The sequence below is a fragment of the Mesobacillus maritimus genome, assembly GCF_023715205.1.
GTDB lineage: Bacteria > Bacillota > Bacilli > Bacillales > Cytobacillaceae > Mesobacillus_B > Mesobacillus_B maritimus_C.
Genome location: NZ_JAMBNR010000017.1, coordinates 57,672 through 112,551 on the forward strand (window position 1 = coordinate 57,672; position 54,880 = coordinate 112,551).

The 54,880-nt window shown below is 39.1% G+C and carries 45 protein-coding genes and 1 riboswitch (1 of these 46 running past the window's edge); of the genes, 33 read left to right on the forward strand and 12 right to left on the reverse strand.

Translation table 11 applies throughout. From position 1 onward, the window contains the following. Positions 1 to 346 carry the 3' portion of a winged helix-turn-helix transcriptional regulator gene (locus M3182_RS20950; protein WP_251559871.1) on the forward strand. The gene continues 35 nt to the left of window position 1, outside the view, so only the last 346 of its 381 coding nucleotides appear in the window; the start codon falls outside the window, past its left edge; its stop codon occupies positions 344 to 346. 437 nt (positions 347 to 783) lie between these two features. Here the strand turns inward: M3182_RS20950 and M3182_RS20955 are convergent, their stop codons facing one another. Together M3182_RS20955 and M3182_RS20960 are read right to left on the reverse strand one after the other, a co-directional pair. After that, positions 784 to 1,227 carry a GNAT family N-acetyltransferase gene (locus tag M3182_RS20955; protein ID WP_251428303.1) on the reverse strand — a complete coding sequence of 148 codons (444 nt, stop codon included), beginning with the start codon at positions 1,225 to 1,227 and terminating at the stop codon, positions 784 to 786. Positions 1,228 to 1,445: 218 nt separating this feature from the next. After that, positions 1,446 to 2,858 carry a peptide MFS transporter gene (locus M3182_RS20960; RefSeq protein WP_251428300.1) on the reverse strand — a complete coding sequence of 471 codons (1,413 nt, stop codon included), beginning with the start codon at positions 2,856 to 2,858 and terminating at the stop codon, positions 1,446 to 1,448. Between the two features lie 563 nt (positions 2,859 to 3,421). Here M3182_RS20960 and M3182_RS20965 point away from each other — a divergent pair. The 4 genes from M3182_RS20965 to M3182_RS20980 all read left to right on the forward strand — a co-directional run bounded on the left by M3182_RS20965 (position 3,422) and on the right by M3182_RS20980 (position 6,527). After that, complete coding sequence (locus M3182_RS20965; protein WP_251559873.1) at positions 3,422 to 4,057, forward strand: YczE/YyaS/YitT family protein; 636 nt, start codon at positions 3,422 to 3,424, stop codon at positions 4,055 to 4,057. 211 nt (positions 4,058 to 4,268) lie between these two features. Further along, on the forward strand, positions 4,269 to 5,018 hold the full coding sequence (locus M3182_RS20970) for a methionine ABC transporter ATP-binding protein (RefSeq protein ID WP_251559875.1): 750 nt from the start codon (positions 4,269 to 4,271) through the stop codon (positions 5,016 to 5,018). Further along, positions 5,011 to 5,673: a methionine ABC transporter permease gene (locus M3182_RS20975; RefSeq protein ID WP_251428291.1), complete on the forward strand. Its 663-nt coding sequence runs from the start codon at positions 5,011 to 5,013 to the stop codon at positions 5,671 to 5,673. Before M3182_RS20970 ends, M3182_RS20975 begins: the two co-directional genes overlap by 8 nt. A gap of 23 nt (positions 5,674 to 5,696) precedes the next feature. Further along, the gene (locus M3182_RS20980; RefSeq protein ID WP_251428288.1) at positions 5,697 to 6,527 is read left to right on the forward strand and encodes a MetQ/NlpA family ABC transporter substrate-binding protein; all 831 of its coding nucleotides are present in this window, start codon (positions 5,697 to 5,699) and stop codon (positions 6,525 to 6,527) included. A 142-nt stretch (positions 6,528 to 6,669) separates the two neighbouring features. Here the strand turns inward: M3182_RS20980 and M3182_RS20985 are convergent, their stop codons facing one another. Continuing rightward, entirely contained in the window at positions 6,670 to 7,860 is a 1,191-nt protein-coding gene (locus M3182_RS20985) for a coenzyme F420-0:L-glutamate ligase (RefSeq protein WP_251559877.1), read from the reverse strand. 133 nt (positions 7,861 to 7,993) lie between these two features. Between M3182_RS20985 and M3182_RS20990 the strand changes: the two genes are divergently transcribed. Beyond that, the gene (locus tag M3182_RS20990; protein WP_251428281.1) at positions 7,994 to 8,872 is read left to right on the forward strand and encodes a LysR family transcriptional regulator; all 879 of its coding nucleotides are present in this window, start codon (positions 7,994 to 7,996) and stop codon (positions 8,870 to 8,872) included. An 88-nt stretch (positions 8,873 to 8,960) separates the two neighbouring features. Here M3182_RS20990 and M3182_RS20995 read toward each other — a convergent pair whose 3' ends face one another. Beyond that, entirely contained in the window at positions 8,961 to 10,403 is a 1,443-nt protein-coding gene (locus M3182_RS20995) for a L,D-transpeptidase family protein (protein WP_251559879.1), read from the reverse strand. Between the two features lie 326 nt (positions 10,404 to 10,729). Between M3182_RS20995 and M3182_RS21000 the strand changes: the two genes are divergently transcribed. The 5 genes from M3182_RS21000 (at position 10,730) to M3182_RS21020 (ending at position 16,335) form a co-directional block, all read left to right on the forward strand. Further along, entirely contained in the window at positions 10,730 to 11,794 is a 1,065-nt protein-coding gene (locus M3182_RS21000) for a DmpA family aminopeptidase (protein ID WP_251559881.1), read from the forward strand. Between the two features lie 237 nt (positions 11,795 to 12,031). After that, complete coding sequence (locus tag M3182_RS21005) at positions 12,032 to 13,600, forward strand: BCCT family transporter (RefSeq protein WP_251428274.1); 1,569 nt, start codon at positions 12,032 to 12,034, stop codon at positions 13,598 to 13,600. Positions 13,601 to 14,039: 439 nt separating this feature from the next. Beyond that, positions 14,040 to 14,549, forward strand: coding sequence for a diaminobutyrate acetyltransferase (gene ectA / locus M3182_RS21010; RefSeq protein WP_285869069.1), 510 nt, complete (start codon positions 14,040 to 14,042; stop codon positions 14,547 to 14,549). 90 nt (positions 14,550 to 14,639) lie between these two features. Continuing rightward, positions 14,640 to 15,920 (forward strand): diaminobutyrate--2-oxoglutarate transaminase, encoded by a 1,281-nt coding sequence (gene ectB, locus M3182_RS21015; RefSeq protein ID WP_251428206.1) that lies wholly within the window; start codon positions 14,640 to 14,642, stop codon positions 15,918 to 15,920. A 13-nt stretch (positions 15,921 to 15,933) separates the two neighbouring features. Next, positions 15,934 to 16,335 (forward strand): ectoine synthase, encoded by a 402-nt coding sequence (locus M3182_RS21020; RefSeq protein WP_432806592.1) that lies wholly within the window; start codon positions 15,934 to 15,936, stop codon positions 16,333 to 16,335. Between the two features lie 70 nt (positions 16,336 to 16,405). On the opposite strand, the gene M3182_RS21025 is transcribed toward M3182_RS21020, so the two are convergent. Continuing rightward, positions 16,406 to 16,780, reverse strand: coding sequence for a DUF3899 domain-containing protein (locus M3182_RS21025; protein ID WP_251428200.1), 375 nt, complete (start codon positions 16,778 to 16,780; stop codon positions 16,406 to 16,408). 416 nt (positions 16,781 to 17,196) lie between these two features. On the opposite strand from M3182_RS21025, the gene M3182_RS21030 reads away from it, so the two are divergent. The 6 genes from M3182_RS21030 to M3182_RS21055 all read left to right on the forward strand — a co-directional run bounded on the left by M3182_RS21030 (position 17,197) and on the right by M3182_RS21055 (position 24,490). After that, positions 17,197 to 18,876, forward strand: coding sequence for a peptide ABC transporter substrate-binding protein (locus tag M3182_RS21030; RefSeq protein ID WP_251428198.1), 1,680 nt, complete (start codon positions 17,197 to 17,199; stop codon positions 18,874 to 18,876). 166 nt (positions 18,877 to 19,042) lie between these two features. Beyond that, the gene (gene opp3b, locus M3182_RS21035) at positions 19,043 to 19,972 is read left to right on the forward strand and encodes an oligopeptide ABC transporter permease (protein WP_251428195.1); all 930 of its coding nucleotides are present in this window, start codon (positions 19,043 to 19,045) and stop codon (positions 19,970 to 19,972) included. Next, positions 19,972 to 21,126 carry an oligopeptide ABC transporter permease gene (gene opp3C / locus M3182_RS21040; protein ID WP_251428192.1) on the forward strand — a complete coding sequence of 385 codons (1,155 nt, stop codon included), beginning with the start codon at positions 19,972 to 19,974 and terminating at the stop codon, positions 21,124 to 21,126. Before opp3b ends, opp3C begins: the two co-directional genes overlap by 1 nt. A gap of 17 nt (positions 21,127 to 21,143) precedes the next feature. Further along, positions 21,144 to 22,193, forward strand: a complete 1,050-nt coding sequence (locus M3182_RS21045; protein ID WP_251428190.1) for an ABC transporter ATP-binding protein — start codon at positions 21,144 to 21,146, stop codon at positions 22,191 to 22,193. After that, the gene (locus M3182_RS21050) at positions 22,193 to 23,128 is read left to right on the forward strand and encodes an ABC transporter ATP-binding protein (protein ID WP_251428186.1); all 936 of its coding nucleotides are present in this window, start codon (positions 22,193 to 22,195) and stop codon (positions 23,126 to 23,128) included. The genes M3182_RS21045 and M3182_RS21050 overlap by 1 nt, the downstream gene beginning before the upstream one ends. A gap of 189 nt (positions 23,129 to 23,317) precedes the next feature. Next, on the forward strand, positions 23,318 to 24,490 hold the full coding sequence (locus M3182_RS21055; protein ID WP_251559882.1) for a TraB/GumN family protein: 1,173 nt from the start codon (positions 23,318 to 23,320) through the stop codon (positions 24,488 to 24,490). A 774-nt stretch (positions 24,491 to 25,264) separates the two neighbouring features. Here M3182_RS21055 and M3182_RS21060 read toward each other — a convergent pair. Continuing rightward, positions 25,265 to 26,443, reverse strand: coding sequence for an MFS transporter (locus tag M3182_RS21060; protein WP_251559884.1), 1,179 nt, complete (start codon positions 26,441 to 26,443; stop codon positions 25,265 to 25,267). A 280-nt stretch (positions 26,444 to 26,723) separates the two neighbouring features. Beyond that, positions 26,724 to 26,837: riboswitch (SAM riboswitch) on the forward strand. Between the two features lie 102 nt (positions 26,838 to 26,939). Between M3182_RS21060 and M3182_RS21065 the strand changes: the two genes are divergently transcribed. From M3182_RS21065 to M3182_RS21090, 6 genes are all read left to right on the forward strand, one after another. Further along, complete coding sequence (locus M3182_RS21065; RefSeq protein ID WP_251428178.1) at positions 26,940 to 28,265, forward strand: Na+/H+ antiporter NhaC family protein; 1,326 nt, start codon at positions 26,940 to 26,942, stop codon at positions 28,263 to 28,265. Between the two features lie 210 nt (positions 28,266 to 28,475). Further along, on the forward strand, positions 28,476 to 29,708 hold the full coding sequence (locus tag M3182_RS21070; protein ID WP_251559886.1) for an FprA family A-type flavoprotein: 1,233 nt from the start codon (positions 28,476 to 28,478) through the stop codon (positions 29,706 to 29,708). A 17-nt stretch (positions 29,709 to 29,725) separates the two neighbouring features. Then, positions 29,726 to 30,949 carry an NAD(P)/FAD-dependent oxidoreductase gene (locus M3182_RS21075; protein WP_251559888.1) on the forward strand — a complete coding sequence of 408 codons (1,224 nt, stop codon included), beginning with the start codon at positions 29,726 to 29,728 and terminating at the stop codon, positions 30,947 to 30,949. A gap of 23 nt (positions 30,950 to 30,972) precedes the next feature. Further along, positions 30,973 to 31,137, forward strand: a complete 165-nt coding sequence (gene rd, locus M3182_RS21080) for a rubredoxin (protein ID WP_251559890.1) — start codon at positions 30,973 to 30,975, stop codon at positions 31,135 to 31,137. 501 nt (positions 31,138 to 31,638) lie between these two features. Further along, entirely contained in the window at positions 31,639 to 31,806 is a 168-nt protein-coding gene (locus tag M3182_RS21085; RefSeq protein WP_251559891.1) for a hypothetical protein, read from the forward strand. Between the two features lie 130 nt (positions 31,807 to 31,936). After that, positions 31,937 to 32,656: a Crp/Fnr family transcriptional regulator gene (locus M3182_RS21090; RefSeq protein WP_251428163.1), complete on the forward strand. Its 720-nt coding sequence runs from the start codon at positions 31,937 to 31,939 to the stop codon at positions 32,654 to 32,656. Between the two features lie 98 nt (positions 32,657 to 32,754). Here M3182_RS21090 and M3182_RS21095 read toward each other — a convergent pair whose 3' ends face one another. Further along, positions 32,755 to 33,480, reverse strand: coding sequence for a DUF4230 domain-containing protein (locus M3182_RS21095; protein WP_251559893.1), 726 nt, complete (start codon positions 33,478 to 33,480; stop codon positions 32,755 to 32,757). 409 nt (positions 33,481 to 33,889) lie between these two features. Here M3182_RS21095 and M3182_RS21100 point away from each other — a divergent pair, with 409 nt between their 5' ends. The 3 genes from M3182_RS21100 to M3182_RS21110 all read left to right on the forward strand — a co-directional run bounded on the left by M3182_RS21100 (position 33,890) and on the right by M3182_RS21110 (position 37,044). Next, positions 33,890 to 35,077, forward strand: a complete 1,188-nt coding sequence (locus tag M3182_RS21100; protein WP_251428157.1) for a ParM/StbA family protein — start codon at positions 33,890 to 33,892, stop codon at positions 35,075 to 35,077. Positions 35,078 to 35,095: 18 nt separating this feature from the next. Next, positions 35,096 to 35,665 carry a hypothetical protein gene (locus M3182_RS21105; protein ID WP_251428153.1) on the forward strand — a complete coding sequence of 190 codons (570 nt, stop codon included), beginning with the start codon at positions 35,096 to 35,098 and terminating at the stop codon, positions 35,663 to 35,665. 188 nt (positions 35,666 to 35,853) lie between these two features. Beyond that, positions 35,854 to 37,044 (forward strand): class I SAM-dependent rRNA methyltransferase, encoded by a 1,191-nt coding sequence (locus tag M3182_RS21110; RefSeq protein ID WP_251559894.1) that lies wholly within the window; start codon positions 35,854 to 35,856, stop codon positions 37,042 to 37,044. 50 nt (positions 37,045 to 37,094) lie between these two features. Here the strand turns inward: M3182_RS21110 and gdhA are convergent, their stop codons facing one another. Then, a complete protein-coding gene (gene gdhA, locus M3182_RS21115; protein ID WP_251428478.1) occupies positions 37,095 to 38,471 on the reverse strand; it encodes an NADP-specific glutamate dehydrogenase in 1,377 nt (458 codons plus the stop codon). A 234-nt stretch (positions 38,472 to 38,705) separates the two neighbouring features. Then, on the reverse strand, positions 38,706 to 39,713 hold the full coding sequence (locus M3182_RS21120) for a DUF1646 family protein (protein ID WP_285869082.1): 1,008 nt from the start codon (positions 39,711 to 39,713) through the stop codon (positions 38,706 to 38,708). Positions 39,714 to 39,918: 205 nt separating this feature from the next. Here M3182_RS21120 and M3182_RS21125 point away from each other — a divergent pair, with 205 nt between their 5' ends. The 3 genes from M3182_RS21125 to M3182_RS21135 are packed head-to-tail and all read left to right on the forward strand — an operon-like array spanning position 39,919 to position 43,682. Next, positions 39,919 to 40,611, forward strand: coding sequence for a response regulator transcription factor (locus tag M3182_RS21125; RefSeq protein WP_251428144.1), 693 nt, complete (start codon positions 39,919 to 39,921; stop codon positions 40,609 to 40,611). Beyond that, positions 40,589 to 42,811 (forward strand): sensor histidine kinase, encoded by a 2,223-nt coding sequence (locus tag M3182_RS21130; protein WP_251428141.1) that lies wholly within the window; start codon positions 40,589 to 40,591, stop codon positions 42,809 to 42,811. Before M3182_RS21125 ends, M3182_RS21130 begins: the two co-directional genes overlap by 23 nt. 46 nt (positions 42,812 to 42,857) lie before the next feature. Beyond that, positions 42,858 to 43,682, forward strand: a complete 825-nt coding sequence (locus M3182_RS21135) for an undecaprenyl-diphosphate phosphatase (protein ID WP_349775472.1) — start codon at positions 42,858 to 42,860, stop codon at positions 43,680 to 43,682. Between the two features lie 129 nt (positions 43,683 to 43,811). Here the strand turns inward: M3182_RS21135 and pepT are convergent, their stop codons facing one another. Then, complete coding sequence (pepT, locus tag M3182_RS21140) at positions 43,812 to 45,044, reverse strand: peptidase T (RefSeq protein ID WP_251559898.1); 1,233 nt, start codon at positions 45,042 to 45,044, stop codon at positions 43,812 to 43,814. 339 nt (positions 45,045 to 45,383) lie between these two features. Between pepT and M3182_RS21145 the strand changes: the two genes are divergently transcribed. After that, positions 45,384 to 47,507 (forward strand): choice-of-anchor J domain-containing protein, encoded by a 2,124-nt coding sequence (locus tag M3182_RS21145; RefSeq protein WP_251559900.1) that lies wholly within the window; start codon positions 45,384 to 45,386, stop codon positions 47,505 to 47,507. Between the two features lie 111 nt (positions 47,508 to 47,618). Next, the gene (locus M3182_RS21150; RefSeq protein WP_251428128.1) at positions 47,619 to 48,515 is read left to right on the forward strand and encodes an NAD(P)/FAD-dependent oxidoreductase; all 897 of its coding nucleotides are present in this window, start codon (positions 47,619 to 47,621) and stop codon (positions 48,513 to 48,515) included. A 1,125-nt stretch (positions 48,516 to 49,640) separates the two neighbouring features. Here the strand turns inward: M3182_RS21150 and M3182_RS21155 are convergent. After that, positions 49,641 to 51,179: an FAD-dependent oxidoreductase gene (locus M3182_RS21155; RefSeq protein WP_251428125.1), complete on the reverse strand. Its 1,539-nt coding sequence runs from the start codon at positions 51,177 to 51,179 to the stop codon at positions 49,641 to 49,643. Between the two features lie 129 nt (positions 51,180 to 51,308). On the opposite strand from M3182_RS21155, the gene ybaK reads away from it, so the two are divergent. Both ybaK and M3182_RS21165 read left to right on the forward strand, forming a co-directional pair. Next, a complete protein-coding gene (gene ybaK, locus M3182_RS21160) occupies positions 51,309 to 51,785 on the forward strand; it encodes a Cys-tRNA(Pro) deacylase (RefSeq protein WP_251559902.1) in 477 nt (158 codons plus the stop codon). Between the two features lie 108 nt (positions 51,786 to 51,893). Next, positions 51,894 to 52,985, forward strand: a complete 1,092-nt coding sequence (locus tag M3182_RS21165; RefSeq protein WP_251428118.1) for a PRK06851 family protein — start codon at positions 51,894 to 51,896, stop codon at positions 52,983 to 52,985. A 41-nt stretch (positions 52,986 to 53,026) separates the two neighbouring features. On the opposite strand, the gene M3182_RS21170 is transcribed toward M3182_RS21165, so the two are convergent. Then, positions 53,027 to 54,304 (reverse strand): YjiH family protein, encoded by a 1,278-nt coding sequence (locus M3182_RS21170; protein WP_432806728.1) that lies wholly within the window; start codon positions 54,302 to 54,304, stop codon positions 53,027 to 53,029. Between the last annotated feature and the right edge of the window lie 576 nt (positions 54,305 to 54,880).

Below are 54,880 nucleotides of genomic sequence, written 5' to 3' on the forward strand. Positions count from 1 at the left end.
GATAATGAATGGTGATTACAACTGTGAAAAAGAACTTACTTTATCGATTATCAGTGGAAAGTGGAAAGTTGTGATTCTATGGCATTTAGGTGTTGAAGGTCCGCACCGCTTTAGTGAATTGCAAAGATTATTTCCTAAAATACCCCACAAAATTTTAACGAATCAATTAAAGGAATTGGTGGAAGACGGCATTGTACATCGAGAGGTTTATCCAGAAGTTCCGCCTAGAGTGGAATACTCAATGACTGAGTTGGGAATGACGTTACTTCCAATTGTGGAAATGATGTATGATTGGGGAAAAAAACGAATAGAAGAAATCAAAAGAGAAATAGGGAAATCAAATTAAAAATGATAGAGTGTTTAATTGAAAAGGTATTGTGTATAAAGGAATTACTATTAAAAAGAGATGAGGTAAGAAACCAGAGGACTATTATGGTCTCCTTTTATTTATATGGAAATTAGGTATGAACATATATATTACCAGTGAATTTAGTTGAACCGTACCATAAGTAAAGGCTGTTTTCGTAAAAATTGTTGCTAAAATCCTAAAGCCGTGAGAATAGGGCCTAAGTAAACGAAGTTTTTAGACCAATGCCTCTCCCTAAGGTTGGGGAGGCTAGGTTGTAATAAGTTTTTTAAGGGAAATAGAATGGTCAAAATGGTATTGTTGATCTATAAAGAATATAGACTGACACAATTTTAAGAACTCACCCGCATTATTTTATTAAGGAAAAACCTCTTATGCTATCTGTTTTGCTTACAGCTCCTACAATAAGAGATATATTAAAATTTAAAGCGAGATACCTGTTCGCCTTCGATCATAAGCCCATCTACTTCTTGAAAGCCCATTTTTTCGTAAACCCGCTTTGCGTGTTCATTCGTTGGCTCATAAGAAAGGGTGATGGTTTGGTGGCGGTTCTCTTTAATCGTTCTTATGTCGTCTATTACTAGTTTAACTGCCTGCTTGCCATTTCCTTTACCCTGATGTTTTTGATCAACCATCATGCGGTAAATCCAATATTCATGATCATGCTCATCTATTCCATAGAGTGAGAAACCAATCATCTCATCATCATGATAAATTCCTTTTGCATGGAAGTTTTCAAGAAAATTCAGTTGGGCCAGTGATACCGCATTGGAGGCCACAAATTTCACTTGATCTTCTCGGACACGTAAGGATATAGCCTTCAGCCAATTCTCTTTTGTAATTGCTTTTAAATACAACATTACTTAGCCTTCCTTTCCACTAAAACTCCAAACAGTACGGTGAATTTCCAGACCGTCGGTGTATTTTTTTTATAAATCTATTATTCTCGGTAAATTCTTATATTCCTGTTATAAGGTGAAAGTCACTCCAAATGCTAGTATGTAAAAAAGAGGCTGACTCATAAGGTCATCAAGTTGATCCTTAGAGTCAGCCTCTTTTTAGGAGGGATTTTATTGATTTAATTTGCTTTTAATAAAGTATTTTCGTTTTCAATCTCATTTCCGTCGTCCTCTAACATCTTCACAAGCTTTTTAGATATGGACAGAAGCACGAAGCCAAGGACGATAACTGCAAGACCAATTACTGCAAATACTTCAAAATAGCCCATGCTTTCCGTAAAGGCCCCTAATTGACCAGCAAGGATATTAGCCACGAAGGAGCTAGCCATCCAAACAGCCATTAGTAAAGAAGCGAACTTAACGGGTGCATATTTGCTTACAAATGATAGTCCAACAGGAGATAGGAACAACTCTCCAATAGTATGGAGAAAATAAGTGAAAATGATAAACATGATATTTGCTTTTACGGTAATGTTGTTTTCATCGCTGCCTGTTTGCATAATTGCAAATAAGAGAACGATAAATCCAAGTCCAAGCATAATCATTCCAATTCCCATTTTTGTTGGAACGGGAAGGTCACCGCGATTTGTATTTGAAAGCTTGGTCCATAAAATGGAGACAAGCGGTGCTAAAAGAATGATGAATAACGGGTTAACAGACTGGAACCAAGATGTTGGAATCTCCCAGCCAAACAAAGTACGATCAATAAATTTATCAGTATAAATGCTTAGTGCACCGCCGGCTTGTTCAAAACCAGCCCAGAAGAAAACAACAAATGCAGCAAGGATGAAAATAACAGTTGTTCTGTTTTTCTCTACTTTTGTTAATGTTTGCTTTTCTACAGCACCGTTTGAAACCTGTGGTTTGCCAACCGGTTTTTTCCCAATATCACCTAAGAAACGGTTCCCTAAAGCATTAAATAAGATTTGTCCAAAAACCATTCCAATCGCCGAAGCAAGAAATCCATATTTATACCCATATTCGATTACTCCACTCGCTTGGACTGCGAACCATTTATCAGTAATTGCACCGATAAGGAGTGGGGCAAAGAATGCACCTGTGTTAATACCCATATAGAAAATCGTAAACGCTGCATCGCGGCGTTTGTCCTTTGGACCGTAAAGCTCACCAACAATGGTTGAAATATTAGGTTTGAAAAATCCATTCCCAATAATGAGTAAACCTAAACCGATATATACAGCAGTAAAACTTTGATGAGCAAATAGAACAAGATTTCCTAATGCCATTGTGAAACCGCCAATTGTTACAGCGGTTCGTTGTCCTAAGTACCTATCAGAAAGATAACCGCCGATTAAGGGTGTAAAATAAACGGCTCCAGTAAAGAATCCATATAAGAGAAGAGCAGAACTTTCGCTCATTCCCAATCCACCGTTAACTAAGGACTTAGTCAGGTAAAGAATGAGAATCGCTCTCATACCGTAATAACTAAAACGCTCCCACATTTCTGTCATAAATAACAGATATAATCCAGGAGGGTGTTTTTTGGTTTGCTTAGCCATGGTTGTATCCATGAAATGGCCCCCTAGTAAAAATAATTATTTTAGTATAGTTATCTTAATTTATGAACAATTAAATCGTCAATGCAATTATTATAAGTACAAAATTTAGGAAAATAAGGAATTTCCCTAATATTCGTTTGTTAAGCGTAAACATTGTTGATAGTAATGTATTTTAAAAAACAGTGGATGTAAAACAAGGACCAATATACCCAATAATTACTATACTAAAATAGTTAAAAAAGGAGGTTTGTAGAGGCTATTGAGAAGTGTTGTTTTTCAAGATATCACAATGGAATGGATTCTATCAACCAAAAGGAAAGAGTATGTATGATCGTCGTTGCCTTTCGTAAAAGAGTGTTGGTGAAGTTTCTGTAGAGAATGGAGTTGTTTGGAGAGGGTTTCCTATTGAATAACCGTATACTACCAATATCAAATCATCGATAACAACTAGTCAAACAAGCAAGTTTATAAAGTGGAAAATCTACCTAGGATTCCCATTTTATCTTTATGTCATATCGTATAGGGGCTGTGGTATACTGTTTGGGTCTTATTTTTAAATGACTCGAGGGGAATATATGAAAAAAGAAATGATTCTTCGCTGGACTTTCTTTTTTGTCGGATTGATGGTTTTAGCGCTAGGTGTAGCTTTAACAGTTGAAGGACAGTTATTAGGAATAGGTCCTTGGGATGTGTTTCATTTTGGTTTGTCCATGCAATTTGGTCTAACGATTGGCTCATGGTCGATTCTTACCGGATTTCTATTGTTAACCATAGCTTCTATTATAATGAAAAAGGTTCCTAGACTGGGGACGTTTTTAAATATGCTTTTGCTAGGTCTGTTTACTGACTTTTTTATTTGGCTTCTGCCAAGTATTGATAGTTTCATTGGAGTGGTTCTTTCCTTTATTGTGGGTGTGACCTTAATCGGATATGGAATTGGCCTTTATGTTTCTGCTGATTTTGGCTCTGGACCAAGAGATGGCATCATGATCTTGCTGGTGGAGAAAACAGGCTGGAGTGTACAATGGGTTCGGAATGGAATGGAGATCCTAGTGCTTATGCTCGGTTGGGTATTAGGAGGCCCAATTGGTATTGGTACGGTGCTGATTGCCTTTTTACTAGGTCCAATTGTAGGTGTTTCTTTACCCCAATGTGATGCACTCTTAAAGCATTTATTAGTGAAAGAAGACCGAGAAAAACTAGCAGCTTAGTATGTAATAAATAGATGTCACTTTTGCGTGTCTATCTATGGAATGATATTTTCTCATAGTTCATAATAGAAGTGAAAAGAAGGCCATCCTAAGGATGGCCTTCTTTGCTTTTGTTTATTAAGAGTATTCTACTAAAATGACAACTGTCGTAGATTAAGCTATAATAAAAAACATTGATTTTACCCTTCAAATAATCGAAAGGGGTTTTTTTGTGCTCAAATTGAATCGTGTAACAAAAAACTATGCAGAGTTTCAGGCCGTAAAATCTGTTTCCTTAAAAATTAATCAAGGTGAGATCTATGGAATTATTGGTGCAAGTGGGGCAGGTAAATCCACTTTGCTGCGAATCATGAATTTGTTAGAAGTACCTGATGAAGGAGAAGTCGAAGTTAATGGCCAAACGCTAACTAGTATGAGTGGAAAACAACTCCGGCAAGCCCGAAAATCGATTGGGATGATTTTTCAGCATTTTAATTTGGTAGCCAATAAGACAGTTTATGAGAATGTAGTGGTCGCTTTAGAATTAGCAGACTTTCCAAAGAATGAGCGGAGGAACCGTGTGCTAGAATGCCTTCAATTCGTTGGACTGGAAAGTATGATGGATAAATATCCTGCCCAATTAAGCGGTGGGCAAAAGCAGCGGGTTGCCATTGCGCGGGCATTAGCCACTAATCCACAGGTTTTACTATGCGACGAACCAACTTCCGCTTTAGACCCTGGTACAACTGCTGACATATTAGGCGTGTTAGAAAATATTAATAAAAGCCTAGGTGTGACGATTGTGGTTGTCAGTCATGAGATGGAAGTGATCAAAAGTATTTGCCATACGGTCACAATCATGTCTGATGGGGAAATTTACGATACAGTCTCATGTAAACCAAAAGGAATGCAAAGGAAAGAGAACCATCCTCAATATTTTGTAGAAGAATTAACAAAGGACGTTGAACTCGACCATGCTTGAGACCTTAACTCAATATGAAACGGAAATTTGGCAGGCCATTGCGGAAACTTTTGTGATGGTTGGTGTTTCGATATTAGCGGCTGTGATCATAGGTCTTCCAGTAGGCACACTGCTATTTCTTTGTCGCAAGGGCAATCTATTGGAGAATCAGTTTGTTTTTTCAATAGTCAATTTGTTAGTGAACATCATTCGTTCGTTTCCGTTTTTATTATTAGTCGTTTTTTTAATCCCATTTACGAGATTGATGATTGGTACAGCGATTGGAACAGCAGCTGCAACAGTTCCGTTATCGATTATTGCAATCGCCCATTATTCCCGGTTGGTTGAACAAAGCTTATTGGATGTCCCAAAAGGTGTGATCGAAGCAGCTATTTCGATGGGGGCTTCTGTAAAGGATGTGGTTTTTAAATTTATTTATGTGGAGGCTCGTTCGGGCCTTGTCCTTGGATTAACCACATCCATTATTAGTTTTATTTCTTATTCCACCATAATGGGTGTTGTTGGTGGTGGAGGAATTGGTGATTTTGCGATTCGGTACGGTTATCAGCAGTTTAAAACAGATTTAATGATGTATGTGATCATTATTATGATTATTCTTGTACAGTTGATCCAATTTATCGGAACAAGTATCGCAAGAATCATTGATAAAAGGTAAAGATTTAGGAGGAAATAGTCAAAATGAAAAAATTATTATTTTTATTAGCAAGTATGTTACTAGTGCTTCTAGCTGGTTGCGGTCAAAATAATGAAGCAACTGAACCTAAAGAAACACAAGACTCAGAACAGAAAGAAGTAACCTTAAAAGTCGCTTCGTTAATTCCGCCAATGACCGAGATTCTCGAACTTGTAAAACCACAGCTTGCAGAAGAAGGAATCAATCTCGAAATGGTCGTTTTGGGTGACAATGTTCAGCCGAATAGTGCGCTTGCAGCCGGTGAAGTGGATGCGAACTTCTTCCAACATGTCCCGTATATGGAGGAATTCAATCGAAACAATGACGCAGAGCTCGTTGCAATTGAACCAATTTATTTTGCAAACTATGGCGTTTATTCAAAGAACTATCAATCAATCGAAGAACTACCTGAGGGTGCTGTTATTGCAATTGCGAATGATATTTCAAATGTAGATCGTTCATTGGCTCTGTTAGCCCAACATGATGTCATTACATTAAAAGAAAAGAAAGATATCTATTACACGAAAGCGGATATTAAAGATAACCCGAAAAACTTTAAGTTTGAAGAAGTGGATTTGCTAATGTTAGCGAGAATGTATGATGATGCCGATGCTGTTGTGATGACACCGGCATATGCTGCACCGCTTGGACTAACACCAAAAAGCGATGCGCTTCTTACAGAAGGCGTTGAAAATGACTTTGCGATTACATTGGTTGCACGTAAAGACAATGCTGACACAGGAGCAATTCAAAAGCTAGCTAAAGCTATGACCAGTCCAGAGGTGCGTGAGTTTTTAGAAGAAAATTATGATGAAACGGCAATCCCAGCGTTTTAAAATAAAAGCTAATCTTGACCAAAAGACCACTTCTAATGCGAAGTGGTCTTTTGGTCGAGCTTACTATAGGGCTTAAAAGCGAACATAACTTTCGCCACTAAAAAGGAAGCCTCAAATTGAGAAGCTTCCTTTTTAAAAGACTTTACTTTGTATAATTATCGAAATAACCTTGAATATAAATCATCGGTGTTCCTTTATCGCCACTACCTGAAGTTAAATCAGACAAGGAGCCAATAAGGTCCGTTAGTTTACGAGGTGTTGTTCCTTGAGCTTCCATTTGTCCTACTAAGTTGTCATTTTTATTCTCAATATGCTGAGAAATGGCTTGTTTTAATTCTTCTCCACGAAGGTGTGAGAAGTTATTGTCAGCAAGGTACTTTAATTTTACTTCATTTGGTGTACCTTCAAGTCCTGAGGTATAAGCTGGTGAAACTACAGGGTCAGCGAGCTCCCAAATTTTCCCAACAGGATCTTTAAAAGCACCATCGCCATAAACCATGACTTCTACTGTTTTACCTGTAACTTCCTTGATTTTTGCTTGAATGCCATCAACAATTGGTTGGCAATTATTTGGGAATAACTTTATGCTATCTTCGGTTGCTTTATTGGATCCAAGTAGACCATAAGCCTCGTTAAAGCCGCTGCCATTAACGGACTCTTTCAGAATATCATCAAGACCGTAAACCTTTTCCGCACCATTATTGGATAAAATGCGTTTTGTTCTAAAACGTGAATGAATATCACATGTTAAAACACTTTTTGTATAGTCTAAAATGGTTTTCGGGTTGTTTGAAAAAATAACTTGGCATGTTGCGCCTTCTGCTTCAATGATTTCCTTATAGTATTCGATATAATCAACACCAGTAAAGGTATGCTTTTTATAACCAAAATGCTCGCGGAATTCAGCTTCTGTTAATACATCTGTCCATGGATTGACCCCTTTAACATCTAGTTCATCGATATCAACAAGGTGGTTTCCCACTTCATCAGAAGGGTAGCTAAGCATTAGGACAATACGTTTTGCTCCTCTAGCAATCCCACGTAAGCAGTTTGCAAAACGGTTACGGCTAAGGATTGGGAAGGTAACGCCAATTATGTCTTCACCGAATTTTTCTCTAACATCTGTTGCAATAGCATCGATCGTTGCATAGTTCCCTTGAGCACGAGCAACAATCGATTCTGTGATTGTCACAATATCACGGTCCTCAATTGAATAACCTTCTATTTCTGCTGCATTTAATACCGTGTCGACAACAATTTGTTCAATGTTGTCTCCTTTGTTAATAATGGGTCCACGTAGTCCGCGTACGACTGTTCCAACGACTCTTTCCAATCTAATCGCTCCTCTAGTAAGAGTATATTTTATACAAAGTATGTACTATTTTTTTCATCTTATTTTACTATACTCGTTTATAATGGTATTAGTAAAATTAATATTTATAATATCTGGTATAAGGAGTACTTATATGATTGGCAAATTAGATTTATATCGTATCTTTCACACAGTTAGTCGGAATAAAAGTTTTTCGAAAGCAGCGCAGGATCTTTACATGACCCAGTCAGCAGTCAGTCAATCGATTTCAAAACTTGAAAGGGATTTAGAGATACAGCTTTTTTACCGAACATCAAAGGGTGTCGTTTTGACGAATGAAGGGCAAATATTAAATGAGCATGTAAGTAATGCCTTGGGAATGATACATGTGGCAGAAGATAAAATATTGGAATTTAAGACCTATAAGAAGGGAAAATTGCGTATTGCGGTTGGAGATACCATCTCTCGCTACTTTTTGTTGCCCTTTTTGGAGGATTTCCATACAGCTTACCCGGGTATCAAACTGAATATTATAAATGGAACAACAACGGAGATTTGTGAGTTTGTTAAATCAGGTAGGGCAGATATTGGGGTTTGCAATCTGCCAATTCAGGATGATCAACTTCAGGTTATTCCTTGTAAGGAAATTCAAGATATCTTTGTCTGTGGAGAGAAGTATAAAAAAATAACCGAAAAACCGATAAGCTTAGAGTATTTAATGCGTATGCCGCTCATTTTTTTAGAAAAGAAATCAAATTCTCGAATGTATGTTGAGAATTTCTTAAACGAAAGAGGTTTCCAGGTTTCACCTGTATTTGAACTCGGGTCTCATGATTTAGTTTTAGATTTTACAAAAAGTAATTTAGGGATTTCGTCCGTTACGAAAGAGTTTTCAAAGGAGTACCTGGAAAAAGGATTTATCTATGAGGTCAAGCTTGAAGAGGAGATCCCAAAGCGGAATATTGGTATCATTTATTTAAGGGATATGCAAATCTCACATGCAGCGAAGAAGTTTGTTGATAGTATAAAATAAATCTTGTATACGACCTTCTTAGACAAAAGGATAAAAATAAAGAAACCAGGAAATCTTTGTGATCTCCTGGTTTCTATTTACCTTTGGTTTAGTAAACAACAACTGGTTGATAGACCTCTAGATTGTTGTACACTTGTTTCATCATGTGTGGTTGTACGTTCACACAGCCGCCGGATCCGGCATTAAGATAGGCATTGCTATTCCAGTTGGTTCGCCAACCTGCATCATGGAATCCTTGGCCACTGTTTGTGAACGGCGCCCAATAATCGACTTCAACGGAGTAATTAGGATTTCCGACTGCGCTACCTTCAAGTGTATATGGTGTCCGTTTAAAAAGAATGTACCAAACCCCAGGTGAAGTTCCTTCTCCTGTACTGTGTTTTCCTGTCACAACGTTTGTGCTCAAGACGAGCTCTCCATTTCGATAAAGCCAAATCTTTTGCTCGGAAATAGAAATCTCAGCATACGTATCACCAATGCCATAATTTGAAGTGACATCGTAACCGTAGCCTTCACCGACCCAGCCGTTTCCGATGATATTGGAGGCGTCAACTGACTTTTCTCCCTTTTCGAATGTTGTTTGCACTAAGGCAGCCTCTTTTTTTACATCAAGTGCCCAGCCATAACCTTGTCCTTTTACCTTGATTTCTTTACCTGCGTGCGTTATAAAGGTAAAGTTTTTGCCTAATGTAGATTGAGCATCATTAATCTCTTCAATTTTATCTTCAAGTTCGCTTGATGTAATCGAAACTTCTAAGTCTTTTGAAACGGTAGCATCTGTAATGAAATCACTACCTTTTAAAGAATGCACTTTGTCTTGTACTTTATATTCAACAGTGTGTGCAAGCAGTTCTTCTAGTCGTTTTGCTTCCTTTTTAACAATCTCACTATCTTCTTTAATAGGAAGGAGAAAGGCAGGTTCTAGCTGAATGGTACTAGCATAGGTTTGTTTGTCGAACTCCTCCAATAGATGTTTAGCATCATACTGCTTTCCATCGACGCTTTTTGAAATGGTTATTTCCCCTTTTTCTAACACAGCACGAGCATCTTTAGGAGCTGTTAACTCTTTGTTCATGGAAAGAAGTTTCTCTTCTAGTTCGACTTTTAGTACTTCGCTACGATAATGATCTTGTTCGGTTGGTGTTAAATCATAATCTTCTGTTTTGAATGATGGGAAAAAGGTCCACTGTGTTTTCAATAGCTTTTGAACTTCAGGCAGATCTTTATTCGTAAATCCCATTTTTGTATCTTCACCGTCAATGATTAATTGATCGCCAATATAAACCTCATTTTTTAATAGATAGTTCTTAAGTTCTTCTAGTGCGTCTTCGGCTGTTAAACCGCTTACGTCTACGCTGTTTATTGAAACATTTGTGTTAAAGTGGTTCGCTTGGTAATAACTCATTGCAGCTAAAATAAGAGCAATGATGATGACAATAATGGTTGTGATGTACTTCCAATTTTTAAACCACTTGACCTGTTTCTTTTGTGAGCGACTTTCCGAAACGGGTTGTTCAATTGCACTTGCCATTAATAATTCCTCCCAACCTTCTATGACATCTTTAGACATATAGTATTGCTATAATATTACAATCTTTTATCAAAAGATTAAACATTTATTACAATTTTACTAGATAGAATAGCATGAAGTATGTCGGTTTTTGTCATTTTAATAGAATTTATTTATTTTTTACCGAAGTATTGGGGATTTGTTGATTTGAGAAACATGATTTGAAGCCAACATTTAAGGTTAAGGGGGATTTTATTGGGGAGGGAAAAACTTCAATTTATCATGTTTAATAGGTATGCTATTTAATAGAGAGTTAGGTATTTAATGGAGAAAAAAGGGGATCTTCAATGTTCAACCAAAAAAGAATGAGAGACTATGGGGTCAAGATTGGTCGTTTAGAGACAGGATTTTATAATGCGATTACAGATGTCGATGGAGTGACAGTAGGTCATGTAACGTTGAGTGACCAAGCGAGTCAAACTGGGGTGACGGCCATATTGCCTCATCAGGGCAATATTTTTAAAGAAAAGCTTATTGCATCAAGTCATGTAATCAATGGGTTTGGGAAAACAATGGGGACAATTCAAATGGCTGAACTTGGCACAATAGAAACACCCATTTTATTAACGAATACTTTAAATGTTGGGACAGGCGCGGATGCACTAATTGACTATATGTTGGCACGTAATCCTGAGATTGGCCGGACAACAGGAAGTGTTAATCCAATCGTGGCTGAGTGCAATGATATGTATTTAAATGATATAAGGGCGAAATTTGTAAAACCAGAGCATATAATCCAAGCGCTCGAGAACACAGCTAGTGAATTTAAAGAAGGAACGGTAGGAGCAGGGACAGGGATGCTTTGTTACTCGCTAAAGGGAGGAATTGGCTCTGCTTCAAGGATCATGGAAATGAGTCATGGTAAATATACTTTAGGCGTATTAGTGCTATCGAATTTTGGGATATTAAGTGATTTACGAATAAATGGAAAAGCAGTCGGCCAGGAACTAAAAGAAGCAATTATTCGGGAATACAAAGAGGAAGATAAGGGGTCAGTTATTGTTATTGTGGCCACAGATTTGCCTGTTTCAGAAAGACAATTAAATCGGATTATTAAACGTAGTGTCACAGGCTTGTCACGAACAGGATCGATTATAACGAATGGTAGTGGTGAGGTAATCATTGGTTTCTCAACGGCCACTAAAATTCCACACGAAAAACCAGCTGACTGTTTGCTAATTTCAACGCTGCATGAAGAAGATATGGATACAGCATTTAGAGCAGTTGGGGAAGCAACAGAGGAGGCAGTGTTGAATTCATTAGTGACAGCAGAGGCTGTTGTTGGCCGTGATGGGAATACTAGACCCGCTTTTAAAGGTTTAATAGAGAAGTTTAACATCTCTTTGCTTTAAGTTTTTCATGAATAATTGTTTAAGCTTTAAAGGGGAATCTATTTGAATCCTCTATATTTGTCATGGGGAAAAATGGCCTTCCGGGAGTTTGTTCAAAGCAGTTCCTTGTTAGCTTTTAGTAGTTCAGGTGAGCTTGACTATACTGCAAAAGGTGTTTTCTACTGAATTCGTTGTTTTTCCATTAAATCTTAGGGTAATTGGTAATAATAAACTGGAGATTTATTTGGGAGGGCTGACATGGATCGGAATAGTTGGAAAAACACTGTATTTATCGTGTCTGCAATCATTATTTCCTTGCTAGTTATTTTGGGTGCGGTCGTACCAAAGGGATTCGGACGAGTGGCTGGAAGTCTTTTTGAATTTACAACAGTCAATTTTGGCTGGTTCTATTTATTAGCCGTCTTTGTATTAATTATTTTCTTAGTTGGCCTAGCGATTAGTAAGTACGGAGCCATCCGACTGGGTGGAGAAAAAGAACGGCCAGAGTTCTCCTTTTTCACTTGGATTGGCATGTTGTTTTCGGCAGGTTTTGGAGCAGGTCTGGTCTTTTGGGGAGTGGCTGAGCCAATGAGCCACTTTTTTTTACCTCCTACAGAGGGAGTGGATGGGCAAACAGTAGACGCCGCAAGACTGGCCATGGGATATTCCTTTTTCCACTGGGGAGTTAGTCAATGGTCTGTATTTGCGATTGTCGGGCTCGTGATCGGTTTTCTTCAATTTCGAAAAGAACGGGACGGTTTGGTTTCTACGGCATTGGAGCCTATAACGGGAGAAAAGACAGGGGTTAAGAATACCATTGATTCCTTAGCTGTGATCGCGACAGTAATGGGAATTGCCACCTCAATTGGTCTTGGGGTTTTACAAATGAATGGTGGGCTGGGTGTAGTATTTGGCATTGGAAACTCCGTGTGGATTCAAATGATCCTCATTGCCATCATTTTTGTTGCTTATATGCTCTCGTCTTCAACGGGACTTGAGAAAGGGATCAAATATTTAAGTAATTTGAATTTAGGCCTTGCGATTGTTCTCTTGTTATTTGTGTTCATAATGGGACCAACTGTGTTTATCCTTGAGTCCTTTACCCTTGGTCTAGGCGATTATTTAACAAACTTTATTCAATATAGTTTAAGATTACAGCCCTATAGAGGAGGAACATGGGTCAGGGATTGGACCATCTTTTATTGGGCTTGGGCGATTGCGTGGTCTCCTTATGTTGGAGCCTTTGTTGCAAGAGTCTCCCGTGGTCGAACCATTCGCGAGTATATTATGGGTGTAATGGTGATTCCACCGTTGATTGCATGTGTTTGGATTGCGACATTCGGAGGAACAGGGTTATGGAATGATTTAAATAATGGCACAAGCATTGCAGAGGCTGTAAACGCAGATTTAACCACTGCTTTATTCCAAACGTATGAATATCTACCGTTTGATACGATTCTATCGGTTTTGTCCATTCTGCTTATTTTTACATTCCTTGTGACATCTGCAGACTCGGCAACGTATATTTTAGCTAGTATGACAATGTTTGGGAGCCTAAATCCACCGCAAATGGTGAAGGTGGTTTGGGGAGTACTGATGTCAGCTATTGCAGCGGTGCTATTATATGCAGGTGGTTTAGAGGCATTACAAACTGCTTCGCTTATCGCTGCACTTCCATTTACGTTGATCTTGTTATTGTTGATGTTTGCCATCGCAAAACTATTGGCGAAAGAACCTTTGCCGATTCGCAAAGCAGATTTGAGAAGATTTCGTCGTCTTGAGGAAGCAGCGAATAAACCTGATAAAAAAATGAAAAAAAAGAAATAACTTATCTATTTGAGGACAGCGTTCAACACGTTGTCCTCTGTCTTTTTCTTCTATAGTAAATGGTAAAGCATTTTAACGCATCATAGCCATTTTGTATGTTTCATTAAGTTTATGAGCCCTATTCTCATCAAAAGTAGCTATTTTTTGTATAACCAAGCTCATTCAGCTGTACTTTTGTTCAAAAGTAACATGTTTGGAAAAGGGTCTAAGTAAAACAAGAGAAATTGTTATAACTAAAAAGTTTAAATATTTTGTCGATTTGGAGCATTTGGGAGGAAAAGCAGGGATTTGGCAAGCTGAACAAGCTGAGTTTTCCTTAGACGAAGATAGCTATGTTTATTTAGCATAACCCTTAAATTCACGCTTTGACGCTCATTTTTATTCTCGTTAAGATGAATAGTGTTAGGAAAACGAACAAAGGAGGAATCAATTACTCTAAATGATAAAAACAACTGAGTTAGATAGGAGGACCTTATTTTCATATCGAATTCCTGATAAAGAGGATGGGGCAAAAATGTGGGAACTCATAAAAGAAACAAAAAATATGGACCTAAATTCAGCCTATTCATATCTCATGTTTAGCCATTACTTTGGTGATACTTGTGTGATCGCCGAAGATCGTAATCAACTCATCGGCTTTGTGTCCGCTTTCCGTCCACCGTCTTCCCCGGATACTGTTTTTGTTTGGCAGGTCGCCGTAAATGAAAACTATCGGGGGAATGGAATAGGGAATAAGCTTTTAAATGAGTTATTAGAACGGGAAGTCTGTAAAGATGTTCGGTTCTTAGAAGCGACAGTTTCTCCTTCCAACTTTCCATCTCAATCACTATTTAAAGGCTTAGCAAAACAATTAGGTTGTCCCTGTGAAGTTTCAGATTGTTTTACTGAGGAAATGTTTCCGGAACCCGGACATGAAGCTGAGCAAACGTATCGAATCGGGCCATTTTAATAAAGGGTGAGTTAAGGAATCGAGGGATGTTGTCACGTCAAGGGTTGTAACACACTTATTAGACTGAATATTCCGAAAGGTTGTGTATGAATGCAAACAATTACTGAATTAGATCCTCAATTAAAGGTCTTTGAAGAATTAGAGTCGGAAGTAAGAGGGTATATTCGTAGTTTTCCAACTACCTTTGTGAAAGCAAAAGATTCAATGATGTGGGACGTAAATGACAAGGCTTATATAGACTTTTTTGCGGGGGCAGGAGCCCTAAACTATGGACACAACAACTCTAAGATGAAAGAAACATTGATTCGTTATTTATCTGAGGATGGAATTACACATAGTCTCGATATGGGAACAAAAGCAAAAGCTACTTTCCTAACAAAATTCAATGAAACGATTTTAAAACCAAGAGGGCTTGAATATAAGGTAATGTTCCCTGGACCAACTGGAACGAATACGGTTGAAAGTGCTTTGAAACTCGCACGTAAGGTAACGGGTCGTGAACTAGTGATTAGTTTCACGAATGGTTTCCATGGGATGACGCTGGGTTCCTTATCAATTACAGGGAATTCATTTAAACGTCATGGGGCCGGGGTTTCACTTAATCATAGTGTTGCCATGCCTTTTGATAAATATTTAGGGAAAGATGTCGATACCGTTGATTATTTAGAACGTTTTCTAGAAGATAGCGGAAGTGGAGTTGCCCTACCGGCAGCAATCATTCTTGAAACCGTACAGGGCGAAGGTGGTTTAAATGTCGCAAATAATGTTTGGTTAAAACGCATTGAAGAGGTTTGCCGCCGCTGGGATATCTTATTAATTATTGATGATGTCCAAGCAGGTTGTGGACGTACAGGTACATTCTTTAGTTTTGAAACGGCTGGAATAAAGCCGGATATTGTTTGTCTATCAAAATCAATTAGTGGTTATGGCACACCGATGGCTTTAACACTTATAAAACCAGAATATGATCTTTGGGCACCTGGTGAGCATAATGGAACCTTTCGGGGTCATAACTTAGCATTTATTACTGCGACAGAGGCATTAACATTCTGGGAAACAGAAAAGTTTTCTGAAGATATTGTTGCAAAGGGTTTGTTAGTCGATGACTTTTTAACTGGTTTAGTATCAAAGTATCCTGAACTGAAAGGGGAAGTTCGCGGAAAAGGCCTGTTTAGAGGCATTGCTTGTGGTGTTAAGGGATTAGCGGACAAAATTTGTGCCGAAGCCTTCGAACGAGGTCTAATCATGGAAACATCTGGGCCGAATAGCGAAGTGTTTAAAATTATGCCTGCGTTAACAATCGATTGTAAAACCTTAAATCAAGGTTTTGCCATAATTGAAGAAAGTGTTAAAGCGAGTCTTACTAACTAAAGGAGGAATCATGATGATTGTAAAAAATTTAGAAGATGTAATTGGAACAGAAGATCATGTAAAAGGGGAAACGTGGGAAAGTAGAAGGATTATTTTAAAAGATGCAGGAATGGGTTTTTCTGTTCATGATACGATTATTTACAAAGGAACAGAGAGCATGTTCTGGTATAAATATCATCAGGAAGCCGTTTATTGTGTGGAAGGGGAAGGCGAGATTGAGGACTTAACAACAGGAAAAATCCACCCAATTAAACCTGGAACACTGTATGCACTGGTAGGACACGAAAAACATTTGCTGCGCGCAACAAAGTCAGATATGAGAATGGTTTGTGTGTTCAATCCTCCATGCACAGGTCAAGAAACACACGATGAAGAGGGTGCTTACGCACTGCCAAAAGAAGAAGCTAATTTATAATATATATATAGAAGAAAAAGGAAAACGGAAGCCCAAGCATTTTGCTTGGGCTTCTCTCGTGGGTGAAAATCTAGCGTTCGATTAGGAGATAGTAAACAAATAATAAAATACAAAGTAATCCGATAAGGCCAAGGCTTTGAAACCGCACAACCTCGTAACGCTTGGAGCCAACTTTTTGGGACGGAAGGGGTTTTTCTTTCCACTCCTCCAGATAATCATCTCTTTTTATGAACGTATGATGGAATCTTCGAAAACCAAAAGTGACCCCATCAAAAAATCCGCCTTTTTTGGTATATTGAAGCAAGAAATACAAAAGATATAGGAAAGCGAAGTAGAAAAGAGTGTTGATGTAATGAACAAAGGTATATTCATCCGCTAGTATTAGAAAGAACACGAATGATAGTAGAAGATTGAGTAAAAGGAATAGCCATTTATTGTAAAACATGTTCTTCACCTTTATATGAATTATTTTGGAACTAATTAAAGGATGGTTTTTATCCCTCGAAATTATACTATAAAAGTTCAAACTCTGCAGGGGAAGGAGTGAATTGTTTAAAAGTACTAAATGTGGTGAAAAGATAAGCTAAATAACTTAATTTTTACACTTTAAAACGTCAAAGTATTATATTAGTAAAGGAATTTTTCTTTGAAATATTATCCATTCAAATGTATTAATATAATATAAAAACCCTTACAAAGAAGCAAACTCAATGCAAATACTAATTAGAATTATTATATTTTTTGACTTTTATATTTTTTTATACTTTACAACAATACCAATTACAGAGTATACTTTCATTAGCTTCTTTTTAAATAGCTAGAATTGCCAGAAAATAAAAATAAATAAGGGGGCATACACAAATGAAGCGAAAATTTGCTTGGCTATTATCACTTGGCCTAGTACTTAGCATGTTTTTAGCTGCTTGTTCCGGTGGCGGAGACGATACATCTGACAAGCCAGCAGATGAAGGTTCAGACCAAGCTGCTGAAGGCGGCGAACAAGTATTAAACCTAATCAATGGCGATACGATTCCTTCAATGGACCCATCATTGGCAACTGATGAATACGGTTTCCAGTTCTTGGGCGCAACAATGGAAGGCCTATATCGCTTAGATGAAAATGCACAACCTGTTGAAGGGATTGCTGTAGACCACAAGGTAAGTGAAGACGGTCTTACTTGGACTTTCGAACTTCGTGAAGATGCAAAGTGGGAAAATGGTGACCCTGTAACAGCGAATGATTTTGTTTATGCTTGGCAACGTGCTGTAAACCCGGACACTGGATCTGAGTATGGTCCATACATGATGGGCGGCGTTATTAAAAACGCTACTGCAGTTAACGAAGGTAAAGCGGAACTTGATGAGCTAGGTGTTAAAGCAGAAGATGACTATACTTTAGTTGTTGAGCTTGAGCATCCAACGCCATACTTCCACTCATTAACAACTTTTGGAACATTCTTACCATTAAATCAGAAGTTTGTTGAAGAGCAAGGCGACAAGTTCGCTACTAGCACTGAAACACTTTTATCTAATGGACCATTTAAATTAGATAACTGGACAAGTACTTCTAACGAGTGGGATCTTGTTAAAAACGATACTTACTGGGATGCAGATACTGTAAAAGTAGAAAAATTACATCACCAAGTAGTTAAAGACCCTAAAACTGCTGTAGCATTATATGAAGAAGGTACAGTAGATCGTGCTGGGTTATCTTCTGACTTAGTTGACCAGTACTCTACACATGAAGACTATGCGGTAACACCAGAAACATCTGTGTTCTATTTAAAGCTTAACCAAACAAGAAATGAAGCACTTGCAAATGTGAACATCCGTAAAGCAATTAGCCTTGCATTTGACAAGCAAGCTCTTGTTGATGAAATCCTAAACAACGGTTCTATCGTTGCTAATGGACTTGTTCCAAAAGACTTCGTTACAATCCCTGGAACGGAAGATGATTTCCGCGATGTAAGCGGAGATTTAGCAGCTTACAATGCTGAAGAAGCGAAGAAATTCTGGGAAAAAGGTTTAGAAGAATTAGGAACAGATTCTGTTGAACTTGAATTCCTTGGTGGCGACACTGAGACTTCAAAAGTTATGAACGAATATCTTGCTAACCAATTACAAACAAACCTTCCTGGTTTAAAAGTGACTTTAAAGCAAGTTCCTTTCGAACAACGTCTTGATTTAGATACAAACATGGATTATGATATGCAATTTGCAGGATGGGGTCCTGACTATCTTGATCCATACACATTCTTAAGCCTTTGGATTACGGATGGCGGAAACAACAAAATGGGATATTCAAATGCTAAGTATGATGAATTACTAAATGAAGCAGCAACAACACTTGCACAAGATAACGAAGCACGTTATCAAAACTTCCTAGAAGCGGAAAAGATTCTATTTGAAGATGCAGCAATTGCTCCAGTATATCAAAGTGCTATGGCACAATTGGTTTCTCCGAAAATTCAGGGTGTATATGTTAACCCGTTCGGAGCAACTTATGAGTATAAGTGGGCTTCTGTTGGATCTGCAGAATAACTTGTAAAAGTTAGTCCAAAGAATTTTCCAACCCTAGCGTAATAGACAAGAGAGTGTGTGCTTTAAAAGCATATACTCTCTTTCTCCGTTTTAGAGGAGAAATGTCTGATAATAACAACAATTAACGAGGAAATTTAAAATTTGAAGTAAATTAGGGGGTGCAGGAATGACTCGCTATATTCTGCGTCGATTATGGTATATGTTCATCACATTGTTTATCATCGCAACAGTTTCATTCTTCCTAATGAAAATGTTACCTGGTAGTCCATTAAATGCTGAAGATAAATTAAGTGAATCACAAAAGCAAATTGTCTTAGAAAAGTATGGGCTTAATGATCCTGTTCCAGTTCAGTATGCTAAATACATGGGTGGTCTTGTAAAAGGAGATTTAGGGATTTCATTTGCCTTTGATAATACACCTGTTACAGATATTTTAGTGGATCGGATTGGGCCATCTGCTCTATTAGGTTTTCAAGCATTAGTTGTAGGAACACTGCTCGGAATCCTCTTAGGTTTAACTGCCTCAATCTTCCGTAATGGTCCTCTTGATTATACATCGACTACTATAGCCGTACTAGGAACCTCAATTCCATCCTTTGTTTTTGCCGGATTATTACAATATGTATTTGCTGTTAAATTAGGTTTATTACCAGTAGCATTATGGGGTGAGTTTAAGCATACCATTTTGCCAACGATTGCATTGGCTATTCACCCAATGGCAACCGCTGCTCGTTTTACAAGAACAGAGATGGTAGAAGTCCTTCATTCTAATTACATCACAACTGCTCGCGCCAAGGGTGTAACGGAGTCTGGGATCATTTGGAAGCATGGATTGCGAAATGCCTTAATCCCACTCGTAACTGTTATTGGTCCAATGGCTGTTAGTTTGATGACTGGGTCAATGGTAATCGAACAAATCTTTGCGATTCCTGGAATCGGGGAACAATTCGTTACATCAGTAATGGTTAACGATTACCCAACCATTATGGGAACAACCTTAATGTTTGCGTTCCTATTTGTAGCGATTATTTTAGTAATCGACCTCCTTTATGGATTAATTGATCCTAGAATTAGACTTGCAGGAGGAAGTAAATAATGGATAACAAAAATCAAAACAATATACCTAAGGAACTTTTTAAACCTCTTGTTAGAAAAGAGGATACAAGTGAAAAGATTTCTAGCCCAAGCAGAACTTTTTGGCAAGATGCACGAAGAACGTTATTTAGCAACAAAATGGCTATGTTTAGTATCTTTATTCTCGTGGCAATTATCTTGTTAAGTATTTTTGCACCAATGTTTAACGAGTATGGAAACGATGATCAGGATTTATCAAGAGCAAAACTGCCACCACGTGTTCCAGTTTTGGAAAATGTCTCCTGGCTAGGTTTTGACGGAACCTTAAGTGGTAAATATACAGGTAATAATGTCGAAGCTGCCACTGCAAAGGCTATTGCTAGATATGATAATAATGAAGATTTTATTGATATTAAGGTTGTTAGTGAAGGTGACGGAAGCAGAAACTCTGCTGAGGTAAAAGCAACTTATCATATCTATGATGCAAAAGGTTTAGAAGACACTTATTTCTGGATTGGTACCGATACATTAGGCCGCGATCAATGGACACGTCTATGGTTAGGAACTCGTGTTTCCTTAATTATTGCGTTCGTTGCAGCAGCCATTGACCTCTTGATTGGTGTTAGTTATGGTGGGATTTCAGGATTTTATGGTGGAAGAGTGGATAACATTCTTCAGCGTATTGTAGAGGTTCTTGTAGGTATTCCGAACTTAGTAATCATTCTTTTGATGATGCTCGTTCTGCAACCAGGTATTGTCTCAATCGTTATCGCTTTAACGATAACCGGTTGGACAGGAATGGCACGTATTGTCCGAGGGGAAATTTTGAAGGTTAAGAGTCAAGAGTTTGTTCTTGCAGCTCGGACTTTAGGAACGCCGAACGGAACAATTATTCGAAAACACTTAATTCCAAACATTAGTGGAATCATTATCATAAATACGATGTTTACTATTCCAGGCGCTATCTTTTTTGAAGCATTCTTAAGCTTTATCGGATTGGGGATTGTCCCTCCAGATGCTTCACTCGGTTCCTTAATTGACATTGGGTTTGATAATATGTCCCTATACCCATATATGCTAGTATTTCCTGCAATATTAATCTCTGTGATTATGATTGCATTTAATATTGTCGGTGACGGTCTGCGTGATGCATTTGACCCTAAGATGCATAAATAAAAGGTAGGTGTGCAAAAATGAGTAAATTATTAGAAGTAAAGGATTTGAAAGTTTCATTTGACACCTACAACGGCGAGGTTCAAGCAGTTCGAGGTGTCAGTTTTGACCTTGATAAAGGGGAAACATTAGCAATCGTTGGAGAGTCTGGATCTGGAAAATCAGTAACTTCAATGGCTTTAATGAAACTCCTTGCAGGACAAGGATTTATTAAAGAAGGTCAAGTTCTCTTAGAAGGAGTCGACCTTGTTAAAAAGTCTGAAAAGGAAATGCAGAAGATTCGTGGGAAGGATATCTCAATGGTCTTTCAGGACCCAATGACTTCTCTAAACCCAACGATGAAAATTGGAAATCAGATCATGGAAGGGCTTATCAAGCACCAAAACATGAATCGTGAGAATGCTAAAAAACGTGCGATTGAGCTATTAAATCAGGTTGGAATTCCACAACCAGAGGTACGGATGAATCAGTACCCACACCAATTTTCAGGCGGTATGCGCCAGCGTGTAGTTATAGCAATTGCGCTTGCTTGTAATCCAAAGGTTTTAATCGCTGATGAACCAACCACAGCACTTGATGTAACCATTCAGGCACAAATTTTAGAATTGATGAAGGAAATCCAAAAAGAAGTCGATAGTGCAATTATCTTTATCACGCATGATCTTGGTGTCGTTGCCAATGTTGCAGATAAAGTTGCGGTTATGTATGCAGGAAAGATTATTGAAATGGGTACAGTAGATGATATTTTCTATAACCCGAAACATCCGTATACGTGGGGATTACTTGGTTCAATGCCAACCCCTGACAGTACGGATGAGGAATTATATGCGATTCCTGGTACACCTCCTAATATGCTAAAACCGCCTGTAGGGGATGCATTTGCCCCAAGGAATGAATTTGCATTGGAAATTGATACCGTAATGGAGCCGCCAATGTTTAAGGTGTCCGATACACATTATGCGGCTACTTGGTTGCTACATCCAGATGCACCTAACATTGAACCCCCTGAGACGGTAAAACAAAGAATGCAGGGGTTTGCGAATACAGGTCGCAAGGACGGTGACAAGTAATGACAAGAGAAAAAGTATTAGAGGTAAAAGATTTAAAAAAGCACTTCTCCGCAGGAAAAGATAAAGTAATTAAAGCTGTTGATGGAATTACTTTTGACATTTATAAAGGTGAAACATTTGGTTTGGTAGGAGAATCGGGTTCCGGAAAATCCACTGCTGGTCGAACCATCATCCGTTTATATGATGCGACTAGTGGAGAGGTTAAGTTTAATGGGGAAGATGTTCATGGAAGGAAATCCCGTGATCAGCTTCGAAAATTTAACCGTAAGATGCAGATGATTTTCCAAGATCCACATTCCTCTTTAAACCCAAGAATGACGGTACTTGATATTATTGCCGAGGGAATAGATGTTCATAAACTAGCGAAGAATGACGCAGAACGTAAGAAAAGAGTAGAAGAGTTATTAGAAGTTGTCGGTCTAAATAAAGAGCATGCGACCCGTTTCCCACATGAATTCAGTGGTGGACAAAGACAAAGAATCGGGATTGCTCGTGCCTTAGCGGTAGAGCCAGAATTTATTATTGCCGATGAGCCGATTTCAGCTCTAGACGTATCAATTCAGGCACAGGTTGTTAACCTACTAAAGAGGCTACAAAGAGATCGTGGTTTAACCTATTTGTTTATTGCCCATGACCTTTCAATGGTAAAATACATTAGTGATCGAATTGGTGTTATGTACATGGGGCACCTTGTGGAACTTGCAGATAGTGATGAGTTGTATGAGAACCCCGTACACCCTTATACGAAGTCTCTATTGTCTGCAATCCCATTACCGGATCCAAGGTATGAGCGTGAACGCGTACGAATTGCCTATGATCCGACAGCACATGATACAAGCGAGGAACCTGAGTTCAGAGAAATTCGTCCTAATCATTGGGTTCGTTGTACATCAAAAGAGTTTGAGCAATATAAGAAAGAACTTGAAAAAAAGTAAGTTTGAAAAAGCCCTGCGTATTGTAGCATGGGCTTTTTCTTTACCCTTTGTTTTACATAATGTGAATAGTGATTAGTAGTCTAGTAAAAGGAATATCAGTTTTAGTTCTATCGCTCGATATTGTATAATAGAAAAGACATTAGACGGCAAACTTACATAGAAAACACTGTGAAAAAGGAAGGTACATCTATGCCTGAGGATAGTGAGAATATAACCCGAATCCATTTAGATGGAAAAGAATATATATTGATAGGAACCGCACATGTTTCGAAAAAGAGTGCGGAGCTAGTAAAAGAAGTAATTGATATGGAAAAACCAGATTCTGTTTGTGTTGAACTTGATCAGCAAAGATACCAGTCGATCCAAGAAGGAAATAAGTGGAGAGAGATGGATATTTTCAAGGTTATCAAGGAAAAGAAAGCATCATTATTGTTAATGAACTTGGCTATTTCTTCGTTTCAAAAACGAATGGCGAAAGAATTAGGCGTTCAGGCTGGTCAGGAAATGATACAAGGTATCCAATCAGCTAAGGAGAATGATGCTAAATTAGTATTAGCAGACCGGAATATCCAAGTGACGTTCTCGCGAATCTGGGGCAATCTGGGGCTTAAAGGGAAGGCTCTTCTCCTAAGTCAGATTATTTACGGGATATTTAGTAAGGAAAGTATATCTGAAGAAGAATTAGAAAAAATGAAATCACAAGATATGCTTGATTCAATGCTAAAAGAATTTACAGAAGCCTTCCCAAGGTTAAAGACACCGTTAATTGATGAACGTGATCAATATCTAGCACAAAAGATTAAGAAAGCACCTGGAGAAAAGGTTGTGGCTGTATTAGGAGCGGCACATGTTCCGGGAATCACAAAACAGATACATAAGGATCATGATTTAGCTGCGTTGACAAAGCTTCCACCTAAGTCAAAGGCTCCAAAAATAATTGGCTGGTCAATTCCAATTCTAATTTTATTAATCGTCGCTTATACTTTTATTGCAAATCCTTCAGCAGGAACTCAACAAGCGATTAGCTGGATTATTTGGAATGGCTCTTTATCGGCAATTGGAACAGCGATTGCGTTTGGACATCCGTTGGCGATTTTAACAGCATTTATCGCAGCTCCAATTACCTCACTAAATCCATTACTTGCAGCAGGGTGGTTTGCAGGTGCCGTACAAGCCTATATGCGTCGCCCAAGTGTAAATGACTTTGAAACGCTCACAGAAGACGTATTTAGCGTCAAAGGCTTTTGGAATAATAAAGTAACCCGTGTTTTACTTGTGGTTGTACTGGCGAACTTAGGAAGCTCCTTAGGAACCTTTATTGGCGGAGCAGATGTCATACGATTATTCTTCCAAAACCTTTAAAGTAGAAAAGCGTAAGCGGCTTGTTCAACTCCGACAAGCGCTGGAGGTCTGGCAGATGAAGTCGTTCTTTGACTTCAACTGACAGACTGAAGCGACTCGAGGAGTTAGCCGTTGGAGCTGGACAAGAGAAAAGCGTAAGCGGCTTGTTCAGCAATGTTTAATATACTTTTAAAAGATCTTCTTAGAGGAAAACGAGTTCCAGGTCCTATCACAAACATTAATGGTGTGAGTTAAAATGAGTGCCAATTTGCATATGAAATTGGCACTCATTTTTATTGGTGTAAGGCCACAATTTCCCCCTCATTTTGCTAAATAAATTATTTTATAAAGTATTTAAAAATAAGCGGAGCAATTCCGGCTAAGCTGTGGATTAAGGCTCGGTTTAGGCTAAATAAGCGGAGTTTTTCCGATTAAGCAAAGCAAAAGCACCCATTATCACGTTTTTTTGAGTCAGTAGTCGGAGTTTCTCCGTATATTCAAGCTATTTTCAGTGCTAATTCTTAGTTAAGAGAAATTTATCCGCTTATTGATCAAACCCTGCTGACTTCCTCATCTAGGTCCGTGAGGGTTCCGTTCTTTTATGGAGGATAGGTTTATTTAAGGGAACTCTTATGGTTAATGAGGTGTTTTCCTAATCTGGTGGGGTAAGAAACTTATAAGGACAATAACGTAAATGAGCAAGCTTAAAAGCACATACACATGGAGCTTTGGTTGATTTTGAATAAACTCAACAACTGAATGTTTAAAAGAAGTAAAGAAGGTAGCAGATGTCTGCTACCTTTGTTTTACAGTGCTATGTGTATGTTTTGTCTGAACTTTATAGATTTGATAGAACATCAGAGCAATAATCGATAAGACCATTCCTGCTAGATATGGGAAGCCAATGGTAATAGAATAAAGCAATCCGCCTAGTGGGGGACCAATGATTCTCCCTAATGAATCAAAGGAAGATAAGAGCCCAGTTGCGCTCCCGTGCCCGGCAGAGGAGGTTTTCGTTAATAAAGAAGAGATCCCTGGTCGAATCAGACCATTTCCAATGCCGAATATCGACAAAAAAATGGCAGCTGTTAGGAAGTCTTTTGTAAATAAGATCAGACTAAATCCTATTGCAGAGATGATAATCCCAAGTTGAATCACAAAGCCTTCGCCATACTTTTTGGTTAGCTTACCAACCAATCCCCCTTGTATTAAGGCTTGGGCAAAGCCCATAATCATGAAAATATACCCAAGTTGCTTAGATTCTAATCCTGCTGTAACAGCGGCAAAATAAGCGTATGTAGCTTCTAAGCCTGCTAACGAAAGAGTAATGAACAGTTGTAAGATAAACAAAATTGAATTAGGACCTTTAAACGCTGCAAGTAAGGAAGGCTTTTTCTGTGAAACCTCTGATTTTCCATCCTTCGGTAGTGATTCTCTTAACACAAACCATACAAAGAAGAAGGTGATGAGAGACGATCCACCTGCAAGATAGAAAGGAATTTGTAAGCTTGATGCTGAAAAAACGCCACCGATAGCAGGTCCAAAAATAAAGCCAAGACCTGTAGCTGCTCCGATGATTCCCATGCCTTTTCCACGGTTCTCCTCAGAGGTAACATCCGCTACGTAAGCCATGACTGTTGGCATATTAGCTGAAGATAAAATTCCCCCAATAATTCTAGCAACAAACAGCATCCACAATTCGGTTGATAAAGCCATCATGAAAAACGAGAGAGAAAGCCCTAAGATACCAATCATGATAACGGGTTTGCGTCCAATTCTATCGGAAATTCTTCCCCATATAGGCGCAAAACAAAATTGCATAATGGAGTAAACAGCCATTAGCAAACCTAGTTGGGTTGGGGTAGCACCAATTTCCTCAGCATAAAAAGGTAAAACGGGAATAATGATTCCGAATCCAATCATAACAAGAAACATAATTGCAAACAGAATTGGCAAAGTTTGTTTTGATTTCATATGTAGGTCACTCCAGTAGGTTAAAAAGGTAGGATAGATTGTTTAGTGTAATATAGTTAAATCATGTTCATAACATCATTATACACAACCCAGTAGTTTGAAATCGAACAATAATGGGCAATTTTTATTTTTTTACAATCGTTTTTCTAGATTGTAGTTAGACACTTTTTATCCTTATCTTCTTAAAAAAATGTAAAATATCCTAAAAATGGTACTTGCATTCTAAAAGCCAATGCGTTATTCTTTTGCTTACTGACCGTAAAAAACCTAGATTAATATCTTCTTATCAAGAGAGATGGAGGGACTGGCCCGTTGATATCTCGGCAGCGGAACTCAAGTTTTGAGTTGCTGTGCCAAATCCAGCAAGCAGTCATTCATGCTTGAAAGATAGGAAGAGCGTTTTATAGATATTATAAGACCTCTTCTTGTTTATAAAAGAAGGGGTCTTTTGTTTTTGCACGATAGACCCTAGAAACTAGACTAGGAGGAATCAATTATGAAGCTAGAAGGAAAGGGAAATGCTTGGGCACTTTTGCCGTTTGCTGTTTTTTTAATTTTGTTTATTGGAACTGGGGTTGTCACAGGTGATTTTTATGCGTTTCCAGTGATTGTTGCGATTGCCATTTCAGGAGCTGTTGCATTGGCAATGAATCGCAAGGAAACCTTTCAAACTAAAGTTGATATCTTTTGCCGAGGAGCTGGAAATAGCAATGTGATGTTAATGGTCCTAATTTTCTTATTAGCTGGAGCATTTTCTGCAACGGCGAAAGGAATGGGTGCTGTTGATTCAACGGTCAACCTCGCGTTATCTGTCGTTCCCCAAAACCTATTGATGGTAGGAATGTTTGTGATCGCTTGTTTCATCTCTTTAGCAATGGGAACTTCAATGGGAACGATTGTGGCTCTAGCACCAATTGGTGTTGGAATTAGTGAACAAACAGACATCTCACTCGCACTTTCAATGGCTGCTGTTGTGGGAGGTGCTATGTTTGGTGATAATTTATCGTTTATCTCTGATACAACCATTTCAGCGGTTCGTTCCCAGAACACGAAAATGAAGGATAAGTTTAAAGTCAACTTCTGGATTGTTCTCCCGGCAGCAATTATTACGTGCGTGTTATTGGGTGTTTTAACAATGGGGGAAAATGCACAAATCGCTCAACAAGACTTTAATTGGGTGAAAATCTTACCTTATTTATTCGTTATTATTGCAGCTCTTTCAGGGCTTAATGTGTTTTTAGTGTTATCACTAGGAGTTGTGTTTGCTGGAACGGTTGGGTTATTTGATGGTAGCTACACACTCATGGGCTTTGTCCAAGCGATTGGAGAAGGAATGGCTGGGATGTACGAAATTGCCTTTCTTGCCGTATTAATTTCTGGAATGGTAGAAGTTATTAAACATAATGGTGGCATTGATTTCTTGCTTCATTTGGTGACAAATAAAATCAAGACCAAAAAGGGAGCAGAATTTGGAATTGCCGGATTAGTAGGCGTGACAGATGCTTCAACTGCAAATAACACGATTGCCATTATTATTACTGGCCCACTTGCGAAAAATATTGCCGATCAATACGAAATTGATCCACGCAAATCAGCAAGTATTCTCGATATTTTTTCATGTAGTGTCCAAGGGTTGCTTCCATATGGCGGTCAAATCCTTGCTGCAACAGCTGTTGCAGGGATCTCACCAATTGCTATTTTACCGTATTCTTTTTATCCAGTATTAATCGCCATTACAGGAACAATTGCCATATTGATTGGTTATCCATCCTTTAAAAGCAAGGCTTTGTCTGAAAAAAGTCTTCAATCAAATGCCTCTTAATCATAGCGCCTGAACATCTTTTTTGATGTTCAGGTGTTTTTTTATGTTTTTTTCTGAACTTAGCTGTTCTTTAGGGATGAAAAAAGCGTGTTTAGGCAACTTTTTCGCCTTTTTTTGTTTATGTGATTCAAATCCTTATTTTCATTTTTTAGGTGTTATAGGATGGTCTCAGATAGAAAATATTGATTTCATTCACGGAGGTTGATCGAGATGATGCAAAGCGTAATACTTGCAGAGAATGTTTATTATATAGGGAAAAATGATAACCGTGAGGTACCGTTTCACCGCTTGATTTTAGCGAGAGGAACAACCTATAATGCATATTTATTAAAGACTGAAAAGCCAACTTTAATTGATACAGTGGATATGGAGTTTGGTCGTGAGTTCGTGGAATATTTAAGTGAAATGATTGATCCAGAAGAGCTTCAATATATCGTGATAAACCATACAGAGCCAGATCATTCTGGTGGGATGGCGGCGCTTGCTGGGCGTGCAACCAATGCCACAATTGTCTGCACCGAGCCAGCAGTTAAGGAATTGAAGGAGATGTACAAGCTTCATTCACGTGATTTCCTTGTTGTACATGATGGCGACACGCTTGATATTGGTGGCAAAACATTGTTATTTAGGGAGACACCTTATCTTCACACCGAAGAAACAATGATTACGTATTGCGTAGAAGATAAGATTTTATTCCCTTGTGATATTTTCAGTACTCATGTAGCAAATAATCAAATCTTCGCCGACGAAGCTGGGTTTGACATTACCGAAGATTTTATCGGCTATTATAACGCAATCATTCATCCACACCGCAGATATGTACGTGCTTTGATTGACGCTTTAGAAACGCTAGATGTCCAAATGATTGCTCCGTCACATGGTTATATTTTACGAAACGAGATTCAAAAATATATTGGTTTGTATGCAACAATGAGTGCGGATACCGTTACAGATAAAAAAGTAACCATTGTTTATACAACAATTCGGAGCAATACAAAGAAAGTCGCAAACCATTTGCAGCGCATTTTTGAAGAAAATGATATTCAAGCATCTGTATTTAATGCGGACAAAGCAGACCATGCTGAGATTCTCGCAAGCATTCAAGAGGCCGATGCAGTCTTTGTAGGAAGCTCAACAAAATATGCGGATATGATTGGAAATATTGAAGATATTTTAAAAGCCATGCTTGATATGAACTTAGAAGGAAAAATTGGGGCTGCATTTGGATCTTATGGCTGGAGTGGCGAGGCAATCGAGGTTATTCAAGATTACTTAAACCAAACGAGTATGAATGTTCAAAGCACTTCCCAGGTCATTAAAACGACTGGAATGACACATGTGGAATTCCCTGTTCGTGTACGCTTTTCACCAAAAGATGAGCAGTTAACGAAGATTGAGCATTCAGCAACCTTTGTAGCAGATTTATTGCTAAGTGCGGTTTAAGAAAGGGGAGAAAAACAATGCCACAAACTTATTGTGTGATTGGCTCTGGGGTAGCGGCTGTAAATGCTGCCAAGGCAATTCGTGATCAAGATCAAGATGGTAAAATCATTCTATTTGGTTCAGAACCGGCATTGCCTTATAACCGAATCAAGCTCTCAAAAGAGTTATTCTCAGATTTGACAAGTTCTAAGGTACTACTAAAGAAGGAAAAATGGTACGAAAAGAACTCTATTGAGATTGTAAATAAAAAGATTACTAGAATAGAACCCAATAGTTCAATGATTGTGACCGCCGATGGAGCAACCGTTGAATATGATAAGCTACTCATTTGCACAGGCGCGAAGAACCGGAAGCTGCCAATCGAGGGTGTGGACTTACCAGGAGTCTATACGATTAGAGAGAGGCAGGAAGCAGAAGATTTCAAGGCGTTTATTGTAAACAAAGAGAATGTTGTCAATGTTGGCGGTGGGATACAAGGTATAGAAACGGCATGGTCACTGCATAAAGCGGGCAAAAAGGTTTCGATTATTGAAGCTGCTCCGAGACTCATGGCGAGACAGCTGGATGAACGAACAAGCAAACTTCTCCAACAGAAGGTGGAAGCGGCAGGGGTTCGAGTTTATGTAAATACAGGGATAGAAAAGGTAGAAGGTGCCGATCAGGTTTCAGCTGTGATAGCTGGAGGAGAAAGTATTCCATGTGATAGTGTCATCTATTCCATTGGGGTGATTCCAGAATTAGAGCTTGTGAGTGGGTCTGACATTCAAACAAATCGAGGCATTATTGTCAATGAACGTATGGAAACTAGTGTTCAAGGAATCTATGCCGCAGGAGACGTGACGGAGTTAAATGGGGTGGTAGAAGGCTTGTGGGGAAGAGCAATGGACCAAGGGAAGGTTGCTGGACATAATATGGCATCACAGACTCCAGTAGACTACCAAAAAGCGACGCCAATTACCGTTTTAAATGCTTTTAACCTTGAGTTATTCTCGATTGGAATGGTAGATGAAAGTCAATGTGATGCAACGATTACGGAGGAGTCTGATGAACATCCGTATACAAGAGTATTTATCAAGGAGAATAAACTGGTTGGTGTAATCGCCCATGAAGGGGTAGCAGAATCCCTTCCTTACAAAAATGTCATTGAAAGCCAGGTTTCACTAATGGGAATCGACTTTAGCCAGATTTCAATCGCAGCATTGCTGACGGAAGTAACAGAGCGACTAACTGTTTCGCTCTAAATGGAAAATAGGAGGAAAATGACATGAAAAAATATATTTGTAAACCTTGTGGCTATATTTATGATCCAGCAATTGGGGACCCAGACGAAGACGTCGAACCAGGTACTGCATTTGAAGACCTACCAGAAGACTGGGTGTGCCCAATGTGCGGAGAAGATACCGACCATTTTGAAGAAATTAAAGAGTAATTAAATAGAGAGAGGCGGCTAGATTCCTATGGAGTCTAGTCGCTTTTTTGGTGGGGGGGGCATAGAAAAAGTAAATAGAAGTAGGGAGAAGGTAAATAAAAAGAGTAAAAGTGAAAATAGAGCGTTGTTTTATGAAAATAGAAATTAGAAATGAAAATAGAACAGGGAAAAAGGTAAATAGATGCAGGGAAAGTGAAAATAAAAGAGGAAAAGCTGAAAATAGAGTACCGTTTTATGAAAATAGAAATGAGAAATGAAAATAGAACAAGGAAAAAGATAAATAGATGTAGGGAAAGTGAAAATAAAGGAGGAAAAGCTGTAAATAGAGTACTGTTTTATGAAAATAGAAATGAGAAATGAAAATAGAACAAGGAAAAAGATAAATAGATGTAGGGAAAGTGAAAATAAAAGAGGAAAAGCTGAAAATAGAGTACTGTTTTATGAAAATAGAAATGAGAAATGAAAATAGAACAAGGAAAAAGATAAATAGATGCAGGGAAAGTGAAAATAAAAGAGGAAAAGCTGAAAATAGAGTACCGTTTTATGAAAATAGAAATTAGAAATGAAAATAGAACAAGGAAAAAGATAAATAGATGTAGGGAAAGTGAAAATAAAGGAGGAAAAGCTGTAAATAGAGTACTGTTTTATGAAAATAGAAAAGAAGAATAGAAGTTTTGCTATGAAGCGGAGAGTAGCCTGGTACAGGAGGGTGATTTAAGTCACACCATGGCTTCTATGTGGATGCTATAGTTTACTTATAAGTTTAGATAATAGACTGAAACGAATAAAGGTGATGAATATGATAGAGCACAGCTGTACTCGTTGCACTCATTATGACCATGGTCCATGTGCCAAAAAGGTACCGATTTTTGGCTCGTTATCAGATGGAGAGATTTTAAAAATCACCAAAATGATTACCCATAAAAACTATAAAAAAGGGGAAGCGCTGATTCATGAAGGGGAGAAATCAGATAAGTTATTTATCATCAATAAAGGTCAAGTAAAAAGGTCGAAATATACAGTAAATGGGAAAGAGCAAATCCTAGATATTATTTCATGTGGTGATTTTTTTGGCGAACTAAACCTATTTAATGCTGAGCAGCCGACAAATTTTACGGCCTATGCCATTGAAGAAACTGAAATCTGTCAAATAACGAAAAAAGATATTGATGCTGTCATGGCAGTGCATCCTGATATTGCAATCAAATTACTAAAAGAAGTGACTCTCCGATTGGCCCATGCGGAAAACTTAGCACAAAATTTAGCAACAAAAGATCCTGAGGTCCGAATTGCGCAGATGATTATTGAGTTTTGTCAAAAATTTGGGACCAAAAAGGGTGAGGGGATTCTCATTCATCTGCCTATTACTAGGGAGGAAATTGCTAGTTATGTTGGGGTAACGAGGGAAACCATTAGCAGAAAGCTAAGCAAGTTTGAGGATTTGGGGCTTATCTCATTAGTCGGCAATAAACAATTGTTAGTAATAGATGAATCAGCTTTATTGGATTATACAAGATAGAAAAAGACGAGTCACTCCGCTGTGAAGAGGGGAGGGGGGCTCGTCTTTTTCTTTGTAGAAATGTTTTTAGGGAGTTTGATTGAACAGCCCTTACCTTATTATTCAAAAGTAATTGTAGAGCTGTAGCCTAATTGGTGGAAGAAGGATTGAAGAATTTGCTCAGCACTTTCTTCTGCCTTTATGAGTAACCCTAGCTCGATGGCTTCCTGTTCTATTTGGCTTTTGGCTTTTGCCGCTAAGTCAAAGCCTTCGCTCCAATCGACTTCTTGTCGAAATAAACCTTCTTCAGAGTAGGTTTGAACTTTATCCATGTGAATGGATGGTTCTTGCAATAACTGTGCATGGGGAAGAACGATGGATATTTCTTTTTTATCTTCATTGGTTTTAATATCTTTTGAAGTAATCTCTTTTAGATCGACTCCAGCTAGAACTTTGGCAGGAACAATAAGCAGAAGTGTTCGTCTTGTTCCTGGGAAATTCACGTTAAGATCTTGATTAAAGAGTTTATTATCCTCTTCTTTTAAGACTGTGGTGACATAGGCTTCCGCACTGGTTAAAGTAGCTAAGTTTTGAATGCTTTCAACCATGCTGAATGACTCTGATTGAAAAGTACTACCAACAAAGATTTTGGAATAAGAAAAAATGCCGATAGAGCTTAAGCCCAAAAGAAGAAGTATAGCTAGAGTTAAACGAATACTCCATTTATCTGTAAATAGTACAAACCCACGTGGCTGCTGTGTTATAGTAGCAGCTGTTTCCTGGGCTGCACCATGTACCTCACTTTCCGCTTGTTGAAGTTTCCCTAATGGTTGCTGATCGTTCATGAAATACTCCTTTTTAAAATTCGACTAATATTGACATCATACCAAAGACTTGAAAAAGATGGGAGCCTTTGTGAGAGTTATAGGGTTTTGAATTTTTTTGAATTAGGTGAATATATGGAGAGGAATGCAAAAAACCCGCCCGCTACGAGATGTATACAATAATGTTTACGTGTTTACGATAGTGTTTACATGTATACAAAAAGTAAACAAAATGTATACAACCTAGTGTACAAGTAAACAAACTTGTATACATGTTGATTTATAGGCATGTGTACACAATTGTAAACATGTATACGTAAATGTATCTATTGTATACAAAATTGAATACATCAAAAGTAGGATTGACCATTTGTTGGTCATGCTATAATCTGTAAATAATAGAAAGATATTTTTTGAGAGGATGGATGTTATGAGTAATAGTAGAGTTTGTGCAGTAGACGTAGGAAATGATTCCGTAAAAGCCTTGTTTGGAAAAATGGATTATGAGCTTTACATACCGAATGTGATTGCTAGAGATACTGAAGATCGTCCTGTTATTGGGATTGAAGACTTAAATGAAAAAAATCCGATTGATGGAATTCATATTCGTGTTCACTCCCCTGCCCTGCAAGAGAATAATGCGATTTATCGTGTTGGGGATTTAGCAACTAAGAGTGCTAATGCTAGCGAGTTAGATCCAGGAAGCAGTAAATCTGAAGAAGATCAAACGCTAGTTATGCTTTTTGCTACCCTTGCATTAGATGCAGTTCGTGAAGAAAACTCTTCTATTTTTAAAAGAAATAATAATGTCATTGATGCGAACTACACACTAGGAACAGGACTTCCTTTACGTGAAGTGAAAGAAGGGAAAGATGTAGGGTACCGTTCACAGTTACTAGGTTCTGTACACCAAGTGGAGTTCCTAGTCACTCCTAAGTATCAGGGTTTAAAAGTAAATATTCGCTTTGACCAAGTGAAAGTTTACCCAGAAGGCTTTGCTGCCTATATTAATCTTGTAATGGACAATAATTTAAACATTATTAACCGTGACTTAATTGATAAAAATATCTTGATTCAGGATATCGGTGGACTATCAACAGATATTGCTGTAATCAAAAGTCGCAGTGTAGATGATGATAAAGCACAGGGATTTAATCTTGGTGTATCAGAAGCGTTAGAATCAATTAGAGAAGAAATCCGTTCTAAGCATGGAGTTGAACTAGATAGCCGTCGTGATGTAGTTGAAATCATTACTCGTAAGAATAATCGTAACCACATCATGGTAAGAGGTAGTCGCACAAGTGTTCATGACATTACGGACCGCATCTTAGTTGATTTAGCGAAGAAACAATATCGTCATTTACGCAACGTTTGGCAGAAAAACTCACAAACTGAGATTTGCTATTTTGTTGGTGGAGGTTCAATGGTCTTAAAAGAATATCTCAAGACATTGAACAATAATTTGGATGGCTATAATATTGAGTTTTTTGAGGATGAAAAAGAAAGCATCTGGATGATGGCGAATGCTTATTACAAGCTAATCTCTGATTTTGTTCGTAAAACAGAGAAAACACAGAAAGCACCTAAAGAGCCTGTAAAGCAAAATGCAAACAAGTAAGTAAAATAAGGTGATTTCATGGATAAAAAGGGAACGTCTCGCATCCAGAGGGGGCAGGCAATTACATTTCGCCTTCCTTCTGACACCCCTGATCATATCTTAAGGCAATTTCAAAAGCTAAAAGAGACAGAGAAACGCAATTTTTCTAGTAAAATAGCTGAATTTGCCATTGAAGGGGTCAGCAATACGCTTGCAAAAGAGAAAGAAACAATCACCATTCCGCTTCCAAAACAGTTGAGCAAAGAACAACGTAATTGGCTTAAGCATTCGCATTCCGAAGCAATGCTCGGGACCATTGTTTATCATTTGCTTACCGATCCGGTGCGCGCGTCTGCCATTTTAGCGACATTAAACAGTAATTCGTTAGATATTGATGAAGCCTTATATCTTCAAGAAGAGCCAACGATTGACTCCTCCCCTATCCAAGAGGAAACTGAAAGTACAGTGGACACATTTGAAGATGATTTAATGGATTTTGACTGGGAACAGGCGAGTCAAGAAGGAGCGGCAGCAAAAGAAGAACCTGAACCTGAAGAAGAGAGTTTTGATGATCTAATCGGAGGGTTCTTAGCGAAAATGAATCAATAATATCTTGAAGGCCACCTGTTTGAGGTGGTCTTTTCGACTTGGAATAAGCGGAAGTAGGAAGGTTTTACCTCAGCGATTTCTCTAACTCTAAGTATTGAGCGAGTCGGCTTGTTTGAGCTAAATGGAAATTACTGTTTCAGAACGTTATAATGAGGCATACAAGATTTTAAACAGATTGGACGAATTTGATGGGAAAGAACTTAATCGTAAAACAAAAGTATGCAAATAAGTTTAACAGTGGTTATCCACTTATCTTTAAGGATGCCATTTTGAATTTAAATGAGGTTAGTGAGGAAGGTACGATTGTACGACTGGTAAATGAGAAGAAACAATTTCTCGCTAAAGGGTATTACGGAAAGCAAAATAAGGGCTTTGGTTGGGTCTTAACGAGAGACGAACAGGAGCAGTTTGACCGCAATTTTTTTATAAAGAAATTGAGCAAAGCGATTCAACGAAGGAAGGCTTTGTTTGATGCCCCTGACACGACTGCTTTTCGTGTTTTTAACGGTGAAGGAGATGGTGTAGGTGGGGTTACCATTGAATACTTTGATGGCTATTATTTAATTCATTGGTACAGTCAGGGCATTTATACATTTAAAGAAGTGATCATCGATTCTTTAAAAGAGATCGTTGAGTTTAAAGGGATTTATCAGAAAAAACGGTTTGATACGAAAGGCCAATATATTGAAGATGATGATTTTGTTACTGGTGAACGTGCATCATCTCCGCTAATTGTAAAGGAAAATGGGATGAATTTTGCGGTTTACTTAAATGAAAGTGCCATGGTAGGGGTTTTTCTTGATCAAAGAGACGTGAGGAAAACGATTCGAGAGCGCTATGCTCAAGGGAAGACGGTGCTTAATACATTTTCCTATACTGGTGCCTTTTCGGTCGCTGCAGCGCTTGGAGGAGCGTCTAAAACAACGAGTGTAGATTTAGCGAACCGGAGCCTCCCGAAAACACAAGAGCAGTTCGAGATCAATGGGATTGATGTTGAAAAGCAGGATATTCTTGTTATGGATGTGTTCAAGTATTTTAAATATGCGGTGAAGAAAGAAATCAAGTTTGATTTGGTTATTCTTGATCCCCCGAGCTTTGCGAGGTCCAAAAAATTTGTATTCAGTGCTGAAAAAGATTATAAAAACCTTTTAAAAGAAGCTATTGCCATCACCGAGGATAATGGGGTCATCGTTGCCTCTACAAATGCAAGTAATTTTGATATGAACAAGTTCAAAGGTTTTGTAAAAACATCCTTTAAAGAGAGTGGAATCGATTATCAAATTTTAGAGGAGTTTTCTTTGCCAGAGGATTTTAATACGACGAATAAGTTTCCAGAGGGAGACTATTTAAAGGTGTTATTTTTGAAAAAACGATCATAGATTTTAACATGAAGAAAGGTGGATTCGTAGTGAATCCACCTTTTAACTATTTAAATCACGCCTTGAGCGATCATTGCATCGGCAACTTTTGTAAATCCAGCAATATTGGCACCAATGACTAGATTGTCAGGGTGACCAAACTCTTCAGCTGCTTTTATGCTGTTGCGATAAATGTTCTTCATAATGTCTTGTAGCTTGGCATCTACTTCATCAAATGTCCAGGACATTCTCATGCTGTTCTGGCTCATTTCAAGAGCAGATACGGCTACACCACCGGCATTAGCTGCCTTTGCAGGCCCAAATAGAACTCGGTTTTCTAGGAAGAGATCAATCGCTTCTAGTGTTGATGGCATATTTGCACCTTCACCAATCGCTTTTACTCCATTTTCAATTAGAGTTTGGGCGGAAGCTTCGTCAATTTCATTTTGTGTTGCACAAGGTAAAGCAATATCACAAGGAATCTTCCAAATGCCTGTGCAACCTTCGTAATATTCAGCTTCAGGATGTTCAAGAACATAATCGCTAATACGTTTTCTTTCTACTTCTTTTAAACGTTTTACTGTATCAAGGTTGATGCCATTGCGATCATATACATATCCGTTTGAATCGCTACATGCGACTACTTTAGCTCCAAGTTGGTACGCCTTTTCGATTGCATAGATGGATACATTTCCAGATCCAGAAACGACCACTGTGCTGTCTTTAAAGCTTAATCCTTTATCTGCAAGCATTTCTTCAACAAAGTAAACCGTACCGTATCCAGTAGCTTCAGGACGTGTTGGGCTGCCACCGTAGATAGGAGCTTTACCAGTAAGAACGCCGGCTTCGTAAGCCCCACGGATTTTCTTGTATTGACCAAATAAATAGCCAATCTCTCTAGCACCTACACCGATATCGCCTGCTGGAACATCGACATCTGGTCCAATATGGCGATACAACTCTGTCATAAAGCTTTGAGTGAATCGCATGACTTCACCATCTGATTTTCCTTTCGGATCGAAGTCAGAACCACCTTTTCCGCCGCCAATTGGTAGACCGGTTAAGGAGTTTTTGAAGATTTGTTCAAAGCCAAGGAATTTGATGATGCTTGTATTGACAGACGGATGGAAACGTAATCCACCTTTATATGGACCAATTGCGCTATTGAATTGAACGCGGAAGCCACGGTTTACTTGGACCTTACCGTTATCATCGACCCAAGGAACACGGAAAGTAATCATTCTTTCTGGTTCGGCAATGCGCTCTAAAATATTGTGTTCAATATATTTAGGATATTTCGCAAAGATCGGAACAAGAGAGTCGAAAATTTCCTTGGCAGCTTGGTGGAATTCAGCTTCGTTTGGATTTCGTTTCACGACAGCCTCATATACTTTGTTTACGTATTCTTGAGCTGCTTGTCGTTCAAGCGTAGAGGCTTGGTTTGTCATTATTGCCATGTGGGTTCCTCCCTTGTAAGAATAAATTATATTTAAAGGTTTGTTAGAAATACTGTTTTCAATATGCTAAATTTTAAAATTATTTTTAATCTAAATCAATCTAAGATTCAGATGAGAGTGATAACAATTTTAGATGAATGCGTTAACATCAAGGGTCCACGCACCCATTTGAAGCAAAAAAAGGCCCTAAAAAGGACCTTTTTCATGATGGATCAGGACGGAATCCTAGAATACAAACAGCCAAAGGAAATATAAAGCCATCGTGTTTAAACCAACAGGTAAGGCAAACTGTGCCCATTCTTTACTGGTAATGTCTAATTTTCCTGCGGCAATAATATTGGGGATGTTTCCAGGGACAAGCATTCCCCCACTTATTAACAATCCTAAAAGAATCGCTTGAATGGTTTCTGTGTTCATCGCAGGACTAATTTCTGCGGCAGCCAGTGTAGCGTTATCCAAAACTGCTGAAAGCATATTGATCCAATATAAAAGTGCTGGATGCAAATCTAGAATATAGCGGGTGATAAAAGGTTCAAACCCACTGCCAAGGAAAGTGAGCCCCATGACAAACAAATAAATTTTAAAACCACGAATGAAGATGTGTGGATAGGTTTCCGGCTTTTGATCGGTATCCTGTCCTTTTAAATTTTTCCGCGGATTGACAAACAGCATGGTTAAAAAACCAAACATCAAAATGGCAAATATCACTTCAGGTCCAATTAAATTTAGCAAGTAAAAGAAATTTTCATCTAACTTACTGACCGTAATCGTTGATAATGGCTCGCCAATTGGAGTAAGAGCTGCTCCAAGTCCAATAGAAAAACAAGCTAAAATGGTAAAACGAACGCGAGATTCACGATTAAGTGGCAACACATTGCTGATGATGACGAGGATAATGGCTGCAATAATGGCTGTGATAAAGCTGGAGACCAACCCTAAAAAAATCACGGTTAACCCAGCAAATAGCCGAGGAGATAAAGCCCGGCTTAATGCTAAAATTGACCTCTCCAATTGGGAATGCAACCATTTTGTCAGCAAACCAGCGATGATAACAGCAATCGTAATTTTAATGGGATCGATCAGTGCTTTATACATCAAACTAGCATCGAGAATGCCACTAATGAAGGCAGCTGCAAGTCCCATGACAAACAGAAAAACCTCCAAGTTCTGCTCAACCTTTGACACGGTAAAGGGCAAAAATAACACCAAAATTAAAATAATCAATAACCCCATATGCACCCAATTCCTTTACTTTATAATGTATAACCTATTGTATTAAGACTTTGGACAAAGTATCACTCCTTTGTCCAAAGTTTCCATGAAGCCTCAGAATAGAGAGGATGGTAATCTTAAGAAAGTCTTAAGAAAAAGGAACAGCTTTCGTTAAGAAATCCTGTTTATACTAAGGACATGCAAAGAGACGGCGGGGGAATGAAAATTGGAAAAGTATAAAGTGCTTGTAGTGGATGATGATAAGGAAATTCGCGATGCAATCGAGATCTATTTAAAAAATGAAGGGATTACCGTCCTGAAAGCAAAAGACGGAATTGAAGCGCTTGAGATTTTAAATGAACAAACCATTCACTTGATGGTTCTCGATATTATGATGCCAAGGATGGATGGCATTTCAACAGCATTTAAAATAAGAGAAGACAAAAATATCCCAATCATTATGCTGAGTGCTAAAAGTGAGGATACCGATAAAATCCTTGGGCTTCAGGTTGGTGCCGATGATTACGTAACCAAGCCTTTCAATCCCCTTGAATTGATTGCTCGGGTGAAGTCACAGCTACGAAGATACGTGACGCTAGGGACATTTGAAGGAAGCGGAAAGGTCATTAACCTGAATGGGTTAACAATCGACCCAGATGCAAAGGTTGTGACGGTTAATGGGGAAGCAATTAAATTAACACCAATTGAGTATCGAATTGTTGAGCTGTTAATGAAGAATGCCGGCCGAGTATTTTCGATTCATGAAATTTATGAAAGGGTTTGGAAAGAACCAGGTTTCAACGCTGAAAATACGGTAGCCGTTCATATCCGTAAAATCCGTGAAAAAATTGAAATTGATCCAAAAAATCCAAGGTATTTGAAAGTGGTGTGGGGAATTGGCTATAAAATCGAAAAGTAGTTTTGTTAAACTGGCGATTGTGTTTATTTTACTTACGTATGGGCTATGTGGGGTTTTTACCGTTTTGACAACAGGTGGAGAATATTTCAAGTCCTTTTATAAAACGGAAGAATTTCGCGGAGAGTATGATTATTTTCTTGATACTCTAACGTTATTTGAATTGAATGATCGAACAAAGGCAGACGCAAAAAAGGCCATTACTGTCACAAAGGAAGAGATTGAAGAACATCGTACACGGTACGGAGACTTGGCAAGCCAGATTGCGAGTATTGAGAACCAATATAAGTATCAGATTGAAGAGGCGATTGCAGCTGATAATGAAAAGGCAGTCGAGGTTTACAAAGCTGAACGGGATGCGAAGATTGCCGATATTACCGAGAATTTTAAAAATGATGACCATGTTCGAGAGAAAATTGTCAAAGAGAAAGAAGAACAAGTTGATGCTTATTTTGAGAACAGAGAACAATATCGATCTAGTTTTCTTCAATATCAGGAATCATTTATTTATTATTTGAAAGATACCCAGAGTGGCAAGGTTTTTACCAATTTAGAAGTTGATAAACAGCAACCCATTGAAGAGATGGTAAGTGAAAAGGAAATGGCCTTCGTTCAATATTATCCGAGCAGAGAGACTGGCTATTTTACTGGTCAATACATGAATGTGGAATACAATGAAATCATGTCTGAATTGACAAAAGAAAGAATGTTGGAGGGTGTGATCGCTGTTCCTAAAGCACAACCTGCTAGCAGTCCGATTAAGAGATGGGCTGAAGAATTTCAAGAACGGCAACTAAGATTTAATCTTTTTGCTGGGAGCAGTGTGCTTGCCATTATCCTAGGTTGGTTCTTGAGAAAATGGGCAAGGTTCTCAGAAGATTGGGATGCGAAGTGGGAAAGGTTTTACCGTTATATTCCAATCGATGTAAAAGTTGTATTATTAGGTGGCACAGGAATAATTACGATTCTTTGTTTCTTTCTACTCAATGACTCATTATTATACTTTGGTTTTCATGATATGGTTGATTCGATTGTAGCTTTATTGATGGCAAGCTTCTTCATGCTAGCCTTGTTTCTACAAGGGAGAAGTATATGGAAACTGCTCCCGGTTTCTCTTCAGGATACGCAACAAATGGAGAATTTTAAACAAGAATGGAAACGAAGCTGGCTTTATCGAATCTATCGAATGTTAAAGGATGCTTTTTTAAACCGAAGCATCGGAACGCAAATGATCTTATTATTGATGGTGGTCTTTTTCTTAGGAGCCTTTACTGTACTAGTGGTGGTTGAACCAATCTTTTTGCTAGTCTATGGATTCCTATTTATTGCAGGTGTATTCGCGCTTATCATTTTGCTCAGGTATACAGGTTATTTTAATAAAATTGTTCAAAACACTGATGAATTGGCAGCAGGAAGGATGGGACCGGATCTACCTGTTAAAGGGAAATCGGTACTAGCGAAGCTTGCAGGAAACATTAATATTTTAAAGCACGGTGTCAAACAATCAAAGAATGAACAAGCAAAAAGTGAGCGGCTCAAAACAGAATTGATTACAAATGTCAGCCACGACCTCAGGACTCCGCTGACGTCGATTATTACTTATAGTGAACTTCTAAAGACACCAGATTTGGGCGAGGCCGATCGTAAGGCGTATATTGAAATCATTGACCGTAAATCAAAGCGATTAAAAGTGTTGATTGATGACTTGTTTGAGGCTTCAAAAATGGCGAGCGGAAATGTTGAACTTGTAAAAGAAAGAATTGATCTTGTCCAATTATTACAGCAGGCGTTAGCTGAGCATAATGAAGCAATTGAAGAGGCTGGATTGCAATTACGTATTGCCACACCGGAAAAAGCAGTCTATGCTTTGGTAGATGGGCAAAAGCTATGGAGAGTATTTGATAATCTGATTGGCAATATCCTAAAATATTCTTTAGAACATACAAGAGTTTATATCACCTTAAAGTTGGTAGAAAACCAAGCTGTTCTTACCTTTAAAAACGTGACAAAATATGAACTAAATGAGAATATTGATGAGTTGTACGAGCGATTCAAGCGAGGCGATGAGTCGCGGAATACAGAGGGTTCTGGTCTTGGACTAGCCATTGCCAAATCGATTATTGACCTTCACCAAGGGCAGATGGACATTTCTGTTGATGGGGATTTATTTAAAGTGACCATCGCTTTGGAGAATGTTCAGTAGAGTTTGTCCTATTAAAACTAGCATAATGAGGTAGGTACGTTTCATGATTGAGTTTTTGGATATTTTAAAAGCCATCATTCTTGGGATGGTTGAGGGGCTGACCGAATTCGCTCCTGTATCTTCAACAGGTCATATGATCATTGTGGATGATATGTGGCTGCAGTCGAATGAATTTCTTGGGAAATATGCAGCCAATACCTTTAAGGTTGTGATCCAATTAGGATCAATTTTGGCAGTAGTGATTATTTTTAGAAAGCGTTTTGTAGAAATGTTAGGGCTAGATGGAAAGAAAACAGAGAGAACTGAGGGGCGCTTAAAGTTAACGACTGTGATCGTCGGACTTATCCCTGCTGGTGTTTTAGGTGTTCTTTTTGAAGATTTTATTGATGAGCATTTATTCTCCTTGTCAACCGTGTTAATTGGTTTGGTAGTTGGAGCCATTTTCATGATTATTGCCGATGTCTTTCGCAAGAAGACTCCATCTGTGGAAAGTGTCGACCAAATTAGTTATAAGCAGGCATTTACGGTTGGACTTATTCAATGCTTTTCACTCTGGCCAGGGTTTTCACGCTCCGGGGCAACGATTTCCGGCGGTGTGTTGCTGGGCATGAGTCACCGAGCTGCTTCTGATTTTACGTTTATTATGGCCGTTCCGATCATGGCGGGGGCAAGTCTTTTGTCGCTTGTGAAAAACTGGCAGTACTTTTCGGTTGAGGCCTTGCCGTTCTTTATCGCTGGCTTTATTACAGCATTTGTGTTTGCGATTGTTTCGATTCGCTTCTTCTTAAAGTTAATTAATAAAATTAAGTTGATCCCTTTTGCCATCTACCGAATTGTCATTGCGGCTTTAATTTTCTTCATATATTTCTAAGAAAAGCGTAAGGCGCCCTGCTCAGCGGCGTATGACTGGGAGCTGGGAAACACCCTAAGTGTAAAAATTTTATAATTTTTTCAAAATAGAGCTGACTCTTAAACATTAAGAGTCAGCTTATTTTATTATTTATGCTTTTTCTTCATATAGCTTTGCAATCTCAAGAATGACGTTCACCGCTTTTTCCATATTATCAACGGAAATATATTCGTAGCGGCCATGATAGTTTTCGCCACCGGTAAAGACATTCGGGGTTGGCAGTCCCATATAGCTAAGTTGGGAACCATCTGTACCACCACGAATCGGTTTAACAATCGGCTTGATGCCTAGGTTTTCCATCGCTTGGTAAGCAAGATCGACAATGTGTTTCACTGGTTCGATTTTATCTCTCATGTTGTAATACTGGTCGTTCATTTCAAGGGTAATCTTGTCTTGTCCGTACTTCTTCTGAAGGTCGTCAACAATGGAAGCCATCGTTGCTTTGCGGTCCTCAAATTTCTCACGGTCATGGTCACGGATAATATACGCTAATTTTGTTTCCTCAACGTCTCCACTAATCGAAATGAGATGATAGAAGCCTTCGTAACCTTCTGTATGCTCAGGTGCATCCTTAGCAGGGAGCTGTTCGTTTAATTCCATAGCAATTTTAGCTGAGTTGACCATTTTCCCTTTTGCGGTTCCAGGGTGGACATTCTTCCCTTTAATGGTGATTTTCGCTGCAGCTGCGTTAAAGCTTTCATATTCGAGCTCACCAAGTGGTCCACCATCCATTGTATAAGCATATGTAGCATCAAAGGCTTTGACATCAAAACGGTGTGGACCGCGACCGATTTCTTCATCAGGAGTAAAAGCTACGCGAATCTTTCCATGTTTGATTTCAGGGTGCTGAATCAGATAGTTCATTGCCGTCATAATTTCAGCAACTCCCGCCTTATTATCCGCACCAAGGAGGGTTGTTCCATCCGTTGTGATCAAGGTATGGCCTTTGTATTGCGGTAATTCAGGAAATTCCTTCGTTGATAGGATGATTTGTTGGTCTTCGTTTAAAACGATATCGTTGCCATCGTAGTTTTCAACAATTTGTGGATTGACGTTTTTACCTGTAAAGTCAGTCGCCGTATCCACGTGGGCTAAAAAGCCAATTGTTGGTACATCTTTGGTTGTGTTTACTGGCAATGTCGCCATTACATAACCATTTTCGTCAATGGTCACATCTTCCATGCCAATGGATTTCAATTCTTCAACTAATTGGTTTGCTAAAACCAACTGCCCAGGTGTCGATGGACAGGTTTCACTGGTCTCATCGGATTGAGTGTCTACTTTTACATAGGAAATAAATCTTTCCACCATTTCTTCTCTCATGCTTTTTCCAACTCCTATGATTTGATAAAAATAGTTTACCACAACTAGGGAATATGTATCAGTTTGTAAAAATGGAGATGAATTTTGTCGAGTATTTTTTTTCAAAAAATAAATTTGTTGATTTTTGGGTACATACGACTAGAAAAACAAGGAATTTTTTGAAAGTTATTGCAATAATAGCTGTAACACATGACTTTCAGCTTAGTTTTATATGGAAAATCTCTAGATATTTTGTAGAAAGACGCCAGGGAAATATAGTCATAACGTCCCTGTTTTCTGAATATTTTATATGTTACGATTTATCCACTAAATATTTCGAGGTTCGAAAGGAGAACACCAATGAAGAAGAAGTTATTTTCTGTGCTGACTACTGGAGCACTCGCTCTATCTTTATTAGCTCCTGCTGTTGTTCCAGGGAACACAGCTGAGGCAGCAACAACACCAAAATGGGATGTTGAGCGTTACGGCGATCGCATTGACGTCGATGGTCAATTAAACACTTTAGCGAATGATGAGGAGTTCTTGAAAAAAGCGGAAGCGAAGATTAAGGAGCAGGCTGGGGAGATACAGTTTGATGAGGCTGAAGAAAATAGCTCTAGTACATCTGGCGCAAGCATTACAAATGTCGGTGAAACTAAACTTTTCTTAGACCGCAATCTAGCCTTTAAAAGGTTTACTTTACGTAGTGTTGGTGAGAACGTTGAAATTTGGGTTGCAAATGATCTTTCATTTCCTGAAGGAGACCCAAGACCAGCTCATGTTGTAACTCAAGAACAAGTGGACAAGCTTCGTGATGAATTTGATAGCAATATCTATCCCAAAGCGACTGAGTTCTTTGGTACACCTGACCAACTTGATGGATCTCATTCCCCACTTCCAGGGATGGTAGGATTACCAGAAGGTTACTATGAAGGTAGTGACAAAGTTATTATGCTCGTAGATAATATACAGGATGACAATTACAATGATCCAAACTATCCTTTTTTTGTTGCGGGATTTTTCTGGCAAACACTAGAAAACTATATGGACCGTAATATCATTACAATTGATACAAATAGTTGGGAAACTCGTCTTGAAAGCACTTTCTTCGGGACAACGATTCATGAGCTTCAGCATTTGATCCATGCGGATAATGATGGCGATGAAGAGACTTGGATTAATGAAGGGATGTCGACGTTTTCTGAGTATCTAGGTGGATACGGCCTTGATTCTAGTTCAATTAATTTTTATTTAGACCATCCAGAAAACTCTCTAACTCTATGGGATGACCACGTTGGCGCAGAAACTGGACCAGAAACGATTGCTGATTATGGACAGGTTCAACTTTTTACAACTTACCTAAATGATAAGTATGGACAAGAATTTATACGTGATCTTGCTTTAAATAAAGCGAATAGCATTGAAAGTATTGAACAAACATTTGAACAGCATAATATTGATATGACTTTTACTGAAGTCTATCAAAACTTTATTACAGCACTTGCAATCGATAGTAATCGTGTAGGTGGCGGAGTTTATAATATTGATAGTGTTGATTTACGTTCACTACCTGTTGATGCTGAAGGAACAAAGCGCGGCAAAACCGTCGATTATGAAAAGGCAGTGACTTTTGAAAAAGAAGGCGTTCCAGCATGGGGCGGTGACTTTAAGGAATTAGACTTTAAAGAAAAGATTCGCGGTATTAACTTTGACGGCGTGGATTTCTTAGGAACGCAGTGGAAAACTGTTGCAGACCCAGAAAATGAGGAAAACCAAGTACTTTGGGGTAATGAAGGCGATGAAGCGGACAATCATTTAATTTTTGAAGCGGATTTAAGTAGTGTTGATACAGCTACTCTTAATTTTGATCATTATCTTGATATTGAAGAGCAGTGGGACTTCGGTGTCGTACAAGTTTCAACAGATAATGGCCAAACCTGGACAAGCTTGGAAAATGAAAATACTCGCTCCGATGTAGTGGATGAAGGCTATCCGAAGATTAAAGAAAATGTACCAGGATTCACTGGGAATGTGAAGGAATGGCAGAATGAAACATTCGATTTGAGCCAGTATGCTGGTCAAAAAGTGCTTATTTCTTTCCGATACTTAACAGACTGGGGTTACAATGACACTGGTTGGTTCATCGATAACATTGAAATTCCTGAGATAGGATTCAGTAATGATGGAAGTTCTATTGAGGCATTTTCCTCATTAAATGAAGTTCTTGGTGAGTATGTTGAATACACAGTAACGTTCATCAATGAAAAAGAAGTTGGCAATAAAAAAGGTGCAAAAACAAATTACAAAGTGATTCATGTTGATCCTTTCAATGTAACAGAAGAGGATGCGTTGCAATTGCGTCAGTTGTTTAAAGATGGAAACAACTATATGATCACTTCTTACGCTGCACCTGCAGATCAAAGGAATTCAGTTGACTTCGAATATGAAGTAGAATTGAAAACAAATAACGGCAAAAAGAAATAAGCGATGCTGCGCTCCAATTATGGGGCGCAGTTTTTTTATTAAATAAACTTGGAGGCAAAAGCAAATCCTAAAGGAACACTAAAATGAGTTTGACTAGGAGGTTGAGCGTTTTTGCTGTATGACTGCATCATTATTGGTGGAGGAATTGCTGGTTTACAGGGGGCGATTCAGCTAGGGCGGTATCAACATAAAGTTCTTGTGATTGATGCAAATGAAGGACGGTCTACCATTTGTCAAAGCTATCATAATATCTTGGGATATCCTGATGGAGTAAGTGGTCCAGAGTTACGTCGTATTGGACGCGAGCATGCAACTCGCCTCGGGGTAGTCTTTGCGGCCGACCGCGCGATTAAAGTGGACAAAGGCGAAGCAGGCTTTACGATTGAAACGGATAATGGTAAAAGTTATCAAACGAAGCGATTGTTGCTCTCGACAGGCATTGTTGATCGAATTCCTCCTTTTGCGGAGTTACAGCCATGCTTAGGACTTAGTGTTTATGTATGTCCTGACTGTGATGGATATGAAGTAGCAAACAGAAAAACGATTGTCATGGGGGCGGGTAACCCTGGGGCGAATATGGCATTGACGCTTTACTATTGGACAAAAGACATTGTTTTTATTAATCATGAACAAGCTACAGTTGACGAAAAACTGTTAGCGGAGATGGCTGAAAAAAACATTCAGTACATAAAGAAACCAATTTCAAAAGTCCTTGCGAAAGAGGCTGATTTTCATGGAGTTGTGCTCGAGGACGGTAAACAGATAACTGCTGAACGGGGGTTTGTGGCGTTTGGAGGCAATGAAGTGAAATCGCAACTTGCTCAGCAACTAGGGGTCGAGCTTCATAATAATAAACATATTCTTGTGGATCCGCGAACAAAGCGAACGAACGTCGAGCATGTTTGGGCAGCAGGGGATGTAGTCGCCCATTCGGAACAAGTTACGATTGCCATGGGCGATGGCTCGCAGGCGGCAATTTGGATTCATAAGTCGTTATTAGGGGAATAAATAGGAGGGGCTCGTTGTCATTAGACAGCGAGCTTTTTCAATGCGGAAGGTTGGAAGAGGTGGAGGATGGGCTAAGTGCCTGAACAGGTTAAGAAAAGCATCAAACGGTAATTGAGAGGTGGCCTCGGTGCCCAAACAGTCCAAGAAAAGCATCCAACGGTAATCGAGAGACGGTCTCGATGCCCGAACAGTCCAAGGAAAGCATCAAACGGTAATTGAGAGGTGGCCTCGGTGCCCAAACAGGCTAAGAAAAGCAGCAAACGGTAATCGAGAGACGGTCTCGATGCCCGAACAGTCCAAGAAAAGCAGCAAACGGTAATCGAGAGACGGTCTCGATACCCGAACAGGTTAAGGAAAGCAGCAAACGGTAATCGAGAGACGGTCTCGATACCCGAACAGTCCAAGGAAAGCAGCAAACGGTAACTGAGAGACGGTTTCGATGCCCAAACAGGTTAAGGAAAGCATCCAACGGTAATCGAGAGACGCCTCGATGCCCGAACAGGTTAAGAAAAGCAGCAAACGGTAACCGAGAGACGGTTTCGATGCCCAAACAGGCTAAGAAAAGCAGCAAACGGTAATCGAGAGACGGTCTCGATACCCGAACAGTCCAAGGAAAGCAGCAAACGGTAATCGAGAGACGGTCTCGATACCCGAACAGTCCAAGGAAAGCAGCAAACGGTAACTGAGAGACGGTTTCGATGCCCGAACAGGTTAAGGAAAGCAGCAAACGGTAATCGAGAGGCGGCCTCGATGCCTGAGCAGGCTAAGAAAAGCAGCAAACGGTAATCGAGAGACGGTCTCGATGCCCGAACAGTCCAAGGGAAGCAGCAAACGGTAACCGAGAGACGGTTTCGATGCCCAAACAGGTTAAGGAAAGCATCCAATGGTAATCGAGAGGTGGCCTCGATGCCCGAGCAGGCTAAGAAAAGCAGCAAACGGTAATTGAGAGACGGCCTCGGTGCCCGAACAGGCTAAGGAAAGTAGGAAACGGTAACCGAGAGAACCTCTCTCCAAGCCACAACCGCGTCCAGAACAAGCAAAAACAATAAAAAAGCCCTATGCGGCCAACCGCACTACCCCTGTATCGGATAGCGATATGGGCAACATAGAGCTTTTTACTAGTTTTTACGCTTCCTCAGATAACCGCTTCAGTGGAATCTCGGCAGGTCCATCTAACACTTCACCTTTATAAGAGAAGCGAGAGCCATGGCATGGGCAATCCCAGGATCTTTCGCCGTTATTCCATTTAAGTTCACAACCCATATGTGTGCAGGTCGTATCGACAATATGAAGTTGTCCATTTTCATCGCGATAAGCCCCTGCGCGCTGACCGTTTAACATAATTGGGGCGCCTTCGTTCTTTTTAAGGGTTTCAGGCTGAGTGGACGGTTGCTCCAGTTTTCCTTTGATCAGTTCTTTTGCAACGGATGCATTGATGGATAGGAATTTTTTTACATCAGGGTCTGCGTTGAACCGGTTTGGATCGAATACACCCTCATATGGATTCTCTCTCCCGATAATCAAATCGGTCATTAATCGTGCAGCATTGGTGCTGTTGGTCATCCCCCATTTTCTGTAACCCGTTGCCACAAAGATGTTGCTGATGGTTGGGGAGTACCGACCGACAAATGGGATTTTGTCCAAAGTTGTAGGATCTTGAGCTGACCAACGGTACGGTATTTCTTTAATGCCAAATGTTTCGTTAGCAAATGCTTCAAGGGCTTCATAATATTCAAAAGTGTTATCATTTACATTTTTCCCTGTCTGGTGTTCGTGTCCGCCAAAGATAACAATTTTTTCACCATTCCAGTCTGTATAACGTAAGGAGCGTGAAGGGGTCTCCGCGTTGATGTACATTCCACCAGGAAACTCCTTTTCTGTTTTAACCGCTAACGCATAAGACCGTGAAATCGTCATTCTTGAAAAATAAAAACCTTTCACATCATAGAAAGGATAATGTGTACTCACAATCATATGTTGACAGCCCACTTTATGACCACTCCTAGTGGTAATACGTGGTTCGTCACCTTCCTCAATATCAACGGCAGTTGTATTTTCGTAGATTTGCCCGCCCATCTTCGTGAATTCCTCGACAAGGTGTTTTAAGTATTTGAGTGGATGAAATTGGGCTTGGTTACGCATGACGATTGCTGCTTTATGTTCAACTGGAATCTCAATTGACTTCAGGTATCCAATGTCCTTAATCCCAAGCTTTTCATATGCATCGTATTCACTGATAAGCTTCTGCATTTCTTGATCCGAATTGGTATAAATATAAGCATCTTGTTCGGAAAAATCACAATCAATTTGTTGTTCTTTTACTAGATTTTTAATAAATTGTAAGGCCTCATTATTTGCCTGATAGTAGGCTTGGGTTTTCTCTTTTCCAAAGTGGCTGATGAGTTCGTCATAAATGATACCGTGCTGTGCGGTCACCTTTGCTGTTGTATGTCCAGTGGTTCCAGTTAAAACACGCCCAGCCTCAATAAGGGCCACTTTCTTTCCTTCTTTTGCGAGTAGATAAGCCGACGTAATTCCGGTCATGCCACCACCAATAACGGCTACTTCTACATCTAAGTCACCTTCTAGCTTCGGAAAGGTGGGGAGATCGACGCTTTGTAGCCAATAAGGTTCTGGAAATTGGGGCATTGCATTGCTTGTCATGTGCAAATCCTCCTAATACTGTCTTTAATAGGCGTATTTTTCCCGAAATGGGAAAAATCATGCCTTTGTTGCTCGAGAGCTTCTTTTACCGATAAAATAAAACCAAGAATAAATAGTGGAGGAAAAAATATGAGCGGTAGTAAAACAAATGCCATGCGCATCTTAGATCAGCACAAAGTCGAATATGGTGTTCATTCCTACGACAATAAGGACGGAAACATTGATGGAGTGTCTGTTGCAGCGAAAATCAAGAAACAACCTGAACAGGTTTATAAAACTCTGGTTGCGCAAGGAACGTCGAAGGATGTATATGTGTACATCATTGAAGTCGAAGCAGAACTTGATTTAAAGAAGGCAGCAAAGGCAGCAGGCGAGAAAAAAGTGGAGATGCTTCCTGTAAAGGATATTCAAAAGTATACAGGTTACATCAGAGGTGGCTGTTCCCCTGTTGGAATGAAAAAGTTGTATCCGACGTTCATTGATCAAAGAGCAGAAGGCTTAGAAACAATGGTGGTGAGCGCGGGCAAAATTGGTTTGCAAATCGAGTTAAGCCCAGCTGATTTGCAGAAGGTTGTTCATGCGCATTTTGCGGACCTTTTAAAATAAAAGGTCGCAATATAAGTGTAGGCATTCACCCAATCGGATTTTCCTGCATAAGATAGCAGGGAAGAAGAACTCATTGCAGCTAGCAACGAATCCGAAAGGAGCGGTCCAATGGGAAAGGTACTAAATTACTACGCAGGTGGGAATACAGCCCGCGGTTTTTATAGTTTATATGATTCCAATTTAGCTGGGCTTTCACGTTTGTTTATTTTAAAAGGAGGACCTGGAACAGGGAAGTCCTTTTTAATGAAAAAGCTGGGGAAAGAATGGCAGGAAAAAGGATATGATCTTGAATATTTGCATTGCTCTTCTGATAACGACTCCATTGATGGCATTATCATTCGTTCACTTGGTGTCGGAATTGTCGATGGTACGGCTCCACATGTCATTGAGCCAAAGCTACCTGGGGCTGTCGAGGAATATGTCAATTTAGGTGTAGCCTGGGATTCTGCGAGATTACAAGAAAAGAAAGCGGAAATTGCCTATCTTGCTGAGAATAAAACGGCGGCGTTTAATCAAGCTTATGATACGTTTGCGGAAGCACTTCGCGTACATGATGAATGGGAAAAAATCTATATTGAAAACATGGACTTTGACAAAGCGAACAATTTGACAGAGGAAATCATTGAAAAACTGTTTAAAGATCATCATGTAGATAAGCAGGCAGACGTCAGACATCGTTACTTAGGAGCGGCGACCCCAAAAGGAGCAGTTGATTTTGTGCCAAATTTAACAGAAGGACTGGAAAAGCGGTACTTAATTAAAGGTCGCCCTGGTTCAGGAAAATCAACCATGCTGAAAAAGATTGCCGCGGAAGCAGAGAGTCGCGGCTTTGATACCGAGATTTATCATTGTGGCTTTGATCCACATAGCTTGGATATGATTGTTGTTCGAGAACTAGGGTTTGCCATTTTTGATAGCACAGCACCTCATGAATATTTCCCAGAGCGTGAGAGTGATGAAATTATTGATATGTATGGCACCATTATCGCACCAGGCACAGATGAAAAATATGCAGCAGAAATTAAAGATGTTTCGAAACGCTACCGAGAAAATATGAACAAAGCGATTGCCTCACTAGCGAAGGCAAAAAGCTTGCATGGTGAGTTAGAGGAAATTTATAAAGAAGCGATGGATTACCGCGTGATTGATGAAATCACAGCTGCCATTAATGGCGAGATTCAAAGACTTGCTGATCAGTAAGAAAAGAGAGAGCACTCGTATATCGAGTGCTCTCCCTTTGTTTAAAAGATCAAATGTGCTGCCAATACGACGATTGGAAGAGTGATCAATGTGCGTTGGATGAAGATAATAAACAATTCGCCAAAGGAAACCGGTATTTTGGATCCTAATAACAGTCCACCAACTTCAGACATATATATCAACTGAGTGACCGAAACGGATGCAACGATAAAGCGAGTCATTTCACTTTCAATCCCTGCTCCAATGACAGATGGAAGGAACATATCTGCAAAGCCGACAACCAGCGTTTCAGATGCAGCCTTTGCTTCAGGGACTTGCATCCATTCTAGTAGTGGAATAAACGGCATTCCGAGCCATTGGAAGAATGGAGTATATTCGGCAACGATTAAGGCTAATGTTCCTAGCGCCATAACGATTGGTGCAACTCCCATCCACATATCGAGGATGTTTTTAACCCCGGATGTGAAAAAGTCCTTAACACTGCGACTTTTACTAGCCCTTTCAAGGGCCTGAGTCAGTCCCCACGAAAAGGAATTATGTCCCGCAGGAATTTTGTCTTCCGAATATGCCTCTGCCTGCTCTTTATAGTAAGAGTCTTCTTTGCGCGATAACGGCGGAATTCTTGGCGCAATGACGGCTGCGACCAAACCTGCAACGGTAACGGTTAGGTAGAATGGGACAAACATATGTCCTAAGCCAACTTGTGATATGACAACCAAGCTAAAGGTAATCGACACAACCGAGAAGGAAGTCCCAATCACGGCAGCTTCACGTTTTGTATAAAAACCTTCCTCGTACTGCTTACTTGTTAGGAGAACACCGATTGTTCCATCGCCAAGCCATGATGCCATACAGTCAACTGAAGAACGACCAGGCAGTTTAAAAATTGGGCGCATTACTTTTGTTAGCAAGGTTCCAAAAAGTTCAAGCAATCCAAAATTCAATAATAATGGCAAAAACAAACCTGCAAATAAAAACACAGCGAACAAAACAGGTAGAAGGTCATTTAACAGCATACCTCCTGTGTTTTCTGACCAAACTGCTTCTGGGCCCCATTGAAAGAGAGCCATTACCGCAAATATGGCTCCTAAAATTCGTGCAATCAGCCAAACGATAGGAACATCGAATAGTGTCAGTAAAAACGAATTCCGATCGATGCTTTTAGGTTTAACTAGTTTTACAAAAATCGTTCCAACCAATGTTAAAACGATAATGGCCGTCATAATTTGCGGCAGAAAATCAGCAAGGAGGTCTTGTACAAATCCGGAAAGAATTGCAATCGGAATTGTAATTTCTCCTTTATATGAAATCGGAATCATGAACAAAAAGATTCCAAGCAATGATGGCAAGGCAAAAACGAAAAGATTCTTTCTATTGCGTTTAACTTGTTGCAATACTTGTTCCAAAATAACTCATCCTCAATTACATATTTATAAAACCCTGTTTATTTTAATGCACAAATTTCATTTTGCCAACTCATTTTCCCAATCTGATTATTCCGTTTATTATGCCCGGCGTTTTCAAGTCATACACGTTCAGGTTCAGGTACCTATAGGGTGTTTTATTCCCTGTTGGGAAAATAAAAGAACATTTAGGGATGGTTGGTTGGAAAAATAAAATGGCGTTTAGTTGCTTGAACCACGATGAACAATCTTATTTTTCCAATAGTTGGTGCTTTTTTTAGAAAGCTCTTTTCTCAACTTTGTTGCTTTTGACCAAAAAATACGACTGAATAAGCTAGGTTATTCGAAAAATAGCTATATTATATGAGAAAACAATCATGATCTCTCGCTCTCACCCCAGGAATGAAAATAAGTTTCCTTCCCCATAATGTAGAGACTACAAACAGTGAGTATATTACGTGGCTCTTAATGGTGGGTTAGACCCTGTTGAGA

What these genes read in the sequence shown, in the direction of transcription:
- M3182_RS20955 (WP_251428303.1), bottom strand. Translation starts at nt 1,227, where the DNA reads ATGTTGTATTTAAAAGCAATTACAAAAGAGAATTGGCTGAAGGCTATA.
- M3182_RS20960 (WP_251428300.1), bottom strand. Translation starts at nt 2,858, where the DNA reads ATGGATACAACCATGGCTAAGCAAACCAAAAAACACCCTCCTGGATTA.
- M3182_RS20965 (WP_251559873.1), top strand. Translation starts at nt 3,422, where the DNA reads ATGAAAAAAGAAATGATTCTTCGCTGGACTTTCTTTTTTGTCGGATTG.
- M3182_RS20975 (WP_251428291.1), top strand. Translation starts at nt 5,011, where the DNA reads ATGCTTGAGACCTTAACTCAATATGAAACGGAAATTTGGCAGGCCATT.
- M3182_RS20980 (WP_251428288.1), top strand. Translation starts at nt 5,697, where the DNA reads ATGAAAAAATTATTATTTTTATTAGCAAGTATGTTACTAGTGCTTCTA.
- M3182_RS20990 (WP_251428281.1), top strand. Translation starts at nt 7,994, where the DNA reads ATGATTGGCAAATTAGATTTATATCGTATCTTTCACACAGTTAGTCGG.
- M3182_RS20995 (WP_251559879.1), bottom strand. Translation starts at nt 10,403, where the DNA reads ATGGCAAGTGCAATTGAACAACCCGTTTCGGAAAGTCGCTCACAAAAG.
- M3182_RS21000 (WP_251559881.1), top strand. Translation starts at nt 10,730, where the DNA reads ATGTTCAACCAAAAAAGAATGAGAGACTATGGGGTCAAGATTGGTCGT.
- M3182_RS21005 (WP_251428274.1), top strand. Translation starts at nt 12,032, where the DNA reads ATGGATCGGAATAGTTGGAAAAACACTGTATTTATCGTGTCTGCAATC.
- ectA (WP_285869069.1), top strand. Translation starts at nt 14,040, where the DNA reads ATGATAAAAACAACTGAGTTAGATAGGAGGACCTTATTTTCATATCGA.
- ectB (WP_251428206.1), top strand. Translation starts at nt 14,640, where the DNA reads ATGCAAACAATTACTGAATTAGATCCTCAATTAAAGGTCTTTGAAGAA.
- M3182_RS21020 (WP_432806592.1), top strand. Translation starts at nt 15,934, where the DNA reads ATGATTGTAAAAAATTTAGAAGATGTAATTGGAACAGAAGATCATGTA.
- M3182_RS21025 (WP_251428200.1), bottom strand. Translation starts at nt 16,780, where the DNA reads ATGTTTTACAATAAATGGCTATTCCTTTTACTCAATCTTCTACTATCA.
- M3182_RS21030 (WP_251428198.1), top strand. Translation starts at nt 17,197, where the DNA reads ATGAAGCGAAAATTTGCTTGGCTATTATCACTTGGCCTAGTACTTAGC.
- opp3b (WP_251428195.1), top strand. Translation starts at nt 19,043, where the DNA reads ATGACTCGCTATATTCTGCGTCGATTATGGTATATGTTCATCACATTG.
- opp3C (WP_251428192.1), top strand. Translation starts at nt 19,972, where the DNA reads ATGGATAACAAAAATCAAAACAATATACCTAAGGAACTTTTTAAACCT.
- M3182_RS21045 (WP_251428190.1), top strand. Translation starts at nt 21,144, where the DNA reads ATGAGTAAATTATTAGAAGTAAAGGATTTGAAAGTTTCATTTGACACC.
- M3182_RS21050 (WP_251428186.1), top strand. Translation starts at nt 22,193, where the DNA reads ATGACAAGAGAAAAAGTATTAGAGGTAAAAGATTTAAAAAAGCACTTC.
- M3182_RS21055 (WP_251559882.1), top strand. Translation starts at nt 23,318, where the DNA reads ATGCCTGAGGATAGTGAGAATATAACCCGAATCCATTTAGATGGAAAA.
- M3182_RS21060 (WP_251559884.1), bottom strand. Translation starts at nt 26,443, where the DNA reads ATGAAATCAAAACAAACTTTGCCAATTCTGTTTGCAATTATGTTTCTT.
- M3182_RS21065 (WP_251428178.1), top strand. Translation starts at nt 26,940, where the DNA reads ATGAAGCTAGAAGGAAAGGGAAATGCTTGGGCACTTTTGCCGTTTGCT.
- M3182_RS21070 (WP_251559886.1), top strand. Translation starts at nt 28,476, where the DNA reads ATGATGCAAAGCGTAATACTTGCAGAGAATGTTTATTATATAGGGAAA.
- M3182_RS21075 (WP_251559888.1), top strand. Translation starts at nt 29,726, where the DNA reads ATGCCACAAACTTATTGTGTGATTGGCTCTGGGGTAGCGGCTGTAAAT.
- rd (WP_251559890.1), top strand. Translation starts at nt 30,973, where the DNA reads ATGAAAAAATATATTTGTAAACCTTGTGGCTATATTTATGATCCAGCA.
- M3182_RS21090 (WP_251428163.1), top strand. Translation starts at nt 31,937, where the DNA reads ATGATAGAGCACAGCTGTACTCGTTGCACTCATTATGACCATGGTCCA.
- M3182_RS21095 (WP_251559893.1), bottom strand. Translation starts at nt 33,480, where the DNA reads ATGAACGATCAGCAACCATTAGGGAAACTTCAACAAGCGGAAAGTGAG.
- M3182_RS21100 (WP_251428157.1), top strand. Translation starts at nt 33,890, where the DNA reads ATGAGTAATAGTAGAGTTTGTGCAGTAGACGTAGGAAATGATTCCGTA.
- M3182_RS21105 (WP_251428153.1), top strand. Translation starts at nt 35,096, where the DNA reads ATGGATAAAAAGGGAACGTCTCGCATCCAGAGGGGGCAGGCAATTACA.
- M3182_RS21110 (WP_251559894.1), top strand. Translation starts at nt 35,854, where the DNA reads ATGGGAAAGAACTTAATCGTAAAACAAAAGTATGCAAATAAGTTTAAC.
- gdhA (WP_251428478.1), bottom strand. Translation starts at nt 38,471, where the DNA reads ATGACAAACCAAGCCTCTACGCTTGAACGACAAGCAGCTCAAGAATAC.
- M3182_RS21120 (WP_285869082.1), bottom strand. Translation starts at nt 39,713, where the DNA reads ATGGGGTTATTGATTATTTTAATTTTGGTGTTATTTTTGCCCTTTACC.
- pepT (WP_251559898.1), bottom strand. Translation starts at nt 45,044, where the DNA reads ATGAGAGAAGAAATGGTGGAAAGATTTATTTCCTATGTAAAAGTAGAC.
- M3182_RS21145 (WP_251559900.1), top strand. Translation starts at nt 45,384, where the DNA reads ATGAAGAAGAAGTTATTTTCTGTGCTGACTACTGGAGCACTCGCTCTA.
- M3182_RS21155 (WP_251428125.1), bottom strand. Translation starts at nt 51,179, where the DNA reads ATGACAAGCAATGCAATGCCCCAATTTCCAGAACCTTATTGGCTACAA.
- ybaK (WP_251559902.1), top strand. Translation starts at nt 51,309, where the DNA reads ATGAGCGGTAGTAAAACAAATGCCATGCGCATCTTAGATCAGCACAAA.
- M3182_RS21165 (WP_251428118.1), top strand. Translation starts at nt 51,894, where the DNA reads ATGGGAAAGGTACTAAATTACTACGCAGGTGGGAATACAGCCCGCGGT.
- M3182_RS21170 (WP_432806728.1), bottom strand. Translation starts at nt 54,304, where the DNA reads ATGATTCCGATTTCATATAAAGGAGAAATTACAATTCCGATTGCAATT.